This window comes from Streptomyces sp. NPDC107581 (genome assembly GCF_055657175.1).
Genome location: NZ_JBVKBH010000026.1, coordinates 1 through 55,856, shown reverse-complemented (window position 1 = coordinate 55,856; position 55,856 = coordinate 1). Strand labels below are relative to the sequence as shown.

The window sequence follows — 55,856 nt, the reverse complement described above, 5'->3', positions numbered from 1 at the left end:
CCATCGCGAACCGCGCATACAGGGAGACAAGGTGACACGAGCATCACGACTCCGGACCGGGATTGCCCCTGTTCGCAACCACAGGTATGCAACCGCTCTACTCGGCTTGACCATGCTGGCCGCGCTCTCCGGGTGCGGCAGCAGTGACAGTCAGACACATGACCAAGCCAGTGAGAACCCGACCGCGTCGACTGTTCCGCCGACCACGGAACCCGCGCCAACACATCCCGATGCTGCTGCCGAGCGGGGAACCGTTCTGAAGACCTACACCAACATGTGGGCCGAGCAGATGAAGGCGTACCAGAAGGCGGACGCCAAAGGAACCGACCTGACGAAGTACGCGTCGCTCGACGCCCTCGGCAAGTTCCGCCTCGACCTGGCGCACATGAAGCAGTCCGGAACAGTCGGGGGCGGCGAGGTCGGCCACTCGCCGAAGGTGTCGTCGATCGACCTCGACGCCAAAACGCCCAGGGCCACCGTGAACGATTGCATCGACCTGACGAAATGGCGAGCCAAGCAGGTCAAGACCGGCAAGGTCATTCCGCTGCCCGCCAACCAGCCCAAGCGCTATGTGGCTACAGCCAAGGCAGAACGGTGGGATGGGCGCTGGATGATCGTCGACTACACCCCTGACGGTGAACGGACATGCTGAGAGGCTTAGCAGCAGTCGGCACAGCCGCATTTCTCCTCGCTACCTCAGCACCCGCAGCACCCGCAGCCGGCGGCGGCTCGGCCGACCCTAACTGCGTCAATTCGGAAATCCTGGTCACCGTGTGCGCCAGTGATCCCACGAGCACGCCCGGGTCAGGCGGCAATTCCGACCGCGGCTCGAAAGATGGCAGCGGCCACCGGACTTCGGGCGGCAACTCCGAAGAGAAGTGCACTTACACCAAGCTGGACCCACAGCCGCCATCAGACAATCTGGCCATGAAGGACGGCAAGCGCCAAGGCGGCAAGGGCGCCGTCTACCAGATCCTGTGCCCGGCGACCGGCCGCATCGGCGTCGTGTGGATCCCAGACGGCCAAGGCAAGCCGGCCGCTCCCCGGATCGACCCGGAAGTCCTCGCTCGCCGCGCCGTGAACTCCATGAAGCTGGTCGGCCCCGAGATCGCTAACCCGCGAGTCGACGGCAAATACGCGCTCGGCATGCCCATGTGGATGTGGGTGGACCAAACCCCCACCGCATACGGCCCCAACAGCGCCACCGCGACGGCTGGCGGCGTCACCGTCACCGCGAAGGCAGAAGTCTCCTCCATCAGTTGGCAGATGGGCGATGGCAGCGAGACCGTCGTCTGCAACGGACCCGGAACGAAGTACGAGCCATCCATGGGCAAGTCGAAGTCACCGGACTGTGGGCACGTCTACGACAAGACCTCCGCCGGCCAGAAAGGTGGTGTGTTCCGCGGCACCGCGACGGCCACCTGGACCGTCAACTGGACTGTAACTGGAGGGCCCGCGGACACCGGATCGTTCACCGAAGTACGCCAGACCCCCTTCACGGTCGGCGTACAGGAAATCCAGGTTCTGAACTGACATTTCGAACCGCGTATACGGGGAGACAAGGTGACACGAGCATCACGACTCCGGACCCGGCACGTAATGACACTCAGGGGACCGGATACCGCCAGTCCATCGGCAGCTGGCAAGTACCTCATCGGCATGCCCACGTGGTTGTGGGTACGCGAGAGCCCTACCACCTACGGACCGAACACCGCGAGTGCCTCGGCCGGCGGCGTGACGGTGACCGCGGTCGCCAAGGTCTCGCGCATCGACTGGAAGATGGGCGACGACTCGACGGTCACCTGCGACGGCCCAGGCGTACAAGGCCTCCTATGGCAAGCAGGAGTCTCCGACCTGCGGCCATACCTACAGCAGTACCTCCGCCGCCCAGAAGGGCGCCAAGTACACCGTGACTGCGACGTCGACATGGACGGTCGACTGGCATGTGAACGGCGGCGGAGAAACGGGCCAACTCACCGCGGTCAAACAGTCCCAACTGCAAGTAGCGGTCGGCGAGCTGCAGGTCGTCCGATAGGCAACAGGCCTGGAAGGGTGGAACATTGAGCAAGACCCAAGAACGTCCAAACGCTACCGGCCCTAACAGCCTTCCCCAGCAAGAGCGAGTGACCGGCCCGGTGGCTCCCCCGCGGGTTTCGGCGCGGCGGCGCCGTCCCGGCATGATCGCCTTGTCTGTGGCTCTGATTGCCGCGGGCGGGGCCAGCGTCGCCGTCCTGCTGCTTCAGGCCGGCCACCGCACTGAGGTGGTGACCGTGGTCCGTGCTGTCCAGGTTGGACAGGTCCTGACGGAGAGCGACCTGGGCAAGGCCTCCATCGCCTTGGATCCTGCCGTCAAGGCGGTGCGTGCCGACGGCGTGGAGTCGGTGGTGGGCAAGCGGGCCGCCGTGGAGCTGAAGCCCGGTTCTCTTCTGACGCCGTCGCAGGTCACGAAGGACTCCCTGGTGAAGGTTGGCGAGCAGCTGGTGCCGATCGGGCTGAAGCCCGAGCAGGTGCCGGCCACGGCGCTCGTGCCGGGCCAGAAGGTGGAGCTGGTCCATGTCCCGGCCCAGGGGCAGGTGGACACGGGCAAGGCCTCCGACGCTTCGCCGTGGGCCATCGACGGGCGGGTCGTGAAGGCTTCTGGTGCCGCCCCCGGCACAGGGATCGTGGTCGTCGACGTCGCCACTTCCTCCGAGGACGGTCCCACGGCTGCCGCGTGGGTGTCGGCGGGCACCCTGCGCCTGGTTCTCGCTGCCCCGGACGGCCACTGATGGCTGTCATCGCGCTGGCCGGCTGCAGCGGTGCGCCCGGTGTGACCACGAGCGCTCTCGCCATGCTGCTGTCGTGGCCGCTGGAGACGGGCCGGAGGATGGTCCTGGCCGAGTGCGACCCGGACGGCGGGGCGGTGCTGCACGGGCTTCTACAGGGAACGCTCGGCGACCGGTACGGGCTGCGTAACCTCTCAGTAGCGGCCCGCAAGGGCGAGTTCGGTGAGGCCTTCTGGCGTCAGCTGATTGATCTGAGCAGCGAGGAAGGCAAGCAGGAGTCTTTGCGGAACCGGCTGTTGCTGCCGGGTATCACCGACCCTGCGCAGGCTGCGAGCCTGGGATCGGTGTGGAAGGCACTGGCCGTGACCTTCCGCGGTATCGAGGCCGAGCACGGCCACGATGTTCTGGTCGACCTTGGCCGGCGCGGGGCGTTCGGTCCCTCTGGCGTGCTGGCCGAGCTGGCCGATGCCGTGGTGGTGGTAGTTCGCAACACTCTGCGCTGTCTGCAGGCGGCTCAGGCGAGAGTGAGCGCACTGGAGGAGCGGGTCGGGGACGTCGGGCTGATCGTTGTCGACGAGGGATCCTATCCGGCGGGCGAGGTGCAGCGGGTTCTGCAGGTGCCGGTGGTCGCCACCCTGCCCTATGCGCCCAGGGAAGCCCGTGTGCTGTCCGACGGCGCCGAGCAGCCGCGTCAGTTCACGAAGTCGCCGCTGATGAAGGCGGCTCGGACGGGCAGCGCACTGCTGGTCCAGCGGGCCGCGGTGCGGCGGGCCCGCCTCGATCCGCGGTGCGCGACGGCCGCGGGTGGGGAGGTGAGCCGTGCGCGGTAGGCCGTTACACGCAGATCCGACCGTGGCTCCGCCGCCGGGCCGGCCCCAGCAGGCCTGGCCGCGCCAGGCACACGGGGCACCTGCCAGTGTTGCCACCGAGGTGCACGCACTTGGCGCTCCCACGCTGCAGATCACCGTTGATTACAAGGTGGCCCGGCACATCGCATCCCAGGTCGCCAAGCAGCGCGAGGAGTTGCTGAAGACCACGCCTGATATGGACCGGGCCAGCGAAGAGCAGCGCTGCCTGGACTGGATCAACGAGGCGGTGGCGTTGTGGTCGGACGCCCAGGCGATGGCGCCTCAGGAAGACGAAGTACTGCGGCGGGCCGTGTATGACCTGCTCTTCCGTGCCGGGCGGCTGCAGCCGTACCTGGACGACGAGCGGGTCGAGGACATCATCATCCAGGGACCGGATGAGGTGTGGCTCGATTACGGCGACGGTGGGCGGCGCATGGTCGGGCCGATCGCGGATTCGGAAGAGGAACTGCTGGATCTGCTGCGTGAATTGACTCGAGGGTCCGGGCACAGCGAGCGCACCATCTCTACCGCGAGCCCCACGCTGGCGCTGTCTTTGCAGGACGGCTCCCGGCTGCAGGCGATCACTGGTCTCGGGCCGATGACGTATGCGGTCATCCGCCGGCACCGGGTCTCCCACGCCGGTCTCGACGACTTGGTCCGACTGGGCACGATCGACGGTGTTCTGCGGGAGTTCCTCGGGGCGTGTGTGCGGGCCGAGAAGAACATCATGATCGCCGGGAAGCAGAAGGCGGGGAAGACCACGCTGCTGCGGGCGATGCTCAGGGAGTTCGACCCGGAGTGCCGGTTCGCCACCGTCCAGACCGAGGACGAGCTGTTCTGCCATGCCAACGGCTACCACCGGCAGGTCGTCTCCCTGGTGGGCCGCGAGTCCAACGGGGAGAAGGACGTCACCGGGCGCGGCGCCGGCGAGGTCACGCTGCTGGACTTGATGCATCCGGCGCTGCGGATGTCGCTGGAGCGGATCGTGGTCGGCGAGGTCCGCGGCCCGGAGGTGGTCGCCATGATGCAGGCGCTGACGAATGGCTCCGGCGGCAACCTGTGCACGATCCACGCCAGGCGCCCGGACGTCATCTTCGACCGGATCGCTGAGCTGTATGCACTCGCCCAGGGCAATCTGTCCGAGCAGCTCGCCTACCGGCAGACCGCCAACGGGCTGGACTTCATCGCGTACGTCGACATGACGGACGAGACGCAGATCGGCGGCCGCCGCCACCGCTACGTCTCGCATGTCCTGGAGCTGACGGGGATCGGTGAGATGGGCCGCCCGGCCGTCAACGAGGTCTTCTCCCCCGGCGCCGAGTTCGGTGAGCTGCGGGCTGTTCCCCGCATGGACCCCGGCTGCATCGATGATCTGCGCCGCGTGGGATTCGACTCCGGTCTGCTGCAGCATCCCTATGGGGCCTGGCAGGCGCCGCTGCCGCTGAAGGTGGGGGCCGGACGATGATCCTGCTGTGGGCCTTTCTCAGTGGCCTGGCTGTGGTCGGTGGTGTGATCGGTGTCGTTGCCGGTGTCGTGGGCACCACGGCACCGCAGCGGGCTCCCTGGCGTCAGCGCTGGCAGGCGCTGCGCGGCGGACGTGAGCAGAGTGCGGACGCCCGGCTGCGCCGGCGCACTCTCACCGCTGCGTCGCTCGTTGTCTTCGTCGTCGTGTGGCTGGTCTCGGGGAACTTCGTTGGCGGAGCTCTGCTGGGCGCGGCTGTCATCGGCGTGCCCTGGTTGATCAGCCCGGCGCAGCTCGCGCAGGAGCGCATCGGCCAGCTGGAGGCGCTGAGCGAGTGGACGCAGCGGCTGGCCGGCCTGCTGCGCCTTGGTATGGGGCTGGAACAGGCGGTGATCGCCAGCCGTCAGGGAGCGCCGGACGAACTCGCCGGGCAGATCACCAACCTGTCCGACCGGTTGCGTCTGGGCTGGCGGCCGGAGGCGGCACTGCGGGTGTTCGCCGACGAACTCGACGATGTCACCGCGGACAAGGTGATCGCCGCGCTGGTGCTGTCGGTGAACGACCGCGGTCCTGGTCTGGCACAGGCGCTTGAGGACCTCGCGGGCACAGTCCGCGACGAAGTCGCCCGCAAGCGCTCGATCGAGGCTGACCGTGCGAAGCCGCGGACGACCGTGCGGTGGATGGCCTTCATCACGGTCGGCATCGTGGTGGCCGGGTTCTTCGTCCCGTCGTACACGAAGCCGTACTCCACGCTCCTGGGCCAGTTGGTTCTTGCGCTTCTGACAGCCGGGTTCGTCGGGGTGCTCGCCTTGATGCGACAGCTGAGTTCCTTCCGCCGTATCCCGCGTCTACTCATCCCTGATCCGTCCAGCACGGTCCGGCTGCCCTCGCTGGCTCCTGGGCATCATGCGCCGGTTTCGGGCCGTGCCCTGGAGGGAGTCACCTCATGAATCTGCTTCCCGTCGTGCTGAGCGGTGGCACCGTCGGTGCCGGGGTCGCCTTGCTGGTGCGTGAGCTGCTGGGCTCACAGCCCGCGTTGGCACCGGCGCTCGCGCGCAGCGCCCCGGCCGCGTTGACGATGCCCGAGCCGGAACTGGACCGTGAGGAACGGTGGGGCCGGTGGCTGCTGGCCCGCCTCGAGCGTCTTCCGGGCGCACGGATCCCCACGAAGAATCTGGCTCTGCTGGGGCAGGGGCCGGGCCAGTTCATGCTGAAGAAGACCGCGCTGGCCGGTCTCGGGCTGCTCTGCCCGGTGTTCGCGACCACTCCGTGGATCATCGCGGGTGTCGGCGTGCCGTTCTACGTGCCGGCCGGTGTAGGTCTCCTCATCGCGGGCCTGCTGTTCCTCACGCCGGACCTCGCGGTGCGGGACCAGGCCAAGCGGGCGCGGCAGGAGTTCGCGCACGCCGTGTCCGCTTACCTCGACCTGGTGGCACTCAAGCGCGCCGCCGATGCCGGTCCGGGGGAGGCCTTGGAGAAGGCCGCCGAGGTCGGCCGCGGCTGGCCGTTCCTCTATCTCCAGGCGGCGCTCAGGCGGGCACGGCTGGAGAAGATCCCGCCGTATCAGGCGCTGACGGAGCTCGCAGGCGAGTACGACCTGCCCGTCCTTGACGACATCGCCGACATCATGCGGGGCTCGGCTACCGACGGCGCCGCCGTCTACAAAGCACTGCGAGCCCGAACGGCCGCGCTCAATGCCGAGTTGCTGGCCGACCAGGCCGCGGAGGCGAATACGGCCAGCGAAAAAATGACCGCCCCAGGAGCCCTGCTCGCGGTGCTGGTGATGTTGCTGATGGCGTTCCCCACAGTGATCCGCATGCTCACCGTCTAACCCCACCCCTGTCTTGCTCGACTCTCACTTCTTTGCGAGGAGCGAAGACCATGAAGCACACCGCAGCCCGCACCTACCGCCTGGTGCACCGGCTGACCACACGCCTTGAAGAGCGTCTGGAAGAGGCCCGGCGGCAGCCGGACCGCGGCGACATCAGCATCACCACCGTGATCATCTGGGTGGCGGCTGTCACCGGCGCCGTACTGATCGCCGGGACCATCGCGGTAGTGATCTCCAAGTACAACGGCAAGCTCTCAGGGCTGTGACCGGGCGGCTGAAGGACTGGTGGCAGGGCCGAAATTGGCGCGACGACCGCGGTGACACATCCGTGCAGATGGCGATCGTGTTCCCGTTCGTGCTGCTGGCGACCGTCGCTGTCATCCAGGCATCCATGTGGTACTACGCACGCCAGATCGCTCTGACGGCTGCGCGTGAGGGGGCCGCCGCGGCCCGCGCCTACCAGGCAAGCCCCGCCGACGGTGCGGACCGTGCTCGCAGTGTGCTTAGCCGGACAGCGGGCGACAGCCTGCGCGGCTACAGCGTCTCGGCGAGCAGCGACGGGCAGCGTGTGCACGTTCAGGTCACCGGAACGGCCATGTCGATGATTCCAGGGATGTCGGGTCTGCAGGTCAGTCAGTCGGCGTCCGGCTCGGTAGAGCGCTGGACGGTGCCGGGAGGGTGATGCACGTGTGTTCCGTCTCCGGGTGGGCTCAGCGGCTGCGCCGCGATGAGGGCAGCGCGGCCATCGAGGCTGCCATCGTCCTCCCGTGCTTGATCATGTTCATCTGCCTGGCTATCGCCGGCGGACGTATCGTCACCTCCGGGGCGAAGATCGACTCTGCGGCTGAGGACGCGGCCAGGGAAGCATCGATTCACCGCACCGCTGCTTCAGCCCAGAGTGCCGCGCAAGCGGCGGCCGCCGAGTCTCTGAACGATCAGGGCATCAAATGTGCGTCGACCAGCGTCCGTATCAACACCAGCGGGCTCAGCGTGCCAGTCGGCCAGGTCGCAACGGTGACCGCGGTCGTGACGTGCACGGTCAGCCTGTCGGATCTGCTGCTGCCGGGCGTGCCAGGAGCCAAGACCCTCACGTCGACTGCCGCGTCGGTGGTGGATCGGTACCGGATGCGGGGGCAGTGATGGTCCTGCTTCGGATCCTGCGGGCGCGGGGAGATGACCGCGGGGGCGTCACTGTGTTCGTCGCGGTGTGCGTCATCGCGCTGATCGGCATCATCGGCCTGGTGGTCGACGGTGGGGGGAAGCTGCGGGCCACCGAGCGTGCCGACTACATCGCTGGTGAGGCCGCCCGGGCAGGCGGGCAGGCCATCGACCCCGCCCAGGCCATCAGCGGGAAGGCCATCGTCGTGGACCCGCAGGACGCTGCAGCCGCCGCGCAGGCCTACCTGAGCTCTGCCGGAGCCACCGGCACGGTCAGCGTGTCCGCCGACCACAAGACCCTCACCGTCACGGTCACCGGCTCCTACGACACAGCGTTCCTGTCGGCGGTCGGAATCGGCTCGTTGTCGGTGACCGGCCATGGCCAGGCCACTCTCCTGCACGGCCTCACCGCACCCGACGAAGGAAACTGATGCGCACCACCCACTCCCCCACCACGGCCGGCCGCATCCTGGGCCTCATCGTCAGGGCCGCTGTGAGTCTGCTCGTTCTGGCCGGCGCGGTGGTGGGGCTGCCGCTGCTCCTGGTCTGGGTGACCCCGGTCATCTGGGACTCCGCCCACGACGACCTGGCACACCTGCTCACCCGGCAGGACACCGGTTCCGCGTTGCTTGTGCTGCTGCTCGTAGCGGGCTGGATCGGCTGGGCGCAGTTCGCCTTCTGTGCGGTCCGCGAGCTGGTTGCGCAACTGCGCGGCAGCAGTTGGCAGGTCCCGCGCGGTCTGGGTGCCTCGCAGCGGGCCGCGGCCCTGCTGATCGGCAGCATTCTGGTGCTGTGGCCGACGAGTTCGGCCCTGGCCTCCCCCGCGCATGCCGCCTCGCATGCCGGTGCCGCCCAGGTACCGGGCCAGAACCGAGCCCCTCGGGCTGCGGAGAGCAATGTGGCCTCGGCGCCCGCGTCGGGCACGCCGCAGGGCAGCACGTACACGGTGCGGGAGATGCGGCCCGCGGAGAGTCTGTGGAGCATCGCCGAGAGGCAACTTGGCGACGGTGAGCGGTGGCGGGACATCGCCGTCCTCAATGACGGCCGCACCATGGCCGACGGCCAGGTCTTCAGGGCCAACAGCTTCCTGCAGCCGGGCTGGCGACTCGCCATGCCCGACTCGCCCGCAGCATCTGGCAACCCCCGGACACAGCTGGACGCCGGCGGCACCTCTGGTGACGATGCTGCCGAGGTGAGCGAGCATGTCGTCACGGTCCACTCCGGCGACTACCTGTCGAAGATCGCGGAGGAGCAGCTCGGCGACGGTGCCGCGTGGCCCAAGCTGTTCAAGGCCAGTCAGGGCAAGCCGCAACCGGATGGGCTGCCGGCGGTCTCCGATCCGGATGTGATCTACGCAGGGCAGCAGATCACCGTGCCGGAGCAGCACACGTCACCACCGCAGGAAGGCGACCACGCGGGAAGCCCAGACACCGAGACGCCCGGAGACCACACCGGAAAGACGCAGCCACCAGCACCGAGTCGTACTGCCCCTCCCGCACCGCATACGCCGGCACCCAGCGCACCAAGCAGCCATCCCACCTCCCGGCCACGCCACGAGCAAAGCGCACCGCCGGCGGCGCCGCGTCCTAGCACCAGCGCTCCGGCGTCTGCTTCTCCTTCACACGCTGCGGAGCCGTCCAGCCCTGCGGCCTCCTCCCCCACTGCCCCACCGGCCGAGACGCCGGTGTCGTCGCCGGGCAGCAGTCCGTTGGACCTGCGCACGGTGCTGGGTGCCGGAGCGCTCCTTGCCGCTGCCGTCACCGGCGCGCTCGCCCTGCGCAGGACGCTGCAGCGTCGTCGTCGCAAGCCGGGAGAGAAGATCGCCATCGCGGCGGAGACCTCCTCGGCCGAAGCGCAGCTGACGGCGGCCGCCGAACCCGGCGGCTCCGTACGCCTGGACGTGGCCCTGCGCACTTGGGCCCACCAGCTCGCGGAAGCAGGGGCCCCGGCTGACCTGCCGCAGCTGCGTGCCGCGCGCATCGGCGCTCGGTCACTTCAGGTCCTGCCAGAGGACCTCTCCCTCCAGCCGCAGCCGCCTTTCGTATCCGGGCAGGGCGGCTGGTGGTCGCTGCCCGCCGACGCCGTCCTCCTGGACGAAGAGGCAGCCCGCGAGGTGCCGGCACCCTATCCGGGGCTGGTCACCATCGGCAGCACCGAGGACGGCGATCTGCTGCTGCTCAACCTCGCTCAGTTGCCAGCGCTGTTGCTGGACGGCAACCCCGTCCATATCACCGAAGTGTGCACCTCCCTCGCCCTGGAACTCGGCATGAGCCCCTGGGCAGGCGAGGTCGAGGTCATCACGATCGGTTTCGGTGAGGACCTGCCGCAGTTGCTTCCCACCGCCCGGATCGCGCACATGCGGCAGGCCACGCATGCACTACGCGACCTGAGTGAACGCCTCCTCGAAGCGCACCAGATGCCCGAGACCAGTCATCAGCCGTACGTACTGCTGTGCGCGTCCTCTTTGGACTCGGCCACAGCCTGGGAGTTCGCCGAGGTCATCGACAAGGCATTCACCGTCCCCGTCACCCTGGTCGCCCCAGCGAGCACAGCAGCAGCCCACTTCCCCGATGCCGAGATCCTCAACGCCTCGCTCAGCGAGCCGCAGCACCTCGACTACACAGGAACCGAGATCACCCTGCAGCGCCTGGAACACGGCGCATACCTGCAGATCACTGCCGCGCTGAACGTGTCCGGGCAGCCGGCACACCCCGCCGAGGGACCCTGGCAGAACGTTCCCGGTGAACACGGCAGCAGGCCGCACGAGCCGCTCGCGGAGGCACCGGCATCGAGCGATCCGGCGCCGCTCCCCTGGCTGGCGGAAGCAGATGCAACGGACCGAGAGATCTTCCCGGCGCTGCTCGCAGCCTCCACTGATCCGGGCGGGCTTCGCCTGCTGCCCACAGCAGCGACACCCGAGGACGACGAGGACCACTTTGAGCAGGATTCTGGCCCCGAACCGACCGCGGCACCCGCGCCTGCGTCCGCGGACGGGGACGAGGACCAACACCCCGTGGGGGACACCGTCCCGCACCTGCCCCGGCAGGAAGGACAGTGCGGTCCGACGGAGGAGGAGCATGACGCACACGACCTGCACGCTCCGGAAATCCGGGTGCTGGGACTGGTCGAGGTCACCGGCGTGGCTGCCACCGGTCATGGTCCCAAGATGGCCCAGCTCGCCTCTCTGCTGTATTTCCGGCCCGGGCGCAGCGCGGACACGCTCTGCGCCGACATGGATCCCATCAGCCCGTGGTCTGCCAGCACCCTCAACGCCCGGATCCAGGGCCTGCGCCGCTCCCTGGGAAACGATCCCTCCGGCAACCCCTACGTGCCGCGCCGCAAGTCCGGCGACGACCCCTACCGGCTCGCCAGCGAAGTGCACTGCGACTGGAACCGATTCCTGCACCTCGTCGAGCGTGCCCTCCCACAGGGAGCTTCTGGCCTCACAGATCTGGAGAGGGCGCTCACTCTCGTGCGGGGCAAGCCGTTCGGAGGAAAGCCATTGCCGTGGGCGGAGCCCTACCAGCAGGAGATGACCACCCGGATCATCGACGTCGCCCACACCGTCGCCGTCTACCGCACGCCCGCAGGACCACACCACGACCTCCATGCGGCACGGCGAGCTGTAGCGACCGGGCTGGACGCCGACGACACGGCAGAACTGCTCTACCGGGACTGGATGAGGATCGAGCACGCAGCCGGCAACCGTTCCGGACTGCATACCGCCATCACCCGCCTCCAGCAGGTCAACCACGCCCTGGACTGCTCGCCGGAAGCGGAGACCCAACAACTGGCAGCAAGCCTCCTCAACGGCAAAGAGCCACCCGGGTCGGCAAGTTCGCTCGTGCCCTGAGGCTTCGCCGAAAGGATCCAAACATGCGCAAGGCGATACCACGGCGCACCGGCAGAAAGGAGCACGTACGAGTGGCCGCGCCACTACAGCTGACTCAGATGCACCGCATACTCATCGGCGTGGTCGTGTCCGGCGCGTTGATCATCGCTGGCATCGGCTTCGCCGGTTCCTACGGGGCCGTCCGTGAGCTGGCCATCAAGAAGGGCTTCGGGAACTTCTCCTACGTGATCCCGGTCGGTATCGACGCAGGTATCTGTGTGCTCCTCGCCCTGGATCTGCTGCTGACCTGGATCCGTATCCCGTTCTCGCTGCTGCGCCAGACGGCCTGGCTCCTGACAACGGCGACGATCGCCTTCAACGGGGCGGCCGCTTGGCCAGACCCGCTGGGCGTGGGCATGCACGCGGTGATCCCGATCCTGTTCGTGGTCGCGGTCGAGGCGGCCCGGCACGCCATCGGCCGCATCGCCGACATCACGGCCGACAAGCACATGGAGGGGGTCCGCCTCACCCGCTGGCTCCTCTCCCCGGTCCCGACCTTCCTCCTGTGGCGCCGCATGAAGCTGTGGGAGCTGCGCTCCTACGACCAGGTGATCAAGCTGGAGCAGGAACGACTCGTCTATCAGGCGAGACTGCGTTCCCGCTTCGGTCGGGCCTGGCGCCGCAAGGCCCCTGTGAAATCCCTGATGCCGCTGAGGCTGGCCCGCTACGGCATCCCCCTCACCCAGACGGCGCCCGCAGGTCTTGTCGCCGCAGGCATCGACGAACCGCTCCATATGCACGGCTTCGCGACAAGCGTGGGCGCCCCGCCTTTTGAGGAACAAGTACAACCCCTACCCGAGGGCCTGCAAAAGCGCTACGCACCTCACGCCAGCAAGAATGCGGAGGAATCCAGTGCGCCCCCGCCGACCGACCAGTCCTGGCATGAGTACGCCGGCAGCGTTGGCCACGGCTACGACCAGGAGCCGGACGACCTCCCTCACGCAGCTGCTCTGGCAGCGCACATGCACGGGCGGGGCACCATCGCGCGCAACGGTGAACAGCCCACCGCGAATCAAACGCCAGCGGACTTCGCCGCAAGCTCGCCGGAACGGGATTTCCGCAGGGGCGAGATGACAGTCCCTGACACGGTCGACGCTCGGAAGGACATCGACGAGCCCTTCCCGGATGAAGCCCATAAGCAGCCGATGCCGGATAGCGCTGCCACACCAGTTGCAGTGCAGCCCGCCTCGACGCAGCACGGCTCACGGGTGTTTGCTCCCATCGGTGAGCCGACGCAATCCTGTGGAGGAAGAAACGGCCGCCTCACCGCCTCCGACCGCTACTACCTCGCGTGGATGGAGTACCAAGCCGAACACGGTCACGAGCCCAGCGACGACGAACTCTCGGTCCACCTCAGCCACCAGGGGTACCACGGGCGTAGCGGCAACCCCATCAGCCCTGCCAATCTGCGCCGCCATTTCCTGCACTGGCGTGTCTACAACGTGTGGGCTGAGCACCGGCTGTACACCGAGAAACCCGCGGCCGAGCACGTCGCCCAGACGTGTCAAGGGCGGGCAATCACCGCCCAGTACAATCGCCCCATCACCCCCGAGTACATCACCGCAGAAGCACACGCCTTCGAACGACGCTGGCGCACTCTTGCACAGGCAGCTGTAGTTCGTGATGTTGATGGTGTGACTGCTGGTCAGGAGACCGATTCTGCATAGATGTGCCATCTCGGGTGAGCTTGGCAGGCACGGTGCTGGTGGGGTCTGCGCCAGGTGGAGCAGTGCAGGAGGCGGGAGGGGTGTCGCCTCGGGGTGCGGGCAGGAGCAGGCGCAGGAGTTCGGGGCAGGTGAGCGGGATCAGCCGATGCCGTCGTCGTCTGCTGCGTCGCGTTCGAGGGCGGCGGTGACCGCGAGGAAGGCGTAGAAGAGCAGGGCGGACGTGAGTCACAATTCTCGCTGCGATCGCAACGGCCGAGAACCCGCAGGTCCCTTCTGGCCAACTTCCTCTCGGTAAGGTGGCCGCCCCCGGAATCGACGCCGCGCCGCTACCTGCCCCCATGCCCGAGCCGCTGGCCAACTAGATTCGATGTCACACTTGGCGGAGTGCTACGACGCCGCAGTGTGTTGAGGCTGCGTTGTGCCTCCTCCGGCTCCTGAGCGGCCCGGCCGGGGTTGTCTGCTTGCACGCAAGGGAACGGAAGAGGACCGCGCATGCCTGACATCCGTCTCCGCGGCCACCAGGTCGAGGCCGTCGGTGCCATCGTGCGCGGCCTGGACGTGCCGCCCGGCGGGATCCCCGCGAAGGGTCTTCGAGGCCAGGTCCACGCCGCCTGCGGCACCGGGAAAACGCTCATGGCGGCGGCCGCCGCACGCAGGATCGCACCCAAAGGCAGGACTCTGGTCCTGGTACCGACGCTGGAACTGCTGGCCCAGACCGCGCAGGCCTGGCATGCCGCCGGGCACAACGGGCCAGCCGTCGCAGTGTGCTCCCTCCAGGACGACCCGGAGCTGTGGAACCTGAAGCTCCGCTGCACCACCAACCCGATCCAGCTGGCACTCTGGCACGGCTCCGGACCGGTCACTATCTACGCCACCTACGCCTCCCTGCCCGTGCTGGCCGAGGCATTCGAGGGCGCCTACGGCCAGCAACTGGCCCCCGTCGACCTCACGGTGGTCGACGAAGCGCACCGCACATCCGGGTCGATGGGCAAAGCGTGGGCGCTCATCCACGACCAAGCCGTCATCCCGGCCGCCCGCCGGCTCTACCTGACCGCAACCCCCCGGATCTGGCAGGAACGAGCCCCGCACTGGGAAGTCGCCGAAGGCGTTCGGGACGCACTGCCCGAAGAGATGGCCGCCTCCATGGACGACGAGGAGATCTTCGGGCCCGTCCTCTACAAACTCACCCTCGCGTCGGCCGTCACCCGAGGACTGCTTGCCCGCTACCAGATCATCATCATGGAACTGACCGACCCGCTCGTCACACCGGAACGACTGATGGGCGCGGACCGGCGCACCGAGGAGGTACGCGGGCAGCGCCTCGGCGCCCTACAGGCCGCGCTGCTACGGACCATGAGTGACCATCAGCTGAACACATGCCTCACCTTTCACCACCGCACGATGGAAGCCGCCGCGTACGCGGAAGGCCTCGAGGACGTCGCCGCCAAACTGCACGCCGACCAGCCAGAGAAGTACCCGAAGGCGATCTGGGCCGACTGGCTGTGCGGGGAACACGCTCCCGAGCACCGACAGAGGGTCCTGGCCAGCTACAGCACCACCGCACGACGCGCCGTCTTGTCCAACTGCCGCGTCCTGGGCGAGGGAATCGACATCCGCGCCGTCGAATCCGTCGCGCTCCTGGACCCGAAAGGGGCGCCCCACGACATCGTCCAGGCCATCGGACGCGCGCTGCGGCAAAAGCCGGGACAGGGGAAACTGGCCTCTTTGATCGTGCCCGTCTTTCTCCAGCCGGGAGAACAGCCCGAGGATATGTTCACCTCCGCCTCCTACCAGCCCCTGGTGAAAGTCCTGGCCGGCTTGCGCGCCCACGACGAAGAAGCTGTCGAACTCCTCGCCATCCCGCAGGAGCCACAGAAGGACGTCGCGCAGCCCTCCATTTACATCGGCGCGGCACCCTCGGAAGGCGAGGAGGAATCCCGTCTGCTGCTGCGGTTCGCGGCACCGCGCAACCCGGTGATGGTCGCCGAGTGGGTCAGTTTCAACGTGATCGACACCGAACGGCAGGACTGGGCCCGCGGCTGGACGGCGCTGCGCCGGTTCGTCGACCGCGAGCACCACGCGCGGGTGCCTTACAGCCACAAGGAGGGTGCCTACCCGCTCGGGCAGTGGGTCGCCGAGCAGCGACGCGCGTACAGCGCCGGGCAAATGACCGGTCAGCGGGCACAGCGGCTGGAGAAGCTGAGCATGGTCTGGTCGCTGGCGGATGAGCGGTTCCAGGAAAACCTGGAAGCTGCCAAGGCGTACTACGAGCAGCACTGGACGCTGTGCGCGCCCCGGTCCGCCACGGCGCTGGACCGGCCGGTGGGGCAGTGGCTGTCCAACCTCCGCCGTCCTGGTGCGCTGGAGGGCCACTCCGAGTGGAAGACGGCGCTGGAGGCTGTGGACGAGGACTGGAACCCGGAGTGGCCGGCGGAGTGGCAGCGGCACTACGCCGTGCTGAGCGAGCTGGTGGCCGACGAAGAGGGCCAGGCGGAGGTCTTGCCCGGGTTCACCGTCCACGGCATGGATATCGGCAAATGGCTGGCCAAGCAACGGACGCCGAAGGTCTGGGAGGCCCTGACGGACGGGCAGCGCGAACGCCTGGAGCAGCTCGGCATCACACCGCTGGCTCCGCACCTGGAAGAGCCCGCAAAGCCCTCTACGGCGCCCGTGAGCGCCTTCGAGCGGGGTGTTGCGGCCTTGGTGCGGTACAAGGCCCGCACGGGCTCTGCGAAGGTCCCCAGGGCCCACGTAGAGCAGCTGGAGGACGGGGCCAAAGTCCGGCTTGGCGTATTTCTGAGCAACAGCAAGAGCAGGCGCGCCAAGCTCACCGCGGACCAACTCCAGCAGCTGGCGGATCTCGGGTTGGAGTGGGCAGCGGTGTAGCAGCCCCGTTGATCACGCGAGGGGCCCCGCCGGAGTCGGCGTGGCCCCTCGCGTTGCCTCAGGCGCCGGCCCTCTTCGCGCGGGCGGTGAGCGCGTCGCGCAGGATGCCATCGGGTGTCCGTGCCATGCGCAGCAGTTCGCGGCCGTCACTCCTTGCGGTTGCGCACCGCGAGCACGGCACCGGCGAGCGCGGCGATCCCGCCGCCGATCATGGGCACCACCTGCATGGACGCCTTGTGGTCCACGGCGTAGAACCCCAGCCAGACGAAGGCCACACCGAACCCCACCACGATCGTGTGCTCAAGCAGCCGGAACCCGTAGCCCGCCCACTGGTCGAGGCGTTCGCGGCGCAGCTGCCGCTCGACGAGCTCCCGCCGCCAGGCGAGGTGGTCCGGGTCGATCTGCTGCCACTTGCGCGCCTCGTCGGCCTCGGGGAAGGACGGCACCAGCTGGGCGGGGGCCTGGGTGGACGGTGTCTCCTGGTCAGACATCACTCGTCCCCCTGCCGCTGCCCTGCGATGCGGCCGCCATCCGGTGGTCGGCCGTCACCAGTGCTTCGTTCACGGCCCGTTCGGCGGCAGCACGACGCCGGTCCCTCTCCTCGTCGGTCCACGGCGCGGGTGGCGCAAGCGACCGGACGTACTCCCGCCATAAGGGCACCTCGGGGGAGCTCCGCCGCGCGAGGGCCGCGCGCGCCTGCACAGCGAGGACGAAAACCCCGAGGACGAAGACCGCCCAGGGCAGCAGAGTTACGAGCAGGCCCGAGACGTCGCCCACGCTGACGTGCCCCAGCGTCAGTGTCACCGTGAGGACCACCGCAATCCCCCACCCGGCCGTCGCGAGCCCCCGCCCAGCCATGCCGACGGCGTAGCCGGATGCCTTGCCCACCGCCGCCCCGGCGGCTGATCCGGCCGAGGTGGCCCCGGCTTCCGCGTCCGGCTCAGGTCTGGCCTCTCCGACCTCTGCGAGCGCCCGCTGCGCCCCGGCCACCGTCAGCCGCAATTCAGGGTCCTTGACCAGGAGTCCCTCGATGAGCACCTCAAGTCCGCCGATACGCCCCAGTGGCGGCGGTTCCTCCAACACCACGGCCGCGAGGGTCGCCACGACGCTGTCCCGTTGGAAGGGCGCGTGCCCCGTGACAAGGTGGTAGAGGGTCACCCCCAGCGAGAACAGGTCACTGCTCGGCCTCCGGGGACCGCCGTGCAGAATCTCGGGGGCGCTGTAGCCCGGCGTGAGGACGCTCTCCACTGCGTCCCAGGTGGTCCGGAAGTTCGCCCATGCCAGTGCGTCTGTTCCGGGAAGCAGGACCCACCGGGAGCGGTCTAAGCGGACGTTGGCGGGCCGTACATTTCCGTGGACGATCCCGGCCGCGTGCATCGCCTCCAGCGCGGCAAGCAGTTCCCGCGCGACCTCCCGCACCCGCTCAAGGGGCATCCGGCCATGCTCGGCCAGGTGGTCGGCGAGGGACGGGCCGTCGACAAAGGGCACGACGGCCCACAGCACACCGCCCGCCTCCACGACGTCATCCACGAGGATGACGCTGGGATGGCCCCGCAGATTTCTGGTGGCCGCGCGCAGGGACCCCGCCATCCAGTCCGCCCCCGTCGCACCCGCCGCCCCCACCTCCTCGACCGTCACCTCTACCTGCAGGACCTCGTCGTACGCCCTCCACACACGTTCGTACCCCCCGGACCTCATCTGCCCGCGGACCCGATAGCGCCCACCGAGCACCCGCCCCGGCTCCATCCTCTGCACCACGGCCCCCTCCCCCTACGGCTGAAAACGCCGTACCCACCGTCCCGCGCCGGCAAGCCCCCGCCACCGGTTTCGCCGTCTCCGGTACGAAGGGTGAGCCACGGCGCAGCACTGCACGTGCGTCGAAGGTGGTGAATCCCCGAGCGCCGCAGCGCGCGCATGTCATTCTGGTCGGCTGGCCTGCACACGGAGCAGGCCCGGAAAGGGCATGCCCATGGGCACCTCCACCAAGTATCCGCTGTGGTCTGTCGCCACGGTCACCGCAGTCGCCGACGTGCTCGCCGCCACCGACGACGGCCTGAGCGGCCGGGCAGGCGTCGGTCTGGCCGCCCCCACGGCCGGCACCCGCACGGACAAGCCGCTGCTGACGTTGAAGGGGTGAGGCGGCAACTTCCCCCTGCCGCGGATAACAGGGCCGCTTCGCGCAGTGGCCAGAGAACGTCACCGCAGATGACGGATCAAGGTACCGCAGATATTGGGGTGTTATCTGGGGGACGACTTCGGACCCGCTTCGCGGCCGACGGCCGGTCGGCCGCCCATCAGGGGCGACGAGGGCTTAGCGCCGGTTTTCGTTCCGATGTTCCTCGCCCCCCCGCGCCCCGCCGATCCATTGCGGCTTCTGTGGTGGGGCCTGGCGGCTCGAAGGCGGCAACAGCGGAACACGTCGCCCAACACGCTGGGTCTGCACCGCGTCGCCTTCGCCGTCGACGACATCAACGACGTCCTCGCCCGCCGGCGCGTCCACGGCGTCGAACTTCTCAGCAAGGTGGCGCAGTACGAGGATAGCCACCAGCTCTGCTATGTCAGGACTGTGGGGCCCGGGTGACGATGGTCAACGCGGCGGAGGCTGTTCGATCGCACCGCCCCGATGAGGTGTAGGGATGCAGTCCTTCGCCCCAGGTGGTAGATCGTCGAGGCACGCCTGGGAGCAGGCGTTGACTAGTAGCGGCAGGACGTCGGTCGCCACCACCTGGGAGAGCCAAGCCTGGTGAGGGCCCGTCGCCGAGATCGGCCCGGTGCAGACACTGCAGGTGCGGGCCGCGGTGGTTCCCCAGCGGAAGGGAGCCAGGCTGTCGAGGTCCAGGAACGTATCGCCGGGCGGGAGGAGCCGCGGGAACGGCGGCCGGTACTTGAAGTTGCCGTAGATCGAGCGCGTGCTCACCGTGCTGTTCGCCAGCCGACCGCACCGCGTGATCTCGTACGGGAACCAGTGCAGCCGATGCGAGGTGTAGGGGCTGAACTCCTCCAGGCTCGTCATCTTGCCGATCTCCGAAGGTATCCGAACCAGGTTGCTTCCGTACAGCACAAGGGTCCGCACCGCCGTCAGCCGGCCGATCGACGCCGGCAGCGTCACGATCTGCCGCCGCTCCTCGGGGCTCAGCTCCGGCAGCGGGCGGAACTCCTCCCGGCCTTCGGCCGCCGCCTCCTCGATCAGCTCCAGCAGCCGGAGCCAGCCCGGAGCACTGGTGTCCTGGATCTCGGCGTGGAAGGACGTCGCCGCGCCGGGCGGACTCACCCGGACCTGGTCGAAGCAGTGGCAGCGGTCTTGGGGCGCCCCGGGCCGGGAGTCCATCGCCTCAGGAAAACGGTTCGGGAAGACCTGTGCAGGGAGTTGTTCGTCCGTCATGGCGCAACGATAGGGATGCGGCGTTCGTGCGGCACCATCCGAACACCAGCGAACGCACTGGCCGGCACGGCCCGCACACTCCACAATCGGGCGGCGCCAGCCGACAACGCCGCACCTCGCTCGTGAAAATTCCCCACTCCGTTGAATGTCGGATCGAGTGGGGCGACGAGCGGCACTGGTCAATTTCAAGGCTCTGTCCGCAGTTCCGTGAATCCCCAGGTCAGCGGAGTGAGCGAGGGATCGTTTCGGCAGAGTATGTCCCGGCATGGCGAGCAAGACGGTCGAGGATGTGTTGTTTCCCGGGATCGACGTGCGAGTGGACCGCGTCAGCGACTCCTCCGACGTCCTTGTAGTGGAGGCGGTGTCCACCGCTCGCCCGGGTCGGTGCCCAGACTGCCAGAAACAGGCGAGACGCATACACAGCTGGTACCAACGAACCCTGGATGAAAGGCCGTTGGGATCCCGCCGGGTCATAGTCCGGCTGCGGGTCCACCGGTACTTCTGCGACCGGAAGAGCTGTTCCCGCAAGACGTTCGTCGAGCAGGTGCCGGGCCTGTCCGAGCGGCACCGCCGCTCCAGTACCGGGCTGACAGGCTGGCTGCGGTCGATCGCGATCGAACTCGGCGGCCGTCCGGCCGCGCGGCTGTGCCGTCGTCTGCGGCTGGCCGCGGGCAAGACTCGGCTGCTCAGGCTGCTGACGGCGCCGGCGGTGCCGGACCGTGCGCCGCGGGTGTTGGGTGTGGATGAGTTCGCCTTCCGCAAGGGCTGCACCTACGGCACCGTGCTGGTCGACGTCGAGGCCGGCAGGGTCGTGGACGTACTGCCCGACCGCACCTCCGAAACGTTCGCGGCCTGGCTCAAGGGCCATCCCGGAGTCGAGATCATCTGTCGGGACCGGGCCACCGCATACACCAAGGCGGTCAAGGAAGCCGCCCCGCATGCCCTAGAAGTGGCTGATCGCTGGCACCTGTTACAGAACCTGTCCGCCGCAGTGGAGAAGACCTGTCATCAGCACCGCGACTGCCTGCGCAAACGTGCCGAGGAAGAGCCGGTGACCGAGGTGTCGGAACCGCCCCCGATGCTGTTACCTCCCGCGGAACTGCCCCGCACCCAGATCATCGAACGCACCCGCCATCGCTACGAGGACATCCATCGACTGCTGGAGAAACGATGGACCATCAGCGCCATCGCCCGCCGTCTGAACCTCGACCGCAAGACCGTGCGCCGCTTCCGCGACACGGACCTCGACGAGCTGCTGGCCTCCGCCCGCGAGCGCCGCCCCAACGGCGTCCTGGAGCCATTCAAGGCATACCTCAACGCCCGCTTCACCGAAGCCCAAGGCCAGGTCAGCGGCACCCAGCTGTTCCTGGAGATCCAGGCTCGCGGCTACCACGGCAGCCGCCAGGTCGTCCGCAAACACCTCGCCGCCCTCCGAGCGGGCACCGCCGAACCGGTCCGGGCCGACATCCCGAGCCCTCGCAAGATCACCTCGTGGATCATGCGGCCCCGAGAGACACTGACCGCCAGCCAGGACGAGCGGCTCCTTCAAGTCCGGCTCGCCTGCCCGGACATCACCCGGGCCTGCGATCTCGCTCGGGCGTTCGCCGAACTTGTCCGCCACCAGCGCGGATACCTGTTGCTGGAGTGGATCCGGCAGGCCGAGCAGGACGCACCGAAGCCGATGAAGGGCTTCGCCGGCTTCCTCCGCCAGGACCTCGACGCGGTGACCGCCGGCCTGTCCCTGCCCTGGAGCTCCGGGGTCGTCGAAGGGCATGTGAATCGGGTGAAAACGCTCAAGCGGGCTATGTATGGCCGAGCCTCGTTCGAACTCCTGCGAACCCGCATCCTCACCCATCCATGAGCCGCGCTACGGAAACCTCCTCGCCAGCCACCACAATGCCGGGTACGTTCACCTCGTGTGTTACTACGCCGAGAAGCCCTACAAGCTGCATTACGTGTGCGCGCCCTGCCGCGTCGCGTTCAAGCGGCACCCCGGGCCCGGCGGCCACCGATGCCCCCGATGCTCCGAGCCCATGGTCTGTGCTGGCCATGACTTCGCGGCACCACGGCGCCGCGATACCAAGACGTGGACCGTCGTGGCAGCCGTGCTGGCCGCCGGACTGCGTTACGAGGGCCGCGAACCCTGCGGCTGCGGCAAGGACCCCAAGTTCCGCCCCCGTACCCGGGCCCAGTTGCGAGCGCGTCGAATCACTGCAGCACGAACCGGGGCTTCTCTCGCCGACGTGCTGGCACGCGTAGACCCACTGACACCCGCATGATCTGACCCGGTGGTGTACTGCGCGGCGCATGATCCACCGCTTCACGCCACGAGATCATTCACGGAACTGCGGACAGAGCCAATTTCAAAGATCCCCATCAACCCGGCCCCGGACTTCCTCGCAGCGGGCCTCCAGGGGACTGAATCCCACAGCTTCCTCACCTCCGAGTACCTCAACGGCCTCGATTTCCTCGAGGATCTGGGCCTGATCGCGGTGAACGACGACGAGGTGGGCGTCTTCTGGTCGTTCGGGGCGTACTGACGACATTCAGAGGAGTCACCGGCGACCGTTTACCACCGCCCTGGCGACCCCGAGCCGGGCACGGCCACCGTTGAGGCGAGCCGTGCCTTGGCCGACCGCCTCGGGGTGCCGCTCCACGTCGCCTCCCGGGACGTCCCCGAAACACGTCGCCCCATCGACCTCTTGCGCGGACACGCTCGCGGCCTGGTTGGCGGAGCGGCCCGGTATAGAGATCGTCTGCCGTGATCGCGCCCCCTTCTTCGCCACCCGTGGCGCCCCGCAAGCACTCCAAGTCGCCGACCGATGGCACCTCTGGCACAACATGGGTGAAGCCGCCGAGAAGTGCGTCTACCGGCACCGTAGTTGCCTGCGCCCCATGCCGGCACCGCCGGACGAACCACACGAGAAGCCGACGTCGGCGGTGTCGGCGTAGGCCGCTTCCACAACCGATGAATGCCCGCCCGGGTGATCAAGTTCTGGGCAGCGTTCGAGCCCAGGTGGCCACCGACTGGTGTGAACGGGCAGCCACCCGGGGCCTACTGTATTGCTACCTGCATGCCGGTCAGATTTCCGGCGGGAGGTCGTCGCTGTCGGTGATACCGCCGGCGGGCCGCCAGGACTCGTGAGAGATCTCACGGCAGATCAGGCCATCGCACAGCTGAAAGGCACCGAGCTTGCGCACGGACAGCTTCGTAGCGACGGGAAAGTCCAGACCCGGGATCCGGTCTGCGGTGATCGTGACGGACAGGAGCTTGTCGTTGAAAACCCACTCCTCCGTGGCGATCTGCCGCAGGAGGGTGGTGGAGTGGATGTCCAGGCACTCGAACAGGTCACGGTAGTTTTCAGCGATCCGGTCCTTGCCGCGCAGGACCACGCCGCGGGAGGGGGCCTCCCACACCACGTCGTCGGTGTACAGAGCAAGCGCGGCCTCGATGTCGTGGGCCTCACGGTCAAGGTGGGCAGCTACGACCTCGATGTTCTTGCGTACGACGTCTTCTCGGTTCACAGTCATGCGGGGAGTCACGCTTGCCTCCAGTTCGCTCGACGGAACAGCGAGGCGGCCAGGACCCCTCGCCGGAATCGGGGGACGAGCATCGCTACAACGGTAGGAGCACCATCTACGGTCTCCTGAGCACCGAACCGGCCAACGTCACTCTCCCCTCCTCCACAGAGGTTAAAAACAAGCTAAGGGGCCGAGCCGTTGCCGGTGGTCGCGTACGTGGCCGAGCACCTGGGCGTTGAGGGCCCAGCGTGCGTGCCGTTAACGAACGTGTCACCAGCCAGCCCCCACCGCGGCAGACTAGGGTGTCTGGCCGTGCGCTTTGGAACCGGTTCGGTCTGGATCGCTGGTGTCTACAGCGTGCGTAGGGTTGCACGCAGTGGCTCGGCCGGTTGAAGGATGGCGCCCGGACGAGGGACGGGTTCGCCGGGGTCAACGACGAGATGGAAGCGCTGTGCGAGGGTCGCCAGCAGCAGCGTCGCCTCGACCAGGGAGAAACGCGCGCCGAGGCAGGCGCGTTGGCCGCCGCCGAAAGGGAACCAGGCGTGGTCGGGCACCGTGTGTGGCGAGTCGGCGTCCCACCGCTCAGGGCGGAAAGACGCCGGGTCGGGGAACCAGCGCGGGTCGCGATGGGTGGTCCACGGGCTGCACCACACCGTCGTGCCGGCCGGTACGGGCACACCGCCGAGCGTTGCGCCCTCCCGCGCCATCGCGGGTGGCAGCGTCCAGACGGGCGGGTAGAGACGCATGGCCTCCTGGACGATCTGTCGGGTCCAGCCGAGTTGCTCGTAGTCCTCGAAGGTCGGGGGACGGCCACCGAGTACCCGGTCGAGTTCCTCTGTCAGCCGGGCGCGGGCCTCGGGGGAACGGGAGAGCAGGTACCAGGTCCAGGTCAGTGCGGTCGAGGTGGTTTCGTGGCCTGCCGCCCAGAGTGTCACCGCCTCGTCCCGGACCTCCTTGCGCGAGAGTGGACGTCCCTGCTCGTCACGGGCCGCCAGCAGGCGGGCGAGCAGGTCATCGCCATGCTCAGGGGCGGCGCCGCCGGCCAGCCGATCGCCGATCAGGCGGTTCACCTCCGCGTCGATCGTCGCGACGGCCGCGAGCAGGCGCCGGCGCCCGGGCGTCCGGACCCAGCCGGGCAGGAAGAAGGAGATGCCGCGCAACTCGGCGCGGATCTCCCGCTGGGCCACGACCATGGCGGCTCCGAGCGCCCGGCCCTGGTCGCCGAGGTCGCCGCCGAAGAGCGTGCGGACGACGATCCGTTGGGTGAGCGTGGTCATCTCGCTCAGGACGTCGATGCGTTGGCCACCACGCCAGCGGTCGGCGTGCGCGACGCCGCAGTCGACCATCGTCGTCGCGTACCCGCGCACCTGGCGTGGACGGACCACTGGCTGGACGAGCGAGCGCTTGCGCTGCCAGTCGGCGCCCCGGCTGCGGATCACGCTGTCGCCGACCAACTGCTTCAACGACCAACTGAGATCGATCACCTCGAAGGTCCCCTCGACGGCGCCCAGGAACTCGGCGATGTGCTCGGGCCGGGAGATGAACAGGCTGCGCCGTGGCCCGAGCGACCAGCTCGCGAAGTCGCCGTACTCGTCCCTCAGTCGGGCGAAGAAGGCCAGCGGATCCCGGCCGAAGGCGAGGAGATGCCCGATCAGCGGGAGACCGGGCGGTCCGGGCGCGTGCATCACCGGCGGGGGTACAGCAGAGACCATGGCTGGACGTCCTTTGGCTGACTGGCAGTCAGGACGATGGTGTCGTGGAGTCAGGGCGGTCGCCAGGCACCGGGCGGGTGACAGTACTGCCCAGCTGGCCCGCCGCGGCGAGCCGCAGCCACCGGGCCCGCGGCGGTGAGGAGATCGCACATCCGCGGTGCTGCCCCTGCCAGAGCACCTGGTGGAACAACGACCAGGCCGGGGCAATGGCAATACCCGTGCGGACACACCGTCCAGGCCACCCGGGAGGCCGGCGAGTGGCACAAGATAGGGCAGGGCCCACGCGAGTGCATGCCGGGGGTATGCGTGAGGCGTTCGTTAGTTTGATTCGATAAAGCTCTTGTAGGCGGCTGTGCTGGTGTACAGATCGTCGGTGCCGTCGCCGCAGGGCGAGAATCGGCCGGTGATCATGCCGAAGATGACGCCGTCCACGGCCGCCGGGTCACCCGAGTCGCCCTTGCAGACGCCCTGTCCCGGGAGAGGGCGGCCGCAGAACATGCCGTCCTGGAGTGCGTCGCCCGCCTGGGAGCGGCAGTCGGCGGGCGTGTCCACTGTCTCCTGGATCTCCTGGAGGTTCTCGGGGAGGTTGGGCGTCTCTGGTCCGGTGGAGCCCCAACCCGCCACGGTGAACTCGGTGCCCGGAGCCGGGTCCTCGCTGGGGAGCCGGGCGAACCGGACTCCGCCCATCTCCTGTGCGTACGTGGCCAGAGTGAGGACCGCAACGTCGGCGAACAGGGTGTCCGCGTTCCACTGCGGGTGGATCTTGTACGAGCTGACGGAGCTCTTGAAGGGGAGCGTTGACCGTCCCGCGCCGCCCCACGCCACCTCCAGCTTGCTGGCCGTCTGGCCGTCGACGCAGTGGGCCGGGGCCACGGCCTTGTTGGCGGAGAGCAGGAAGCCACTGCAGACGTGCGACTTCCCCGTCCAGCCGTCTACCCGGAGGCTGACCTGATAGGGCGCGCTCTGCAAGGCGGCGTCCGTTCCGCCGACGATTGCGTAGGCCGGAGTGGTGCCGGACAGTGCCAGGCACAGCACGGCGGCTGATGCGGTGACGACTTTGCGCATCATGTGACTTCTCCCAATCGTGCGCGGGCTGCGGCGGCGGGGCTGCCGCCCGGTGATCAACGACCGCCGGGCTGAACGGACACTGATCCGGGTGCCGGCGCCGTATCGAGGTCGTCGGCATCCCTCGGTGCTTCGTTGCTGGTCAGGACGGCTCACGAGGCGATGGATCACCGTCATCCGATCGAGGGGGTCCCGTCCGCCGCCGTGTCAGCGGAGATGATCGACGAAGGTCTGCCGCATGAGTGATCACATGACGCGACGTGGCGCTGCCGCAGTGGCGGCGCCGCAGCCCTCTTCGCCGCCGGAAGAGCCGCTGCATCCGCGCCGGCTCCGCAGCTCCAGCGGGTTACTGCGGCTTCGGTCGATCCGCAGGAGAAGGCGTTGCACCCGGCACACCGCAGTTTCCCTCACCCCTGGGTGTGTTGTCGGTCACGCGGACCGAGCGTCACCACACCGCCCAGTCCGTGTGCTGCCGCCGGGGCGCGCGAGCGCGGCTCCGTGCCGGAAGACTGACGAATAGCTTTTAGGTTCCAGGAGCCGTTTCGGTAGTCGAGGCCGAGGTTGATGAGCCGGCAGAGGTCGAACGCGTCTCACCGCACGTCTCGCCCAGGCCGACGCTGACGGAGACCTGGACTGGGGAGTGGACTTCGCTGCCGGTCGCGCCCACCAATACGCGGCCGACGCCTGACTTGAGCAGCAGTGGACCTACCGCGCCTGTGCCGCAAGACCGCGCTGACCCGACCGCATGGCCACCGCATGGTTAAGGTGGAAGAAGGGCCGCACCAGTGGCATCCAGCCGCGCAGCCCTGGTTTCCGTACAGTGACGCGCTGGGTGAAGCGGGCCACGGAGCCGTGGCCCGGATCGGGTCCCACGGTCCAGCGGGCGCTTCCTTCGATGTCACCGTCCACTGCCGCCTCCAGAATGTGCGCGGCGGGATCCTCCACGACCGGCGTGAGGCGGGCCGTCAGCTCGTAGCGCAGCAGGGCCCTGATGACGACCTCGCATTCGCGGTCGGCGATCTGCCGCACGGAGCGGATGGCCGGCCACCAGGAGGGGTAGGCCCCGACGTCGGCGAGCTTCGCGTACACGGCCTCCGGCGCGAGCGGTGCTCGCCAGGCGCTGGTGAAGAGGATGTCGTGGCGGTTCACGCGGTTGTCCCTGTCGGCAGTGGGGTGGAGGGTGCGGGCAGGTGGTTGCGGGTCCGTGCGAAGAACACGGCGGTGCCGAGCAACCATGTGGCGAGGTACCAGGCGGGGCCGAGCAGCAGATGACCGTAGGGAGTGGCATCGGGCGTGAAGCTGGCGGCGACCGAGACCTGCATGGGGCCGTAGCCGGGAAGGAGCTGGAGCCCGCTTTTGTCGGCTCCCGTGTTGCTCGTGGGGTTCTGCATCACGCTGTCCAGCAGGCTGGCCATGATAATGACGAACAGCCCGGCGAGTTCATTGCGCAGGAATGCGCCGAGCAGGATGCCGATACCGCCATAGCTCAACGCGGCGGTGAACAGGCCGAGCGCGAGGAGGCCGGGCCGGGCCGGGTCCCAGTAGCAGCATACGAGGGCCGTGGCGTACGCGGCGATGAGCGCGGAGGCGATCGTCATCGCGATGACCTTGCTCATGAGCAGGCAGGTGCGTGGGTATCCGGCGAGCGCGAGCCTGCGGTCGAAGTCGAGGGCCTTGAAGGTCGTCATGAACATCATGAACCCGACGATGAGTGTCACCGCGCTGATGGCCCCGGACACCATGGTCAGGTGATTGCCGTTGACGGTGACGGTCCGATCGGCCGCGCGCAGCAGGAAGCGCAGGGGAGCGGGGGTGACGAACCAGTGCTCCAGCGTCAGCCACAGAGGGATGTAGCCGACGGCCAGCACGAGGGCCAGGCGGTTGCGGGCGTGTTCAAGGAGCGCGAAGCCGACACCTGTGCGAAACGTCTCTCCCGCCCGGCTCAACGCGCCGCTCCTCGGACGCCGGCCGGCTGGCTCTCTCCGCGCCACGGCGCCGCCACACCGCCCCGCAGCCTGTGGATGACGTCGAAGCGTTGGGTGTCCCAGGCAAGGTGCGACACGACGAGAACGCAGCGCCCCCGGTCGCGCAGGCGGGTCGCGACGTCCCAGAAGTGTAGGTATGTCTCCCAGTCGAAGCCCTGGTACGGCTCGTCGAGCAGCAGCACGTGCGGGTCGTGCAGGAGCGCGAGGGCCAGATTCAGTTTCTGTCGGGTGCCGCCGCTGAGCCGCTCCACAGGTGTGTGCCGGTACTCGGCGAAGTGCAGCTCGTCCAAGAGTTCCTCCGCGCGGCCGCTCCGCTCCAGGCGGTAGGCGGTCCGGAACCACCGCAGGTGCTGGTCGACGGTGAGCGCGTCGTTGAGTACCGCCTCCTGGGGGCAGTACCCCAGCGAACCGCGGTGCTCCACTTCCCCCGCGTCGGCGGCGATCTGCCCGCACAAAACGCGCAACAAGGTGCTCTTGCCCGAGCCGTTCTCACCCACGACTCCTGCCAGGGTGCCTGGCTCAAGGCAGAACGAGACACCTTTGAGCACGTGGCGCGACCGGTAGGCCTTGTGGACGTCATGCACGCGCAGGGCGTACGGGATAGCTGGCACGGCGGGTCTCCTCCTGCGCGGGGCGTGGGCGGGCGAGGCATGGGGCGCGCTCGGCAAGATGCCGTTCACGTCGGCATCGGTGACGGCTTCAGCGCCTGCGGCGGGACAGGCAGTCGATGAAGGAACGCCACTGCCGCCGCACGTCCTTGGGCAGCGCCGCCTCGTCCAGCGCGGCGATGGCCGACGCCACATGGTGGGCGGCGGCTTTCTCGGCGCGTTCCCGGCTGCCTGTGGCCTCCAACAGGCGCATCACCTCATGGACATCGGTTGGCGACAGCGAGGCGGCGTCGAGCAGGTCCGCGATCCGCAAGCCGTCGGCGGTGCCCGACTCGGCCGCCAGCACCAGCGGCAAGGTCTTCTTGCTCCGGATCAGATCCGTGCCGACAGGCTTCCCGGTGAGCGCGCTGTCGCCCCACAGGCCGAGCACGTCGTCAAGGATCTGGAACGCCACGCCGAGGTCGCTTCCCGCCTTGCGCAGCGCGCGCACCATGGGCGGCGGCGCGTCCGCGAGCACGGCCCCCAGGACTGCCGCGCAGCCGAAGAGCGCGCCGGTCTTGCCGCGCGCCATGCGCAGGTACCGGCTGGCGGACATCTCCCGAAGGGCCCAGCGCTCCAGGGCGAGGTCCTGTGCCTGGCCCTCCACCATCTGCTCTGCCGTGGCGATGAGTTCCTCCATCGCCGCGCGGGCTCCCGGACCTTGCGCGTGGAAGATCGTGGCGACGGCCTGGACGATGAGGGCGTCACCAGCAAGCACGGCAGCGCTGGTTCCGAACCGGGCCCACGCGGCGGGCCTGCCCCGCCGCTCCGCGTCGCCGTCCATGATGTCGTCATGCAGCAGGGAGAGCTGGTGCACGAGCTCCACCGCCGTACCCGCCACGGCGGCGAACTGCTCCGGCGCTCCGACGGAGGTGACCGAAAGCAGCGCAAGCGCCGCGCGGACTTGCTTGGCCACCTGTCGCACCGATGTCTGGCAGTCACCGTTGGCCCATCCCAGGTGGTATCGGCACACCGCGGCCAAGGACGGGTGCAGCCGATCGATGACCTCCCGCAGGAGGGGATCCACCAGCTCCGCCCCGCGCCTGAGCGGCACCTCACCGTCCGCAGCGGGCGTGTGCGCGTTCAACAGGCCGGTCCCGTACAGCGAAATGGGTGTCATCGATTCCTCGCCCTGCCAGTAGCTCTTACTCAACATCGCCGCGTGATGGTCACTGCCTGCTTTGACCTGCGAGCACAGGCGCGCGGGGCGCGACACCACCCGGAGATCCTCAGCAGCAGCCGTCTTGGTCTCCTTCGTTCGCATAACGACGGCGACGATCACAGGTTGTGCCCACCGCTCGCGGAGGCGACAGCAGCCCCCTGCGGATGCCGCTCAGGCCGCAGGGGTCGCCTTGAGGAGGAGGTGGATGACGCGGTCGACGTCCTTGCCGTGCGGGTCCACAAGGTTGGACCCGAGCTTGAACAAGAACTTGCGCGCCACAGGGTTCGGCAGCCCCTTCCTGGCAACGAACTGTGCGACGTGCGGATTGCCCAGAGCGCCGGCGATGCGCCGGCCAGCCGTGAAGTAGCTGCCGACGCCGTCCTTCACGACGCGCGGATAGCCGTGCAGGGCTCGTTCACGCTGCGCCACGTCAGCGCGAGCGAGCGCCTGGACGATGACGTCCGCCGCGAGGCGCCCCGATTCCAGGGCGTAGTCGATGCCCTCGCCGCTGAGCGGGTTGACCATTCCTCCAGCGTCGCCGACCAGCAGCAGGCCACGTGTGGACAGAGGTTGGCGGTTCAGGCCGCGCCGGCAACCGGGCTGTCCAGTCCCTGAGCAGCGCGCGGTAGTCGACGTTTAGTTCCGCCGAGGACGCCCAGCACGATGGAGCCCCTGCCTATCAGTGCGGACAGGGGCCCCGTTGACCGGGTTACCTGGCCAGCGTGACGGTGATCGGGACGTCCGGGCAGAGGCGCAGTGCATCGGAGAGGGCGGCCTGCTCGGCTCCGTCGATGCTCAGGCCCCAGCGGGTCTTGTCCGCGACCCAGTCGGTGACGTACTGGCAGCGGTAGTCCTCGGCCGGCGGCAGCCAGGTGGTCGGGTCCTGGTCGGCCTTGGACCGGTTGGAGGCTGCGGAGACCGCGATCAGCGCGCGGTCGTCACCGAGGTCGTTGGCGTAGGCCTCACGTTCCTGCGCGGTCCACGCCGAGGCGCCGGAGTCCCAGGCTTCGGCGAGCGGGACCAGGTGGTCGATGTCGAGGCCGCGCGGCCCCTGGATGTACCGGTCGTCGTAGGGCGAGTACCACTCGCCTCCAGTGAGGGCGCACTTCGGGCCCTGCTCCGGTGCGATCACGGCCTCGGCCTTCAGGACCTCGGATCGCGTGTTGCAGCCGTCCTTGTCGACGTCGACCCAGTGCTTGAACTTGGTGCGCTCGTAGCCGGAGCGGTCTTCGGTGTGTACCGGAAGCTGGGCGAGCGCGTCCCGCACGGGCGCGATGAACGTCTCTCCGGGGGCACGCCCGGCGGCATTGGCCGCTGAAGCGGCCTGGGCGGTCGTGGGGATGAGCAGGGCGACGGAAGCGGCTACCGCGGCAGCGGTGCGGGTGAAACGCACGGGGAGTCCTCTCGAAGATCACAGCAGTCGGTGATCTTCGTAGCGGCCTCGCGGCGCGACGCGCCCGGACTGTGCGATCGGGCTACCCGATCGAGCGGTAAGTCCCATGTGGCTGAGCACCTCAGTTGACCGTATTGGCCCACTGAGGCGCTCAGTCACATCGTCCCCGCTCCCTCCTAGACCCAGTCGAAAACCTATGTTCGAACACTTGCTCGAACTCTGGGTTATGGTGGATACCTGAAGAGACACAGGTCAGGCAGGGGGTCGCGGGAGTCGGGAGGTGCAGGGCGCTGGATTTACTCATCTGCACGTCACCTCCGGCTACTCCGCCCGCTACGGCGCATCCCTCCCCGACGCCCTCGTACAGCGCGCGGCCGAGCGCGGCATACGCACGCAAGACCTCCCACGAGGCGACGGGCAGGGAGCCGTCGGTCTCGGCGTGCGCGGCGGTCACCAGACGGCACAGCCGTGCCCACCCGGCCGCGTTCTGCGCGAGCAGGGTGATCCGCAGCGGCGGCTCCACCACGTGTGCGCCACCGCGGGTCGGCGTACGCGGTGGTGCAGCACCCCGACGCGGAGATCATCACGAGCTTCCCCGGACTTGCCGTGCTCACCGGTGCTCGGATACTCGCGGAGATCGGTGACGACCACACCCGGTTCGAAACGGCCCGAGACCTGAAGGCCTACGCCGGAAGCGCCCCGGTGACGAGGGAATCCGGCAAGAGCCGTCGCGTCAGCCACCGCCGGATCAAGAACAGCCGCCTGGCCGCGGCCGGCCGGCACTGGGCGTTCGCCGCACTCACCGCTTCACTCGGGGCCCATTCTCACTACAACCGCCGACGAGAAGCCGGCGACCGCTACCACGCGGCCCTCCGCAACCTGTTCAACCGCATGATCGGCCAGCTCCATCACTGCCTGACCACCCGCAAGAAGTTCGACGAATCGATCGCCTTCGCCCCGCCGACACTGCCAACGCTCGCAACAGCTGCTTGACCCCATAGCTGCATGGGGTGTCTTGTCCGCAAGGACCACATCCGGTCTGGTGCGCGGACGCGCTCGTTATGGCGACAGCGCCGCCGCCGAGGGTGTCGACGGTGCAGCCACCAATGGCTCATCGGAAGTCGTTGACCAGTGGGCGTATTTAGCGGAAGTCTCCTAGGGAAACATCCCACCTGATTTCATACCAGAACCTGGTCTCTGCGTAAGCGTGAGAGTCGATGGTCTTGACGCGCGCTTCGAGCCTACGCGCCAACTCTTCATCCTCATCTTCACCCTCATCGACCACCCCCTCATCTTCCATCTCACTCGAGATCAAATATGCGAAAAACTGCAGGCACTCGACGAATTTCACCAAGGACTCGTTGACGTAATTGACGCTACATCCATCATGCGTCTCAACCACGTTCCCGGACGTGGTATCGATCAGGAGACTGCCGGACGCTCCAGTTACCCCAAAGCACACAAAGTGATGATCTCCGATATTTACCATTTGTAGAGGCTGTACGGGCTTAAACACTTCGTAGACCGCCTCCGTCGGCACCTGCATGTTTCCAAGCGCAGGCACCTCAGGCAACATCACGTCCACGATGCCCAGACCATCACCAGCCATAAGTTCCCCTCAAGTTGAACAGCGGGCGGGCGGGCAGGGCCAGCGGCCAGGCGGCCAGCCATCCACTGCATCATCGGTGATCGCAAACGGCAACGCCTGGTCCACCCCGATCGCCGACCTGGTGTGGTGGGCGAAGATGCGCTGGCGAATCGAGCACGACTACCGCGAACTCAAACTCCGCCTGGGCCTGGACCACTTCGAAGGCCGCATCTGGCGCAGCTGGCACCACCACGTCACCCCCGTCACCGCCGCCCGGGCCTTCCTCACCTTGCGGCGGCACGACGCAAAAGCCCAGATGCCAGCCCGACCCTCTGCCAGGTCCTCGACGAGTTTCCCAGGACCTCCCGAGGTGCTGGACCGGCACCTGCACCACCTGCGGCCACCCCCGCCGACCAGTAGAAGAAGAACCAAACGAGGCACTACTAGGCGCCAGCTACGGGCCGTGGCGGGCATGCGAGTCGGTCCGGCACCGAAGGCGATGCCGGACCGACGCGTCAGCCGGCGCGGGTCCAACGCGCCTGCCAGGATCCGAGACGGGTTCGGGCTTGCGACCAGGAGCCGTCAGGAGGACACCGGCCAACTCGTCGCCGGTGTCGTGCTGTCCACCACCGTCATGGTGAAGGAGCCTAGACCGCAGCATTACGCCGAACAACCGTCCCCTCTGCCACTGATCACCGCCACTCCCCCGCCGGCCTCCCCGCCAGCTGATTCCCCAGCCCCTCCGGACACGAGGAAAAAACGGGCAGGGGGCCAGCCCGGCGGCCGTGCGGCGGGGGACGAGAAGCACCACACGCATCACCCCTCCCCCCTCCGCCGCTGCCTCGCCACACCCATACGCCCGGCCACCCACTGGAACGGCCGCTGAACCACGACCACGGACCGTCCACGCGCTCCGTGACAGCCGCCCAGCAGCACGAGCAACCTGGCAAGCCGACACCGGTACACGGAACGCGGCCCGCACACGACTGAACCCCACGGCTGCAACCAGGAATCACTGCGCGCATCAGAGACACATCAGTCCCCGGTCAGCCCACCCTGCCACTCTGGTTCATGTGAACGGCACCGGACACCACCCCGGGCCAGAAACACGGAGAGGTGCCCGGAGCGGTTGATCGGGGACCAACGAGCCACGCCTCACGGTCGGGCCCCACAAGGCCCACGCAGGTTCGAATCCTGCCCTCTCCGCCACACCAGACACCGACGACATCCTGCACAGCTGCCGACAGCGGTTGAGCAGCACAGCGACCCCAAGCCAGCCGCGACTTGGGGTCCCTGCCTGGGCGCTCCGGCTCCAAGCCGCCCAGATCATCCAGTCAGCGGTTCAGGCGTGGCACCCGCCCGGGTGAGTGCCACGCCCCGTCACCGGCCGGCGTGTCTACAGGTGCTGGGCACAGCCGGTGGATCAGCGGCGGTGGTAGCCCCAGGCGGCGGCGTCGACGAAGCGGCCGTGGTCGTTGCGCAGGGTCGCGGTGTCGTGGTCGTTGTTCCAGACGTAGTTGCGCCGGTCCTGGAACACGTCGGTACGACTGTCGTGGCCCATACCGGTGTGGACGCGGACCGTGGAGCGGCCGTCCAGGTGGTAGTGCTCAAAGGTGTAGGTGTGGCCGTCCTCGTCGGACAGCATCCAGCCGTCGAGGTTGACCGTGCGGCGTGAGCCGTTGGTGATCTCCACCCATTCCCGGTTCAGGGAGCGGTTGGAGCGGTCGTCGCGTCCCGGGGAGTCGGCCTGAACGGCGCTGATGTAGACCATGGGGTGGTGCGGGCGGGCCGGGTGATGGCCAGCGGCCGCGGCCGGCAGCGCCACGGCACCCACGGCGGCGGCCGCCACAGCGGCAACAGCACTCATGCGACGCACAGAAGCAGAAACGGTCACGAGGATCCCCCTACAGGGTCCAGAGCACCCTTCGCGGATCCGGCGAACACCGAAGGCGTCGCTGGCCGGTGGTGGTGCGTTGTGCGGGTGGCGGCCGGCTGGCCGCGCCCTCACACCGTGCAAGCCCTGCGCCCGAATTATGGAGGAACCGTGCGTGCAATTACAGATTCAGCACATTTCCATGACTCTTCAATGCAACGACCATGTATGCCTCGAACATACTGGATTGACCTTTCATCAGTCACTCTGGCCGTGCAATTCCTGGCCCGTCAGGACTGCCGGCGCCACCCGTCGGCTCCCCACGCTGAAGTGCCGTCACCCGAAAGTGGGTAACAGCTATCGGGCCTGCCCACCCGGGCTAGTCCGTTCCGACCTCAGCGCAAGAGGACCGCAGCATTCCGGGAATGCCTGCGGTAGCGGCCGTGCCCTGACACGCCCTCGCAGCCAGGAGGACCACGCCGTCAGTTGGTACAGGTATCGAGCATGGAGGAGAGAGCCGACTTCTCGTTGTCGGTGGTGGTCAGCTTCCAGACGGACTTGATGTGGGTGTAGTCCTTGGCATACGTGCACCAGAAGGCGTGATTGGTGGGCTTCCAGCCGGCCGGGCCGCTGTCGGACTTGGAGGAGTTGGAGGACTCCGAGGCGATGAGCAGCTGGGGGTCCTTGAGGTCGTTGCCAAAGGCCTTGCGCTGATCGGCGGTCCAGGTATCGGCGCCGGAGCGCCAGGCCTCGGCGAGGGGGACCATGTGGTCGATGGTGGCCTGGGCGACGTCGGTGACGGTGGCGTCGTCGTAGACGGAGTACCAGGAGCCGGAGGCGGGCTGGCAGTGGTCGGGCTTGTCCTGGACGTCTTTGCCGTCGCGGGCCAGGACATCCTGGCGGGTGGTGCAGCCGTCGGGCTGGGTGGACCAGATGTCGAACTTGTCGCGGGCGTAGCCGTCCATCGAATGCGGGGCAGCCACGGCGAGCGCGGCCAGCTCACTGCGGGCGGTCGCGGTCGATGGCGGTGCGGGCGGCTCGGCGAAGGCAGGAGCGGCACAGATGCCGGTCAGGAGCAGGACGGTTGCGGGCAGGCCAAAGGCAGCGCGGCGCATGAAGTCTCCATAATGCGTGGGGGGTTGGAGAGTCTGCTCACGACAAAACCGCAGCCGTGCACCATCCGCTACGCGCGTTGACAAGCTCCGACAACTCCCCCACGCCGTCTTCACTGCATGGTCACCCGCACGGCGGCCAGAGGAATCCGGACCGCGGCGCCGCCTCCAGCTCGCCGGAGGCCCCATCGCCCGGCCGCACGCCAGAGCGAGCGCGCCAACCCATAGCGCGGAACCACCCGGCCGGGCCTCCCGCTGTCACCCTCGATCGCCCGCAGAGGTGACTGCCAAGCCGCTCGGCGATCTCGCGGTCGGACCGCCACTCTGGTCAGCCTCGACGCGAAGGCGCCGACGGAGGGTCAGGCAACGAGCGACACAGCGGCGATCCGCCATGCGTCGGCAGTACGAACCAGCAGGTAGTGCGAGCCGGACCGCTGGAACTCCTTGCCGTGTACGTCCCGGCGCAGCCACGTGATCTCGATGACCACCGCACACGCGTTCAGTGCCCGGACCGACTTGGTGAGGATGTCGGTGTCGCCGTAGTCGTTGTCACGCAGCGACTGCAGCTCCTGGAGCGTCAGTGCGGCGAACTGCTCGGCAGTGGCGGCGGCGACATATCCCGCACCGGACGTGAAGATGACCGGGAGCGCGAAGAACTCGTGCAGCGGGCGCGGATCGAGGTCCCCGGAAGCCGCCGACTCGATGAATACCGCCGTGTAGCGGTCGAACACCTGCTGGGCCTCACGCTCGGCCAAGGACAGATCAGTAGACACGCGTTATCTCCTGAACAAAGCGTACGCGCATGGCATCTGCGCGTGCCCTGGCGTGCTTTGAGCCGCCAGGGCATAGGCCGATGCGGCGGCGGGTCAGCGAGCCTGGGTGACGGTGACGGGCACGTCGGGGCAGCCGTCGAGCACGTCCTCGAGAGCGGCCTGCTCCGCGGGATCGATGCTCAGGCCCCAGCGGATCTTGTCCGCGACCCAGTCGGTGACGTACTGGCAGCGGTAGCCGGCGGCCGGGGGCAGCCACGTGCTGGGGTCCTGGTCCGCCTTCGACCGGTTCGAAGCAGCCGACACCGCAATCAGCGCCCGGCCGTCACCGAGGTCGTTGGCATAGGCCTCCCGCTCCTTCGCACTCCAGGCGTAGGCGCCGGAGTCCCAGGCTTCCGCCAGCGGGACCAGGTGATCGATGTCCAGGCCGCTGGGCCCCTGGATGTAGCGGTCGTCGTAGGGCGAGTACCACTCGCCACCGCTCAGCGCGCACCTCGCACCCTGCACCGGGGCGATGACCGCCTCGGCCTTGAGGACCTCGGCGCGGGTGTTGCAGCCATCCTTGTCCGCATCGATCCAGTGCCTGAACTTGGTCCGCTCGTATCCGGAGCGGTCCTCGGCCTGGACCGGCAGGCCGGCCAGGGCGTCTCGGACGGGCAGAGTCACCCTCTCGCCGGGCGCGGCAGCAGCCGGGGCGCTCGGGGCGGCGTGGGCGGTCGTCGGGATGAGGAGGGCGGCAAAGGCGGCGGCCGCGGCGGCGGTGCTGGAAAAACGCACGGACAGAGGTCCTCTCGAAGGTCACGGACAGGTCGTGATCTTCGTACCGGCACCCAAGGCCGCCCCGCCCACAGACCAGTGGCAGCTCTACCCGATCGGGCGGTAAGTCAGATGGTCACCACGCCCCGGGTGCCGCCCAGGATCCATGCCCGCGGCCCAGGTCCCCGATGAGCTGATCATGGAATGATCCGCCGAGGAAGCACGCGCCAAGCTCGCCGGCCTCACCGGTGACGATTTCGACGCCCAGCGGCTCCGCTGGCGCGAGGCGTCCGAGGCTGTGCAGGCAGCTGTCACCGCGCACACCGAAGCCTCCGAGGCCAGCCGGTACGAGGTGGAGCAGGCCGTGAAGAGAGCCGTGCGGGATGCCCAGGAGGACCCGGCCGCCGAATAGCCGGCGCGCGGAGCTACTGCCTCTCGGGCCAGGAGGCCAGCACGTCAGTGGTCTCCTCGTCGGTGAGGGAGATGCGGGCGCCGGGCATGCCGCCGTACTCGCCGATCCAGTTGCGGAACTTCCTGCGAGCGGTCTCCTCGCTCCGCCACCAGCCGTGCTGCACCGGCCGGCCATCAGATATGAGCAGCAGGTGGTAGTGGCCGGGGCTGGTCATGCGAGGTGGATCCCTCTGCGCCGTCCAGGGTCACGGACGATCGCGCGCTTCGCTTCCAGCTCGCCCAGCTGGTAGTGCACGGAGGCCCGGCTCCGCATGCCGACAGCGGCCCCGATCTGCTGCATCGTCGGTGCCTCGCCGCGCTCGGCGATGTGCTGGCGGATGCTGCGGAGGATGCGCTCCTGGGTGTCAGTGAGGTGGTCAACGCGGTACATACTCTAAATTAGAGCGTGTGTTCGATTTTCTGGGCAAGCGGATACACCGGCAGCCGGCGCAACCGCGGGAGAGGGAGGGAGCAGGCAGATGAGCGATGAGCGATCCATCTCGCGTCTGGACGCGCTGCGCTTCGCCCGCCGCGTGGTGGCCCAGCAGGCGATGGCAGCCCTCGCCCAGCTCGACGGCTGGATCGCGGCCGAGGAGCGGCACGAGGCCGAGCGGCGCCGAGGTGAGCAGATGCGGCCGCCTGCGCCGGACTGGCTGATCCAGTACGGGCTGAACCGTACGAACCTGGACGCCGTGCACACCGGTGACTGCTGGGCGGCAGCCAAGAGCGGGCGGTGCCGGCCGGCGACCCGGCAGCAGGCACTGGACGCACTGCGCCGACAGGTCCCCGCCTGCGCCCACTGCCGGCCCGACACGGCACTCGGCGTCCTGGACTAGGCAGTGCGCGGCCGCCGGCCCGCCGCCTTCTTCGCGGTCGTCTTCTTCGCCGGCTGCTTCTTCGCCGTGTTCTTCTTCTTCGGCTTAGGCAGCTCGTGCACGTCGGCCGGACCCGCGCTCTCGCCGCGGGAGGCCTTCACCTTCAGCACGGACTCGTTCAGCGCGGCCATGAGGTCCAGCACCTGGGCCGGCTCCTGCGGCTCTGGCGTCTTTGGGAGCGGATGGCGCTGCCGCTTGGCTTCGATGATCTGCGCCATCGCCTCCGTATAGCGGTCCTGGAACTCCTCGCCTTCCAGAGAGTCGGTCGTCATGGTTTCCATCAGCGCGAGCGCGCCCTCGATCTCCTCGTCGGACACCTCAGTGGGAGGCGGCAGCAGCTCGGTGGGGTCGCGGATCTCGTCCGGCCAGCGCATCGCATGCAGGTTATGGACAGGGTTTGAGGCTGTCCGTTGTCCACGGCTGAACGCGCTCAGGGCTCTCTGTACACAGGACCCTTGAGCACGTGAAGTCAAGTTCTGCGGACCGGCCGGATCGCTCTCTGTCTGGGTGACGGAACATCAGCGCCACTCTTTCGGAAGACATGTTTCGAGCGTAGAGTCTCGAAACATGTCTTCCGAAGATGAAGGCGGTGTTCCGCGTGAACATCGCAAGCTCACCGACCCAAAGGCCATGCGGGCCGTCGCGCACCCCACGCGCCTCGCCCTGCTCGAAGCTCTGGGCCGGCGCGAGCCGTTGACCGCGACCGAAGCCGCCCGGATGGTGGGTGAGTCCCCGACGAACTGCGCCTTCCATCTGCGCACCTTGGCGAAGTACGGCTTCGTCGAGGAAGCTGGCGGCGGCACGGGCCGCAGCCGCCCCTGGCGGCGTGCCCACATCGGCTTCAGCTTCGACGAGTCTGACCCCGCACGCGATTCAGAAACCGCGATCGCCGCAGCCGCGCTCGGCACGGTGCTGTGGGACTCGTGGCTGGAGCGGATCCGCAAGGTCGGCGCGATGCGGTCCGCGTTCCCCGAGCACTGGAGCAAGATCACTGGTTCGGCCGAGTCGATCTTCTACCTCGCTCCTGAGGAAGTCGAGTCCTTCCAGGAGGAGCTGACAGCCCTTCTCTTCCGCTACCGCGAACGGCTCGAAGATCCGTCGCTGCGCCCCGCAGGCGCCATCCCGATGGAGCTGATCCAGTTCACCTTCCCTGCCGACGCCCTGCGCCCGCTGGAGGACTGACCGTGCGTGTTCTCCTCGCTCGCCGCGACATCCGCCTGCTCGTCCTTGCCCGGCTGATCGACATGGCCGGGAGCAATGCCTTGTGGATCGCCCTCGGCATCCGCGTCAAGGAACTCACCGGCAGCAACTCCGCCGCCGGCCTGACCTTCTTCGCCTTCATCCTCGGCACCCTGGGCGCGCCCCTGGGCGGCACTCTGGTGGACCGATTACGCCGCCGGCCGCTGTTGATCAGCCTAAACCTGATCTCCGCGGTGATAGTCCTGCCGCTGCTGCTGGTGCACGACCGTCACAGTGTCTGGATCTGCTACGTCGTCATGGCCCTGTACGGGCTGGCCAACGGCGCAACCGGCTCGGCCATGACCGCACTCACCCAGACGCTGATCCCACCGCAGCACCTGGGCGATGCCAACGGCCTCCTGCAGACCCTGCTGCAGGGCCTGCGGCTGATTGCGCCCCTCCTGGGTGCGGGCGTGTTGTCCGCATTCGGCCTGGGTCCGTTGGTGGTGAGCGACGCAGCGACCTTCGCTCTCGCAGCCCTTCTCATCGCACTGATCCGGCAACGGGAGGATCGCCCGCAACCGGCCCAGCAGGACGAAACTGGCGCCCAGATCGCCGCCGGCTTCCATTACATCGCGCGGTCCCCCACCCTGCGCCAGGCGACCGTCGCCGTCGTGCTCGCCATTGTCGCCTTCGGCTTCTCCGAGTCAGTCCTCTTTGCCGTCGTCGACGCGGGGCTGCACCGCCCGCCGGCCTTCCTCGGTGTCCTCAGTTCGTTGGAGGGAACTGGGGCGATAGCGGCCGGGATCGCCGCTGCAGTACTCATGCGGCGTGCCGGGGAAGAGCTGACCGTGGTGCTCGGCCTGGCCTTCGCCGCCGTAGGCTTCCTGCTGAGTGCCGCCCCCTCGTTGCTCGCGGTCGCGCCGGGCACCATGCTCGTCGGCGCCAGCCTGCCCTTGATCGTCGCGGGCGTCATGACCCTCTTCCAACGGCGCACGCCCGCCTCGCTGATGGGACGAACCGACGCCGCGTTGAATGTGCTGATAGGCGTACCGCAGACGGCGGCCATCGCCGCCGGATCGGCTTTGATCGCCCTGGTGGACTATCGCATCATGCTCGCCGTGATGGCCGTCCTGATGACTTCCTCAGCGCTCTACCTGGCCACCCGTACCAGCCGCCACCCGACCGAAACCGTAGTCACTGCGCGACTGGCACAAGAGGCTGGCGAAGCAGCGCGGAAAGCATCACCACCGCATCGTGGGTGAAATCAGTGTTCGGGAGCGTGCCTGGATGTCCGGTCTCAAATGATCTGGTTCCGAGTCGGGTCCCTGACCTGCGGCGACCAGTTCAGTTGAGACGCGGAGAAGCCAGGAATCTCAAGTGATGTGGTCCCGGGCGAGCGGGTGCCGGAGGCTGTCTCAGTTGATGTGGTCCGACTTCTCTGTGCCGCCTGCCGCAACCGGACCGCTGGTGTGGCTAGGGCTGACGGCGTGCGAAGAGGACCGCACCTGGAACGCTCTCGTCGGGGTCGATCAGCATGTGGGCCTCGACGGTGAACCCGGCATCGTGTAGCCAGGCCGCCGCTTGGTCAGGCTGGCGGCGGTGAACGTGGACGTTCATCGGGTGGCCGCCGTAGCCCTGCGTCTTCAGCCTCGACCCGTCGCCGACGTGAAAGCCGAGCAGCAGTGGTCCGCCGGGACGCAACACGCGCCGGAAGTGGCCGAAAACCGTGGGCACTGCTTCGTCGGGACGTGAATCAACGACCAAAATGCGAGCAGGCCGACGACTGAAGCATCGGCGAGGTCGAGGTCGGTCATCGAGCCCGCCTCGAACCGCAGGTGGGGGTGATCGCGCCGAGCAACGTCGATCATCCCGGGTGAAAGGTCGATGCCGAAAGCGTCGACACCCAGCTCGTGCAGGTGAGCGGTGACGTGTCCAGGTCCGCAGCCCACGTCCGCCACCGGCCCACCGCCAGCGGCGTGCACCAAGTCGGCGAACAGCGCCAGAGCCGCCCGCAGAAACGGCGCCCCGGCCAGAGCCCCGCGTAGTTGGTCGGCATAGCTGACCGCGACCGTGTCGTAGGAGGTCCGGGTGTCTGCCAACCAGCGGTCCGCGTTCATGGCTCGACAGAGTAGTGCAGTGATCAGGATGACGAACCAGATCAACTGAGATCAACGACCCATCAGAACAGGTCACTTGAGACGGAGACCAGATCCTTCGAGACGGGACACTGGAGTCAGGTGACGGCGTCCACCAGAATCCGGTTGTTTGTAAGCACCTCATTGGGCTCCACGGCACGACTCAGAAGTGGCTCCATGGCGTAAGAAGTTGATCTGGCCCCACCCGGCGGTCAGAGAGCCGTGGAAGGCTCGACGGATGGACTACGTGTTCGATGCCCCTCCCGTTGATCGGGAGCTTCTGGACTTCGCTGTTCGCCTGGCCGGTCGTGCCGGGCAGATGTCGGCGCAAGGTTTCTTCAGCGATGACTGGCACAGCCGTCTCAAGGAGGACGGCACCGAGGTCACCGAGATCGACGTGGCGGTTGAAGAGGAGATCAGGGATGAGCTGAGCCGGCGGGTGCCGGATGACGGGATCTTCGGAGAGGAAGGAGGTGCGACCGGCGGGTCATCGGGACGGCGTTGGATCATCGACCCGATCAACGGCACGAAGTTCTTCACGCACCGGGTACCGCTGTTCGCGAATGATCTCGCCTACGAGGACGAGCACGGTCCGGCTATCGGTGTGATCAACATGCCCATGAGTCAGCAGATGATTGTGGCGGGTCGTGGTATGGGCTGCTGGGTGCTGCCTGGCCCGGAGCCGGACTTGCGGTTCGGCCGCCGTGCCCGGGTCACGGAGCGGACCGCTCTGGGAGGGGCGAGGACGCTGATGCACAATCCGGCTGGATGGCCCGAGGAACTCCTTTGCGCTCTTCACCGCCGGGTTCTTCTGGTGCCCTCGACCGGCATGATCGTGGCCCTGGTGACGGGCCGGGCCGATGCCGGCGTCATCGCAGGTCCGCCGATGGGCTATGAGGACGTCGCTTCGATGCCGGTCATCGTCACAGAGGCGGGCGGCCGGGTGACCGACCTGAGCGGAACGGCCGTACTGCAAGGCGACATGTCGGTGCTGGTCACCAACGGCCGGCTGCATGAGGGGTTCTTGCAGTTGGTGAAGGGCCTGCCGCGCAGCCGGGACTATCGGGCTCTCGACGAGAGCGAGTAGTACGGCGGACCGCGCGACAGGACGGCGGCGTTCGCGCGAGTAGGCCGACGGGCAGGTCCGCGACGTGCCCTCTTCAAAGTGAATGCGCTGCTCCGTCCGCCTGGCGACGGCAGGGTTTGTGCGTCGATCACGGTCATGTCGGAGGCCGTGTTGCGGCCGGCCTCCCTTGCGGGAGGCCGGCCGCGGCCGTTTCGGGTCCGGCCGTCGAGTCCCAGTGCCAGCCGCACCATCGCCCGTTCGGCACTGGAGCCAAAACAAGTGCTTACAGACATCCGGTGAGCCTGCGCGATCGCGGCAGTCACGTAGTGCCTTCGCCCCTGGGGTTGATGACGGTGACGCCGCTTCGGGCTTCCAGCACTGCGTGCAGGGTTGCGTTCTCCACGGTGAGGCGCCGGATGTGGTCTTCGTAGATGTGCAGATGGCGGGTGAGGTTCTCTTTTTCCTGCCGCAGGCGGGCGATGACTGCTCGGTCGCTGGTGGCGTCGTGCGGACGTGGCAGGGTGGCTGTTTGGCGGGCCTGCTGCGTCTTCAGGCGGCCAATCTGGTCAGGGAAGTCGCGGTAGAGGCTCTGGCGGTTGACCTGCAGACGGCGGGCGAGGGCGGAGATGGTGACCTGCTGCCCCTTTTCGGTTTCTTGCAGAAGGGTGTCGACGGCGGCCTCGACGACTTGAGGTGTCAGGGTGTGCCGTCTCATGTGTGCACCTCTTGACCGCCGGTGGGCAGGGTCTTGCGTAGGAAGGCGTCGATCTCGTCGCGGAGGCGTGTCAGGCGGTCGCGGACGAGAGGTGCGAGGGCGCCACCGCGCGCCAGCTGGGTATCCAGCAGGGCGAGTTGGTCGTGCCAGGCCGCCCTGTTCGGCTCCGTAAAGGCGGCGTTTTTGCAGGCCAGCGGCTTGCACCCGGGCAGGGACGGAGAGTCTGGGGCTATGGCCGGTGGTCGGCAAAGGCGCCGGTCAGGGTTGTCGCTGCAGGTGACGAAGGTGCCGGGGTAGATCTGCGGGTCGTGGCGGTTCATCAGTTTGTGCATTTGCGCATCGTCGGGTGTCTTACCCATGAAGCGGATCCGGTCACCGAACTGCTCCAGCCGTGCCGCCGCCTCCGTTGCGGCGGGGCCACGAAGCTGGTGGTGTTCGTGGCCGTCAACCATGGCGGCCAGCCGCTCGCCGCGAGCGAGGGCCTGTTCCTGCTGCGCTTCGGCCCTGAATCCGGAGCGCGAGGTGCCGGCATAGCCCTCGAACATCTGGATCGACAAGTGGCGGTACTGGATGGCGCCGGCGATCGTGCCGCCGGGACGGCGGGCGATGAACCACGCCAGGGTGCGCCGGAATTGGCTGGTGCACAGGATCCACTGGCGTCCGCTGACTGGTGGGATGGCGTCGGCGCGGACGTGATCGGCGCAGTACGTGTTGATCCACCGGACGAAGTGCCGCAGGTCGGTGTTGGTGCAGGTCACCGCCTTGGCCCGCCGGGCGGTGCGGTTGAAGTGTCGCGAGGTGCGCGGGATGGCGAACAGTCGCTTCTGCCGCGGGCCTTGGAGGTGTTCGAGCACCTCGATGGCCTTGGTGACCGGCGCTCCGACGATCCACGTTGCTTCGACTCCCCACGGCGTTCCTTCGCCCTTGAACGCCTGGCTGGTCACTCGATAGCGGCTGATGCGACCGCTGGTGTCGGTTTCCTTGGACAGGCAGCCGCGGCGCAGGTGCTTGACCTCGCTGTCGCGCATGCCGGACAGGTAGGCGATGACGATGTAGGCGGCCGTGTGGAGCAGACGGACCAGGTTTTCCGTTTCCCGCACGTCGATGCGGTCCTGCCAGGGTCGTCCGTCGAGCTGGCTGTCGAACGCGGTCCACAGGTAGGCGGCATCCGCAACACCGACATCGTCAGCGGCCGCGTCGATCAACTGCCTGGCGCCAGGTTCCAGAACGCTGCGCTGCGTGCAGGCGATCTCGCGGGCCAGGTGACGCATATTGATGCCGCGGTGACCACTTGTTCCTCCGGGCAGCGGCCGGCCGGCCGCCCGATAGCGGTTCAGGAGGGCGGCGAGCCGGGCGCGGGCTCCCCGGCCGTCCGCGGGAACGCGGCAATGCGGGCGGGTATGCAGGGCGGTCCACTCGGCCAGCCCGGCCAGGATGTCGTCGGAGTAATCGCTGACGAACCGCAGGGCCCACACCAACAGCGGGCCCATCACTGCCTCCGGGATACGAGGGGTGATGTTCTCCCGGCCGCGTCGTGCGCTGCCGCCCTCGATCCAGTCGTCGATCAGCACCGGATCCAGCGGCAACCGGCCGCTGGCCGACAGGGCGTCGCGATAGAGCCAGAAAAGCCGCACCACGCGACGCTTGACGTCCCGCCGCTCGATCGCGCCGCCCTTGGCGATCAGCCGGTGGTTGTAGCGACGGAGCATGTCGGGGGTCAGGGCGCTGATGGATTCGGCCCCCTCCTCGTGTGCCCAGGCCAGAAACTGCCGCGTCGCGTCGAAGTGGTGGTGGACGGTGACGACACTCAGTTTGGTGAGGCCAGGGGGCGGCTTCCGGGTCAGCAGGGCGTAGAAGAGATCTTTCGCGACCGGGCGGAAGACGGCTGGGAGGCTCGGGAAGTGGATCCTGATGCGGGCCGCGTGATCCTGCAGGACGGCCGGGGTCAGGTCCCAGGTGTCGTCGCCGAAGCGCGACGTCGCCTGGCGTGTCGCGCCGTTCCGCAGCGGGCGCCGGCCCAGGACGAATGCGTCGGGCCTCACCCCGACGCTGGCGTCGATTGCAGCGGTGGCGGTCAGATCCATGCTTCCTCCTGCGGACCCTCCAGCAGGTCCAGCACGGTGCTGGAGGGCTTGTCACGCGCGGAGGTCTCCAGTTCGGCCGGGGTGAAGCGGGGCAGGATGTCCTCGGTCAGTGCAAGCCACGCCTGGCCGAAGCGCTGCCACCACAGCTCGCGGTCCATCCCCTCCCAGCGGGCGGCCAGGTAGTCCAGCAGTGCCAGCTGCGCGGGGAGGTGGTCGCGGGTGGACAGAGCGTTGCGGCAGGCAAAGCACTGCAGGAACGAGGCCGCACACGGCCCCGAGTTGAACGGGCTGTCGTGGTAGTTGGTACAGGTGGTGAAGGCGGCTTCCTGCCGCCCGTCGGTAACGGCGGCCTCTCGGATAGTGGGCAGGACGGTGATCGTCCTGCCCTGCCCCTCGGCCAGACGCCGGTGTTCGGCGCGGGCCGCGGCCTCGGCATCGGCCAGTGACACGCTGACAATGTCCGCGGCCCAGTCCTTCACCACAGGGTCGCCGCTGAGGTAGTTCGTGAACAGCACGTCCTGGGAGTTGGTGCGTGCTGCGGACGGCAGATGGCCACCCGTGGCTCTCGTGTAGCGGCGGTCCTCAGTGGTCTTGAGCCGGTTCATGTCCAGGACGAGCCCGTCGATCGCCGCGAGCTCCGGCTGTGCGCGGGCCCAAGCCCGTAGTTTGAGCGCGCGTCCCAGGCGGCGGGCAAACGGGTCAATGTGCCCGCAGGTCTCCCTGTTGTGGCCGCGGTCGCCAGCCCAGATCGACCACAGGCGCTCGGACCTGCTGAACTGACGGCCTCTGCGTGTCAGCCGCTCGATGAACAGGTAGTAGCCGCCGGCCGTGGTGAACCGCTCACTGTCCTTGCCGATCTCCACAGTCATTTCCTCGATCCACCGCGTCGCACCACGCCGCCGTTTGACCACGTCGAGGACCACGGCCCGGTCTTCCAGGATGCGATGCCGTGAGGGCAGTTCCTTGATCGTCTCTCCGTTCCAGCCCGTGGCCAGAACGCCGAGTACGAGCAGCGGCGCGAGATCCTGGTTGGTCAGGAACAGATACCGCGCGTACTCGTAGCGGATTGTGTTGACGGGCTTTCCGCTCAGCCCGCCTACCGGGCAGGGCACCCGTCCGGTACGGACCATGACATCCAAAAAGGCGCCCAACTGCCGGTCGGCATCCGGCAGCTTCTCCGGCGCGGTGCGGAAGCTCTCCAGCAGGTTCTCCCCGGCTTTGATGCGGCGGGCGATGCTCACGGCCTCGGCTCGCGCGCACTTCAAAATCGCATCCCGTGTGCCGTCGTCGTACCCGGGCACACCGGCAACGGCTCCGCGATCAACCAGCAGGGGCTGGGTGAACATCGCGCTGACCTCTGGCCGCAGCAGATGTACGCCAGGCATCCGCTCCAACAGCCGCAGCACGGCCCGCAGGTCGTTCACTACGCCCAGCGGCTGCACTGTCCGACTACGCTGCAGCCGGAACCGCTCCAGGTGCGAAGGCCGCAATGCCGCGACCGTGCGTGGCGGATGGGGCAGCGTCCCCAAGAAGCGCAGGAAGCGCTGGAGAGAGCCCCACAGACCGTCTGCCCCGGCCCGTGTGGTCAACGTGCCCGTCGTGCCGGCGGTACGAGCCGCCAGGGCGTGCGCCAACTCCACGTGCCACTGGGGCAGCGGCAGACCGGCGAACCGATACAGCCCAACCCGGCCGTCACGGCCCTCGAAAACGACCCGCACCCCTTGCTCATCCACGCTCACCCGGGACGCCGGACTGTAGAGTCCCTGCGGCTGCGCCGCGCTCACGCCCGGCGCCGTGGCCGCCGTCACGCGCGCGCCCATCCCAGGACCTCGCCCAGGTCCTGCTGGTATCCGGAGTCCAAGTCCTCCCAGCGGTTCGGCACCAGGGCCATCCGGGTCTCCATCTCCAGCTGTTTGAGCGTGTGCAGGTAGATCAGCGTGGTCTCGATCGACACGTGACCGAGCCGAATACGGACCCAGTCCAGCGGATCGCCCCAGATCAGCGTGTAGTGGCGGCGCTGGTGCTCGTTCAACTCGCTCAGCGCCCGCAAATGGGCTCGCTGCAGCTGCTCCAGCGTGATTACGGCGAAGCTGTGCCGCAGCGCATGCGGATGACAGTGGATCTTCACTCCGAGGGCCCGGCAGCGCCGGCTGGCCTCGCGGAAGACGTACTTCCACGTATGCAGCGTCAGCGGCATGCCCTCCTCGGACAGCCACAGGGCGGCTGGCTCAAGGCCCCGCCCTGCATCGACCAGCAGCCGGCGACGCTCCGCTGGCCGCAAGTCCTCCAGCTCCCGCCAACGGCCCCACGAGCGCACCCGGGGCCGGGCCGGGTCCTCAATCACCAGAGCGTCGCGGATCCGCTCGTACCGGCCCGCCGCCTGGCCCCGTTCGAGTGCCTGTAGGTTCTCGTTTCCGATGTCCTCTGGCGCGCCGCTGACCAGCAGTGATGCAGCTTGTCTCACGCGGTGTCCCCGCCGGTTCGTCTCACTTCCGTGTCCTTTTCCGCGCCGTCCGGCGGCAGTTGAGACAGGCCGCGTGGCTTTGACCTGGGGTGTCTCACTCCGAGGCCAGACGAGGGACACCGCTCGTGAGAAAAGGACGTCGGGAACGAGAACCTACAGTGCCTCCGCCCGGTCGATTTCGATGTAGTCCATGACCGAGCGCAGGGTGCCGTCGGGCACGTACACGTCGCGGGCGGACCCGTACTTCGCGACCGAGTCCGGAAGCCAGTACCGGTAGTAGGCCCGCGAACCGTCCCGGTCGGGCACCTCATAGAGCGTCAGTGACGCCTGCTCCTCCAGCCGCAGCCCCGTGCGGATCATGTAGTCGGTGAACGCGGCGTTCCGCGCCGCGCACCGGCCCCGGAAGGCCCGATCGCGCAGCCCCGAGGGCAGATAGCCCCGCACCCCGACGTCGCGGAAGACCCGGTAGGTTTCCGGCGGCAGCCAGTCCAGCCGATGCCGCCGGGCATCCGGGCGTTTCTCCGCCACCACCTCGCTTCCCGACCCGCGAGCCCAGCCGTGTGCGCTGCGGAGTCCGCGGCTGGGGCGCTGCTCGATCGGGCTGGAGGCCACGAGTCCCTTACGCACGGCCCACTTGTAGAAGCCGTCCACCGTGGCAACCTCACGGTTCCACGTCGTCCCCTTCACCCGTGGCCCGGCCGGATCACGGTTGCGCCAGACCTCGTAGACCTGTCGATCCGTAACCGTCGCGTCCTTCCAAGACCGCGGCCGCGACTTCAGCCCCGATGCGGTGTACTCGACGACGCCTGGTCGGTGGTGCCAAAGGAAGTTCAGGAACCCCTTCATGTCCCGGGCGAACGCCAACTGTGTGTTCACCGGGCTGCCGAACAGGGCCGGTGATCTGCCGTAACCATTCAGCCCCATGTCGTACTCACCGGCCGGGCTGATCAGGAACGGAGTCCCGTCCGGAATGCCCTGCGCATCAAGCCACTTCTCCATGCCGACCGCCGACACCAGCTCAACCAGGAGAGGACGAGGCTCACTTGGCATGGGACGATGCCGCGTCGTCACCCCCAGCCGCCACTGCACTTCCACATGCGGAAGAACGACCAGCCTATGCAGTGGTCACTGTCCAGCTACGCATAATGAAGGACCAGGACGTCGTCGCGGACCCGGAGCAGACCGAGCCGCTCGCGGCCGGACCACGCGTACTTCACGGCGGCCACCTTGGCTGAACGGCCAAGCGCCTGCACGAGTATTGGTAACTGCGGCTAACAGAACCTGCGGAATGAGGGGCCAGGGTTACCTGTCTCTGTAGAGGTCCTCGTCGGGCTCCCAGTTCACGTAGAACTCTTCCACGGTCACGTCGAGGACGAATTCCTCAGCAAAGTCTCCGAGCTCCCATAGTTCCTCGCTCTCGACATCGAGGTCGCAGGCGGAACAGGCGAAGACGTAGGGCGTGAAGACCACGACGGGCTCAGCCGTCTCGTCGATATGGGTGTCGCCCATGAGCCAGCCCTTCGAGCCGCAGGCCGGGCAGGGCCTCTCTTCGTCCGCCTCCATGTATCTCGGCGACTGCCGCGTGATCGTCGCCAGGACGATCTCGCGCTCCTTCAGTGTCAGGTGTCCGTAGCGCTGTTCGTAGAGAGTTCGCGCCCTGGCGAGCTTGCCCTCCAACTGGATGCGGACGGTCTTGACCTGTTCCTCAATCAGCCTGTCGTGCAGCGAGATATAGCTGCCCCAGTAGACCTCCGGGTCGATCTCCAACTCGGTGAGCAACGGATCGATCAATCGAAGGCAGGTGGTGAAGACGGTCTGGACCTCGGCGATGTCATGGATACCGCTGTGTGCGACGCCGTTGCGGGCGTTCGCGACTGGCATCAGGGCCCGCTGGTCGACCGGGATCTGCTTGCGAAGGATCTTGTGCACTCGGGCATGTGCTTCGACCAGGCCGATCGTCTTCGCGCGGCTTACCGGAGCGGACGCGTGCGTGCCGTGGCCGGTGGCATGAAGCAGCGAGTCGAAGTCCTTGGCTTCGACTATCAACGCCGGGTGAAGCGACGAGAGGTAAGCCTTGAGCAGGTGTTCGGCCGCGATCCCGGCGTGGTGAACGGCGAAGTCGTAGGAGTCGGCCCCCTGAGAGAACGCCGTGAGCGCCGCTGTCATCCACCTATGAGAGGAGAGCTTGAGCTTTTCCGCATGCATGGGCTGGACTCTAAGCCTGTTGGAACCGCGGTCGAACGCGGTTTTCGTCCCTAGCTCCGAGGGTGCGGTCGACGGTGAGGAAGGCGTGGGCGGCGGTGACCAGGTTGGCGTGGTGGTGCCAGCCCGGCCAGGAGCGGCCTTCGAAGTGGTCCAGGCCCAGGCCGTGCTTGAGTTCGCGGCAGTCGTGCTCGATGCGCCAGCGGATCTTCGCCAGGCGGACCAGCTCCGGGATCGGGGTGTCGTCGGGCAGGTCGGACAACCAGAAACGGGTCGGTTCATCCTCGCTGTCGGGCCATTCGGCCAGCAGTCGTACCTCGGGCAGGACGCCGTCCCATCGGCCGTGCCCGGCCACCGCGGCTGCCTGGGCCAGCCGACGCGGACGTACTCCGGCCGGCCGGACCCTCACCGCGAGAAAGCGGGAGGCCATCGGACGGCGGGAGCCTTCCCGCCAGGTCACCTCCTTGAAGGCTCCCGTCCGGCGGCCGCGGCCAGTTCCGCCACCGCCATTGGCGGCTGCCGGTAGCGGGGAACCGGTCGGCGGCCGTTCCCCGACCAGGCTGGGGTATCAGGGACTGCGTCATGCGGCTGGACGATCAGATCGCCGCGGATGCCGACCACGTACGCGTGTCCCCGCTCGGCCAGGGCGGCACGGAAGTCCGCGTTCTGGCCATAGCCCGCATCGGCCACCACCTGGTGAGGGCCCCGGTGGCGAAGGCGATCGGCTGGGGAAGTTTCGTGGCCCTCAGCGTCATGACGCTGTGCATCGCACTGCTGGCGGTCATCGTGACGCTGATGACGTGATCAGTCAGCGTGTATGAGGACGAGCGGGCTGCACATCGGCAGTATGCAGCCCGCCCGCTCCCACAATGATTCACCGTCGCGGCGCTCTCGGCGGGAAGTGTCAGCAGTTTTCGCTGCGGTGGCACAGCTCCGTGGCCCACTGCTCCAACGGGCCTTCGAGGGCGAGATTGTCGCCGCGGGCCACCGTCTGGAGCAGCTGGGCGCATACGGTCGCTTCGGCGGCGAGGCTGGCCTGGCTTCCGAGGACAGGGAAGACAGCACTGACGCGGGCGGCGGTGTCCGACTGAAGCAGCGTGTAGGCGTAGAGGGTGGCGGCGTCGAAGCCTTCTGGAGCGCGACCCCATCCCTCCCAGTCCAAGAGCCGCAGAGGCGAGGCGATGCGGTTCGCCCGGTGCACGTCGGAGTGGGCGGTACTCCAACGGGCCACGGCGGGCGCTGGGATGCCGACGAATTCGGGGATGGCCCGCTGCATGTACTGCTGCCGTACGGCGACGCGGTCGGTGCTGACGGCCGCCACCTTCTCCAGCGTCCCGGCGAGGTCGTTCCACCAGGAGTCCGGTAGCAGGAGGTCATGCTGGAGGATCGGGTCGTCGGACAAAACCGGCTCATCCACGCGCACCGACAGCTCCGCCCGGTAGGCGGTGCCGTCGTGGACGGCGTCGTGGACGGCCAGGAGGGCGGGCCGGCGCCCGTCGAGGTCCCCGAAGACGTGCTGGGCATCGAGGGCGCCGTCCCGCAGCTTCCCCAAGGCCTTGTCCTCCGGGGAGGACACGAGCCGTAGCCACGCAGGTTGCCCGGTAGCGGTGCAGGCCGGGGCACCCAGGGTGCGCCCGGCCCAACCCCAGAACTCCCCGCCCGGCTCAGTCTGCACGTCCAGGACCTTCGCGGCACGGGCGTGGGCGCGCATGCGCTGTTCGGTGTCCGGGTCAGGGGGAGGCGAGTACACCAGTGATCTCCCACAACTTGGTGGCGGTCAGGGAGGGTTGGGCAACGGCGTCGGCCGCCTGACTCCAGTGTGACGCATGGGAGGCGGCCAGGGCGCGGCGCTGTTCTTCCTCGCGGGCGATCTGCTGTGCAAGGACGGCGCGGTCGATATACGGGTCGACGGCGTCAAGGACCAGGCGCTGCAGCTCGGCCGGCTTCAGGGCTTCTACCTCCCACTGCACCGGGTGCTCGATGTCGAAGCCGTAGCGGCGGGCGAAGGCCGGCCACCGCGGGTCGCCGCGCTTGTGCTCGGCCGCCGGCAGCCTGTACGCGCGCATTTGGTCGTAGGTGAGCAGTACTGGTGAAGAGGCAGTGTTCTGAGCGTGCACTATTCAGCGCTCATAGTGCCCCGGCCTCTGGCAGATCCAACCCGCTCGGGGTAACAGACAGTCGTTCTGCGTAGGCTCCCGGCCAGCGCCACGCAATCGTCAGAAACCGTCTTGGAAGCTTCAAGGCAAAGCCCGTGCGGCGGATCCCTGTACGCAGGTGGGGATGGTCGCCGCCGAAACCCGAGCGGGCTGCCGCCCATCGCCGCAGCCTGCTATGCACCGATCTCGCGCAGCAGCATGTCCATCTTCATGCACGGCCACGGAACCCCGCAGGTTTTACAAACCGGATCTGCACCTTCCGCAGGGGGGTGCTTGTCGACCCATTCAGCCCGCGTCACCCAATGGTGACGATCGTCTGGATCATCCCCACTCCCCATCAAGGAACCCGCCGCCCAATTCTTCAATGCGGCGTACTTCTGCTCGGGGGTCATGAATGACCCTCCTTCCCTAGACCAGACACACGCGCCCAGTATGGGCGTTATGGTGCGATTACGCTCGTTTTACTGGTGAAGAGGCAGTGTTCCGACCTTGCACTATTCGGTGCGGCGGGCCCGCCTGGCTCTAGGCTGCGACGATGGAACGCGCAACCGACATACCCGAGAGCTTCGCCGATTCTGCGGAACCGGCCCGGGTGAACGACTACGACAGTTTCGCCGAGGCGTACGCGGCGGAGAACGAGAACAACCTCGTGAACGCGTACTACGAACGGCCCGCGATGTTAGCCCTCGCCGGAGACGTGGCTGGCCACCGAGTTCTGGACGCCGGCTGCGGCTCGGGCCCACTGACCGCCGCACTACGCGACCGCGGCGCGGTCGCCACCGGGATCGACGCCAGCGCCGGGATGCTCGCACTGGCCAGGCAGAGGCTCGGTGATGGCGTAGCCCTGCACGTGGCCGACCTGGGTGACCGCCTGCCGTTCAAGGACGGCGCGTTCGACGACGTGGTCGCGTCGCTGGTCCTGCACTACCTGCAGAACTGGGGGCCGACGCTGGCCGAGTTTCGGCGAGTACTCAGGCCCGGCGGTCGGCTGATCGTGTCCGTGGATCACCCGGTCACGGCGTACACGTTCCGGGACCCTAGGCCCGACTACTTCGCGACCACGAGCTACACCTTCGACTGGATGCTCGGCGGGAAGTCCACCCCGATGCGCCTCTGGCGAAAGCCGTTGCACGCAATGATCGACGCATTCACAACCGCGGGCTTTGGTCTGTCCGTCATCAGCGAGCCGCAGCCTGACCCAGCGGCCCGGGCACTGTTCCCCGACGGCTTCGACGACCTTTCGACCAAGCCCTGCTTCCTGTTCTTCGTCGTCGAGGCGCTGCCGTCGGTCACTGGCCCGGAGTAGCGAGTCGAGGCCGCTGGAGACGTCGAGGTCGCCCAGGTGAGATGACGTCATGCCTGAGCAACCGTGCCACCTCGCCTGGGCCCCTCCCTCGGCGGCAGGAGGGGCAGGGCTATTGCGTTCTCAGCGGCCTCACCTGCCTAAACGGCGCTCCCGCCGGGACTGGGGAAAAGGCAGTGTTCTGGCCTTGCGCTATTCCTTGGAGTCGGTGCTCTCGCAGGCTGAGAGGTAGTCCGCCCAGTCGTCCTGCACGAACCGGGCCCACCGGTGGGCGGTGCTGGCGCCAACGCCGAACAGGTCGCTGACCACGATCGGCGGGAGCTCGGCAACGACTTCGATCATTGCGGTGTTGCGAGCACTGATGTTGGGCAGGCCGTATTGCTTCATGCGGGTATGGACCCATCCCGCGCTGCGGGATCGGCTGGTCGGTCGGCCGGGCAGGAGGAAGCGCGGGCCGTCCCCGGTCGGCTCCCCGAGCATCGACACGTGTTCTGGCCGCTTGATCTGTTCTTCGATGAGGCGGGCGAGCTTGGGCGGCAGCAGGACAGGGTTGCGGTCGAAGGTGAGGTAGGCACCCGTCTCGTCCGTGTGGAACCGGTCCGTGGTCAGGGCGACGATGCGGGTGACGGGCTGGCCATAGAGCCTGACCAAGGCTCCGACGACGCGTACTTCGAGTGGCAGCGAGTCGTCGTTGAGGCAGCGTCGAAGTTGTTCGTAGTGCTCCTCGTCGGTCTGGAATCGCGAGGCGAAGGTCTTGGCTTCCTTCGGGAGCACGATTCCGCTGGTGAGGCGGCGGGCCAGGGTCCAGCGGATGAACGCGCCGACTCCCCGGCGCCGGGTGGGATGGGTGGTGAGCCAGAGGTCGAGGTCTTCCTGGGCGAGGGTGCCCAGGTCGAGCTGGCGGGCGTCGAGCCAGGTGAGGAACATGGCAGCGGTGCGGATATCGGTCCGGTCACCGGTAGCCGCGCCAGCCGTGTAGCGGCCGCGGGCCGAGCGGCGGCGTGCGTCGCGAAGAACCTGCCACTCGGCGAAGGGCCGGATGATCCGGGCCTGGTGGACCGGCAGCGCGCCGGCGAAGTCGTGCGGCCAGAGCTCAAGGCGGATCAGGGTCTCCTGCTGCCGGCGAGGCAGGACGCCGGTGGCCACCAGGGTCTCCCGGACGTGGCGCGTGTTCCTGTCCTGGGGCAGCCCGTCCAGCAGTTCGTGGGTGATCTCGGTGTGCTCGGCGGCGAGCGTAGCCATCAGCCTCGCCGAGGTGCTGTGCTGGAGCCAGTGGATCACTGACATCGGCCTCGCGGTCGAGGCCAACGCGTCTGCAACGGGCTGGAGTTGAGCACTGACGGTGATTTCACCGTCTGGGCTGAGGAGGTCCCTCACCCGGTCGCCGGCAACGCAGCGGGTGCAGTTGCCGTCCGCGTAGATGTCGCCGGGGAAGCCGCAGCGACGGCAGGCGACATCTAGGTCGTCGAGGCCGCAGCAGGGTCCGCAGAGGCCTCCGCCGTTGGGGGTGCGGCCAACGGAGATGCGCGTGGTGCGGCAGCGCGAGCAGGGTATGGGGTTGCGCGAGCGGCGCGAGTAGCAGCCTGTGCAGAGCGGGCCGACGGGCCAGTTAGAGGTCATCTCATTTGGATTCTTCGGTAGCCTGCTTGCGTGGGGATTGTTGAACGGCTGGTGCCGGAGGAGTTGTGGGAGCTGTTCCAGCGGGTGGTGCCGGAAGCGCCTTCCCGACCTCAGGGAGGCGGCCGGCG

53 protein-coding genes and 7 pseudogenes are annotated in these 55,856 nt (G+C 68.0%); 26 read left to right on the top strand and 34 right to left on the bottom strand.

Going from position 1 to position 55,856, the window contains the following annotated elements:
- Nucleotides 1-106: 106 nt before the first annotated feature.
- The 14 genes from ACZ7P3_RS40255 to ACZ7P3_RS40190 all read left to right on the top strand — a co-directional run bounded on the left by ACZ7P3_RS40255 (nt 107) and on the right by ACZ7P3_RS40190 (nt 16,509).
- Nucleotides 107-652, top strand: coding sequence for a hypothetical protein (locus ACZ7P3_RS40255; RefSeq protein WP_472089528.1), 546 nt, complete (start codon nt 107-109; stop codon nt 650-652).
- A 275-nt stretch (nt 653-927) separates the two neighbouring features.
- Nucleotides 928-1,533: an ATP/GTP-binding protein gene (locus ACZ7P3_RS40250; RefSeq protein WP_472089526.1), complete on the top strand. Its 606-nt coding sequence runs from the start codon at nt 928-930 to the stop codon at nt 1,531-1,533.
- Nucleotides 1,534-2,177: 644 nt separating this feature from the next.
- Nucleotides 2,178-2,768 (top strand): SAF domain-containing protein, encoded by a 591-nt coding sequence (locus ACZ7P3_RS40245; protein ID WP_472089525.1) that lies wholly within the window; start codon nt 2,178-2,180, stop codon nt 2,766-2,768.
- Nucleotides 2,768-3,595, top strand: a complete 828-nt coding sequence (locus ACZ7P3_RS40240) for a hypothetical protein (protein ID WP_472089523.1) — start codon at nt 2,768-2,770, stop codon at nt 3,593-3,595. The genes ACZ7P3_RS40245 and ACZ7P3_RS40240 overlap by 1 nt, the downstream gene beginning before the upstream one ends.
- 100 nt (nt 3,596-3,695) lie before the next feature.
- Nucleotides 3,696-5,078: a CpaF family protein gene (locus ACZ7P3_RS40235; protein WP_472089521.1), complete on the top strand. Its 1,383-nt coding sequence runs from the start codon at nt 3,696-3,698 to the stop codon at nt 5,076-5,078.
- On the top strand, nt 5,075-6,025 hold the full coding sequence (locus ACZ7P3_RS40230; protein WP_472089519.1) for a type II secretion system F family protein: 951 nt from the start codon (nt 5,075-5,077) through the stop codon (nt 6,023-6,025). The genes ACZ7P3_RS40235 and ACZ7P3_RS40230 overlap by 4 nt, the downstream gene beginning before the upstream one ends.
- Nucleotides 6,022-6,906 (top strand): type II secretion system F family protein, encoded by an 885-nt coding sequence (locus tag ACZ7P3_RS40225; protein WP_472089517.1) that lies wholly within the window; start codon nt 6,022-6,024, stop codon nt 6,904-6,906. Before ACZ7P3_RS40230 ends, ACZ7P3_RS40225 begins: the two co-directional genes overlap by 4 nt.
- 50 nt (nt 6,907-6,956) lie before the next feature.
- Complete coding sequence (locus tag ACZ7P3_RS40220; protein ID WP_472089516.1) at nt 6,957-7,172, top strand: hypothetical protein; 216 nt, start codon at nt 6,957-6,959, stop codon at nt 7,170-7,172.
- Nucleotides 7,169-7,588 carry a TadE family protein gene (locus ACZ7P3_RS40215; protein ID WP_472089514.1) on the top strand — a complete coding sequence of 140 codons (420 nt, stop codon included), beginning with the start codon at nt 7,169-7,171 and terminating at the stop codon, nt 7,586-7,588. Before ACZ7P3_RS40220 ends, ACZ7P3_RS40215 begins: the two co-directional genes overlap by 4 nt.
- A gap of 5 nt (nt 7,589-7,593) precedes the next feature.
- A complete protein-coding gene (locus tag ACZ7P3_RS40210; RefSeq protein ID WP_472089512.1) occupies nt 7,594-8,046 on the top strand; it encodes a TadE/TadG family type IV pilus assembly protein in 453 nt (150 codons plus the stop codon).
- A complete protein-coding gene (locus ACZ7P3_RS40205) occupies nt 8,046-8,495 on the top strand; it encodes a TadE/TadG family type IV pilus assembly protein (RefSeq protein ID WP_472089510.1) in 450 nt (149 codons plus the stop codon). The genes ACZ7P3_RS40210 and ACZ7P3_RS40205 overlap by 1 nt, the downstream gene beginning before the upstream one ends.
- A complete protein-coding gene (locus ACZ7P3_RS40200) occupies nt 8,495-11,917 on the top strand; it encodes a LysM peptidoglycan-binding domain-containing protein (protein ID WP_472089508.1) in 3,423 nt (1,140 codons plus the stop codon). Before ACZ7P3_RS40205 ends, ACZ7P3_RS40200 begins: the two co-directional genes overlap by 1 nt.
- Nucleotides 11,918-12,015: 98 nt before the next feature.
- On the top strand, nt 12,016-13,623 hold the full coding sequence (locus ACZ7P3_RS40195; RefSeq protein WP_472089552.1) for a DUF2637 domain-containing protein: 1,608 nt from the start codon (nt 12,016-12,018) through the stop codon (nt 13,621-13,623).
- A gap of 492 nt (nt 13,624-14,115) precedes the next feature.
- Nucleotides 14,116-16,509 (top strand): helicase associated domain-containing protein, encoded by a 2,394-nt coding sequence (locus tag ACZ7P3_RS40190; protein WP_472089506.1) that lies wholly within the window; start codon nt 14,116-14,118, stop codon nt 16,507-16,509.
- Nucleotides 16,510-16,655: 146 nt separating this feature from the next.
- On the opposite strand, the gene ACZ7P3_RS40185 is transcribed toward ACZ7P3_RS40190, so the two are convergent.
- Nucleotides 16,656-17,000, bottom strand: coding sequence for a hypothetical protein (locus tag ACZ7P3_RS40185; RefSeq protein WP_472089504.1), 345 nt, complete (start codon nt 16,998-17,000; stop codon nt 16,656-16,658).
- Nucleotides 16,993-18,267, bottom strand: a complete 1,275-nt coding sequence (locus ACZ7P3_RS40180) for a serine/threonine-protein kinase (protein ID WP_472089503.1) — start codon at nt 18,265-18,267, stop codon at nt 16,993-16,995. Before ACZ7P3_RS40180 ends, ACZ7P3_RS40185 begins: the two co-directional genes overlap by 8 nt.
- Before the next feature lie 211 nt (nt 18,268-18,478).
- Here ACZ7P3_RS40180 and ACZ7P3_RS40175 point away from each other — a divergent pair, with 211 nt between their 5' ends.
- The gene (locus tag ACZ7P3_RS40175; RefSeq protein WP_472089501.1) at nt 18,479-18,646 is read left to right on the top strand and encodes a hypothetical protein; all 168 of its coding nucleotides are present in this window, start codon (nt 18,479-18,481) and stop codon (nt 18,644-18,646) included.
- Nucleotides 18,647-18,820: 174 nt separating this feature from the next.
- On the opposite strand, the gene ACZ7P3_RS40170 is transcribed toward ACZ7P3_RS40175, so the two are convergent.
- Together ACZ7P3_RS40170 and ACZ7P3_RS40165 are read right to left on the bottom strand one after the other, a co-directional pair.
- Nucleotides 18,821-19,054, bottom strand: coding sequence for a hypothetical protein (locus ACZ7P3_RS40170; protein WP_472089500.1), 234 nt, complete (start codon nt 19,052-19,054; stop codon nt 18,821-18,823).
- A 42-nt stretch (nt 19,055-19,096) separates the two neighbouring features.
- On the bottom strand, nt 19,097-19,891 hold the full coding sequence (locus ACZ7P3_RS40165; protein WP_472089499.1) for a leucine-rich repeat domain-containing protein: 795 nt from the start codon (nt 19,889-19,891) through the stop codon (nt 19,097-19,099).
- A 265-nt stretch (nt 19,892-20,156) separates the two neighbouring features.
- On the opposite strand from ACZ7P3_RS40165, the gene ACZ7P3_RS40160 reads away from it, so the two are divergent.
- The 3 genes and pseudogenes from ACZ7P3_RS40160 to ACZ7P3_RS40150 all read left to right on the top strand — a co-directional run.
- On the top strand, nt 20,157-21,752 hold the full coding sequence (locus ACZ7P3_RS40160) for an ISL3 family transposase (protein ID WP_472089497.1): 1,596 nt from the start codon (nt 20,157-20,159) through the stop codon (nt 21,750-21,752).
- 427 nt (nt 21,753-22,179) lie between these two features.
- Nucleotides 22,180-22,431: a hypothetical protein gene (locus tag ACZ7P3_RS40155; protein WP_472089496.1), complete on the top strand. Its 252-nt coding sequence runs from the start codon at nt 22,180-22,182 to the stop codon at nt 22,429-22,431.
- Nucleotides 22,432-22,600: 169 nt separating this feature from the next.
- Nucleotides 22,601-22,783: pseudogene (locus tag ACZ7P3_RS40150) on the top strand (ISL3 family transposase); the annotation flags it as partial.
- 189 nt (nt 22,784-22,972) lie between these two features.
- Here the strand turns inward: ACZ7P3_RS40150 and ACZ7P3_RS40145 are convergent.
- The 9 genes from ACZ7P3_RS40145 to ACZ7P3_RS40105 all read right to left on the bottom strand — a co-directional run bounded on the left by ACZ7P3_RS40145 (nt 22,973) and on the right by ACZ7P3_RS40105 (nt 31,377).
- On the bottom strand, nt 22,973-23,422 hold the full coding sequence (locus ACZ7P3_RS40145; protein WP_472089494.1) for a nuclear transport factor 2 family protein: 450 nt from the start codon (nt 23,420-23,422) through the stop codon (nt 22,973-22,975).
- 341 nt (nt 23,423-23,763) lie between these two features.
- Nucleotides 23,764-25,125, bottom strand: coding sequence for a cytochrome P450 (locus tag ACZ7P3_RS40140; RefSeq protein ID WP_472089493.1), 1,362 nt, complete (start codon nt 25,123-25,125; stop codon nt 23,764-23,766).
- Nucleotides 25,126-25,443: 318 nt separating this feature from the next.
- Nucleotides 25,444-26,193, bottom strand: coding sequence for a S1 family peptidase (locus ACZ7P3_RS40135; protein ID WP_472089491.1), 750 nt, complete (start codon nt 26,191-26,193; stop codon nt 25,444-25,446).
- A 702-nt stretch (nt 26,194-26,895) separates the two neighbouring features.
- A complete protein-coding gene (locus tag ACZ7P3_RS40130; protein WP_472089490.1) occupies nt 26,896-27,339 on the bottom strand; it encodes an SRPBCC family protein in 444 nt (147 codons plus the stop codon).
- Complete coding sequence (locus ACZ7P3_RS40125; protein ID WP_472089488.1) at nt 27,336-28,136, bottom strand: ABC transporter permease; 801 nt, start codon at nt 28,134-28,136, stop codon at nt 27,336-27,338. Before ACZ7P3_RS40125 ends, ACZ7P3_RS40130 begins: the two co-directional genes overlap by 4 nt.
- The gene (locus ACZ7P3_RS40120) at nt 28,133-28,786 is read right to left on the bottom strand and encodes an ABC transporter ATP-binding protein (protein ID WP_472089486.1); all 654 of its coding nucleotides are present in this window, start codon (nt 28,784-28,786) and stop codon (nt 28,133-28,135) included. Before ACZ7P3_RS40120 ends, ACZ7P3_RS40125 begins: the two co-directional genes overlap by 4 nt.
- Nucleotides 28,787-28,874: 88 nt before the next feature.
- Nucleotides 28,875-30,104, bottom strand: a complete 1,230-nt coding sequence (locus tag ACZ7P3_RS40115; RefSeq protein WP_472089485.1) for a polyprenyl synthetase family protein — start codon at nt 30,102-30,104, stop codon at nt 28,875-28,877.
- Between the two features lie 51 nt (nt 30,105-30,155).
- Nucleotides 30,156-30,509, bottom strand: coding sequence for an NAD(P)/FAD-dependent oxidoreductase (locus ACZ7P3_RS40110; RefSeq protein WP_472089484.1), 354 nt, complete (start codon nt 30,507-30,509; stop codon nt 30,156-30,158).
- A gap of 184 nt (nt 30,510-30,693) precedes the next feature.
- Entirely contained in the window at nt 30,694-31,377 is a 684-nt protein-coding gene (locus ACZ7P3_RS40105) for an HNH endonuclease family protein (protein WP_472089482.1), read from the bottom strand.
- 561 nt (nt 31,378-31,938) lie between these two features.
- Here ACZ7P3_RS40105 and ACZ7P3_RS40100 point away from each other — a divergent pair.
- Nucleotides 31,939-32,370: pseudogene (locus ACZ7P3_RS40100) on the top strand (transposase); the annotation flags it as partial.
- Between the two features lie 148 nt (nt 32,371-32,518).
- Here the strand turns inward: ACZ7P3_RS40100 and ACZ7P3_RS40095 are convergent.
- Nucleotides 32,519-32,986, bottom strand: a complete 468-nt coding sequence (locus tag ACZ7P3_RS40095) for an SUKH-4 family immunity protein (protein ID WP_472089481.1) — start codon at nt 32,984-32,986, stop codon at nt 32,519-32,521.
- A 109-nt stretch (nt 32,987-33,095) separates the two neighbouring features.
- Here ACZ7P3_RS40095 and ACZ7P3_RS40090 point away from each other — a divergent pair.
- Together ACZ7P3_RS40090 and ACZ7P3_RS40085 are read left to right on the top strand one after the other, a co-directional pair.
- Nucleotides 33,096-33,314, top strand: a pseudogene (locus ACZ7P3_RS40090) (IS701 family transposase); the annotation flags it as partial.
- Between the two features lie 761 nt (nt 33,315-34,075).
- Nucleotides 34,076-34,174: pseudogene (locus tag ACZ7P3_RS40085) on the top strand.
- A 214-nt stretch (nt 34,175-34,388) separates the two neighbouring features.
- On the opposite strand, the gene ACZ7P3_RS40080 reads toward ACZ7P3_RS40085, so the two are convergent.
- From ACZ7P3_RS40080 to ACZ7P3_RS40055, 6 genes are all read right to left on the bottom strand, one after another.
- Complete coding sequence (locus ACZ7P3_RS40080; protein WP_472089480.1) at nt 34,389-34,832, bottom strand: lamin tail domain-containing protein; 444 nt, start codon at nt 34,830-34,832, stop codon at nt 34,389-34,391.
- Between the two features lie 488 nt (nt 34,833-35,320).
- Nucleotides 35,321-35,953 carry a GmrSD restriction endonuclease domain-containing protein gene (locus tag ACZ7P3_RS40075; RefSeq protein WP_472089478.1) on the bottom strand — a complete coding sequence of 211 codons (633 nt, stop codon included), beginning with the start codon at nt 35,951-35,953 and terminating at the stop codon, nt 35,321-35,323.
- Nucleotides 35,954-36,309: 356 nt separating this feature from the next.
- Entirely contained in the window at nt 36,310-36,723 is a 414-nt protein-coding gene (locus ACZ7P3_RS40070) for a DUF6841 family protein (protein WP_472089476.1), read from the bottom strand.
- Nucleotides 36,724-36,816: 93 nt separating this feature from the next.
- Entirely contained in the window at nt 36,817-37,497 is a 681-nt protein-coding gene (locus ACZ7P3_RS40065; RefSeq protein ID WP_472089474.1) for an HNH endonuclease family protein, read from the bottom strand.
- Nucleotides 37,498-37,901: 404 nt separating this feature from the next.
- Nucleotides 37,902-38,102, bottom strand: a complete 201-nt coding sequence (locus ACZ7P3_RS40060; RefSeq protein ID WP_472089472.1) for a hypothetical protein — start codon at nt 38,100-38,102, stop codon at nt 37,902-37,904.
- A complete protein-coding gene (locus ACZ7P3_RS40055; RefSeq protein WP_472089470.1) occupies nt 38,099-38,317 on the bottom strand; it encodes a LexA family protein in 219 nt (72 codons plus the stop codon). Before ACZ7P3_RS40055 ends, ACZ7P3_RS40060 begins: the two co-directional genes overlap by 4 nt.
- Nucleotides 38,318-38,405: 88 nt before the next feature.
- Between ACZ7P3_RS40055 and ACZ7P3_RS40050 the strand changes: the two genes are divergently transcribed.
- Complete coding sequence (locus ACZ7P3_RS40050) at nt 38,406-38,762, top strand: DUF6233 domain-containing protein (RefSeq protein WP_472089469.1); 357 nt, start codon at nt 38,406-38,408, stop codon at nt 38,760-38,762.
- Here ACZ7P3_RS40050 and ACZ7P3_RS40045 read toward each other — a convergent pair.
- Nucleotides 38,759-39,175 carry a hypothetical protein gene (locus ACZ7P3_RS40045; protein WP_472089467.1) on the bottom strand — a complete coding sequence of 139 codons (417 nt, stop codon included), beginning with the start codon at nt 39,173-39,175 and terminating at the stop codon, nt 38,759-38,761. The two genes, ACZ7P3_RS40050 and ACZ7P3_RS40045, sit on opposite strands and share 4 nt — an antisense overlap.
- Before the next feature lie 193 nt (nt 39,176-39,368).
- Here ACZ7P3_RS40045 and ACZ7P3_RS40040 point away from each other — a divergent pair, with 193 nt between their 5' ends.
- Nucleotides 39,369-39,983 (top strand): winged helix-turn-helix domain-containing protein, encoded by a 615-nt coding sequence (locus ACZ7P3_RS40040; RefSeq protein WP_472089465.1) that lies wholly within the window; start codon nt 39,369-39,371, stop codon nt 39,981-39,983.
- A 2-nt stretch (nt 39,984-39,985) separates the two neighbouring features.
- On the top strand, nt 39,986-41,245 hold the full coding sequence (locus ACZ7P3_RS40035) for an MFS transporter (RefSeq protein ID WP_472089464.1): 1,260 nt from the start codon (nt 39,986-39,988) through the stop codon (nt 41,243-41,245).
- Nucleotides 41,246-41,456: 211 nt separating this feature from the next.
- Here ACZ7P3_RS40035 and ACZ7P3_RS40030 read toward each other — a convergent pair.
- Nucleotides 41,457-42,100 (bottom strand): annotated as a pseudogene (locus ACZ7P3_RS40030) (class I SAM-dependent DNA methyltransferase).
- A gap of 256 nt (nt 42,101-42,356) precedes the next feature.
- Between ACZ7P3_RS40030 and ACZ7P3_RS40025 the strand changes: the two are divergent.
- Nucleotides 42,357-43,205: an inositol monophosphatase family protein gene (locus tag ACZ7P3_RS40025; RefSeq protein WP_472089462.1), complete on the top strand. Its 849-nt coding sequence runs from the start codon at nt 42,357-42,359 to the stop codon at nt 43,203-43,205.
- 298 nt (nt 43,206-43,503) lie between these two features.
- Here the strand turns inward: ACZ7P3_RS40025 and ACZ7P3_RS40020 are convergent, their stop codons facing one another.
- The 11 genes and pseudogenes from ACZ7P3_RS40020 to ACZ7P3_RS39970 all read right to left on the bottom strand — a co-directional run bounded on the left by ACZ7P3_RS40020 (nt 43,504) and on the right by ACZ7P3_RS39970 (nt 53,197).
- Nucleotides 43,504-43,899, bottom strand: coding sequence for a hypothetical protein (locus ACZ7P3_RS40020; RefSeq protein WP_472089460.1), 396 nt, complete (start codon nt 43,897-43,899; stop codon nt 43,504-43,506).
- On the bottom strand, nt 43,896-45,983 hold the full coding sequence (locus tag ACZ7P3_RS40015; protein WP_472089458.1) for a hypothetical protein: 2,088 nt from the start codon (nt 45,981-45,983) through the stop codon (nt 43,896-43,898). The genes ACZ7P3_RS40020 and ACZ7P3_RS40015 overlap by 4 nt, the downstream gene beginning before the upstream one ends.
- Nucleotides 45,974-47,803, bottom strand: a complete 1,830-nt coding sequence (locus ACZ7P3_RS40010; protein ID WP_472089456.1) for a hypothetical protein — start codon at nt 47,801-47,803, stop codon at nt 45,974-45,976. Before ACZ7P3_RS40010 ends, ACZ7P3_RS40015 begins: the two co-directional genes overlap by 10 nt.
- Nucleotides 47,788-48,447, bottom strand: a complete 660-nt coding sequence (locus ACZ7P3_RS40005) for a hypothetical protein (RefSeq protein WP_472089454.1) — start codon at nt 48,445-48,447, stop codon at nt 47,788-47,790. The genes ACZ7P3_RS40010 and ACZ7P3_RS40005 overlap by 16 nt, the downstream gene beginning before the upstream one ends.
- Before the next feature lie 153 nt (nt 48,448-48,600).
- Nucleotides 48,601-49,461, bottom strand: coding sequence for a hypothetical protein (locus ACZ7P3_RS40000; protein ID WP_472089452.1), 861 nt, complete (start codon nt 49,459-49,461; stop codon nt 48,601-48,603).
- 131 nt (nt 49,462-49,592) lie between these two features.
- Nucleotides 49,593-49,706 (bottom strand): annotated as a pseudogene (locus ACZ7P3_RS39995) (Ku protein); the annotation flags it as partial.
- A gap of 43 nt (nt 49,707-49,749) precedes the next feature.
- A complete protein-coding gene (locus ACZ7P3_RS39990) occupies nt 49,750-50,652 on the bottom strand; it encodes a hypothetical protein (protein WP_472089450.1) in 903 nt (300 codons plus the stop codon).
- 10 nt (nt 50,653-50,662) lie between these two features.
- Nucleotides 50,663-51,357: pseudogene (locus ACZ7P3_RS39985) on the bottom strand (IS701 family transposase); the annotation flags it as partial.
- Nucleotides 51,358-51,553: 196 nt separating this feature from the next.
- A complete protein-coding gene (locus tag ACZ7P3_RS39980; RefSeq protein WP_472089448.1) occupies nt 51,554-52,360 on the bottom strand; it encodes a hypothetical protein in 807 nt (268 codons plus the stop codon).
- A gap of 19 nt (nt 52,361-52,379) precedes the next feature.
- Complete coding sequence (locus ACZ7P3_RS39975; RefSeq protein ID WP_472089446.1) at nt 52,380-52,715, bottom strand: hypothetical protein; 336 nt, start codon at nt 52,713-52,715, stop codon at nt 52,380-52,382.
- A 263-nt stretch (nt 52,716-52,978) separates the two neighbouring features.
- Nucleotides 52,979-53,197 (bottom strand): hypothetical protein, encoded by a 219-nt coding sequence (locus tag ACZ7P3_RS39970; protein ID WP_472089444.1) that lies wholly within the window; start codon nt 53,195-53,197, stop codon nt 52,979-52,981.
- 143 nt (nt 53,198-53,340) lie between these two features.
- Between ACZ7P3_RS39970 and ACZ7P3_RS39965 the strand changes: the two genes are divergently transcribed.
- Nucleotides 53,341-54,111, top strand: coding sequence for a class I SAM-dependent methyltransferase (locus ACZ7P3_RS39965; protein WP_472089442.1), 771 nt, complete (start codon nt 53,341-53,343; stop codon nt 54,109-54,111).
- A gap of 189 nt (nt 54,112-54,300) precedes the next feature.
- Here the strand turns inward: ACZ7P3_RS39965 and ACZ7P3_RS39960 are convergent, their stop codons facing one another.
- On the bottom strand, nt 54,301-55,728 hold the full coding sequence (locus tag ACZ7P3_RS39960; protein WP_472089440.1) for a hypothetical protein: 1,428 nt from the start codon (nt 55,726-55,728) through the stop codon (nt 54,301-54,303).
- Nucleotides 55,729-55,856 lie beyond the last annotated feature (128 nt).

Excerpts from the sequence above, each read along its gene's own strand:
- ACZ7P3_RS40080 (WP_472089480.1), bottom strand. The coding sequence starts at position 34,832 with ATGAGTGCTGTTGCCGCTGTGGCGGCCGCCGCCGTGGGTGCCGTGGCG.
- ACZ7P3_RS40075 (WP_472089478.1), bottom strand. The coding sequence starts at position 35,953 with ATGCGCCGCGCTGCCTTTGGCCTGCCCGCAACCGTCCTGCTCCTGACC.
- ACZ7P3_RS40225 (WP_472089517.1), top strand. The coding sequence starts at position 6,022 with ATGAATCTGCTTCCCGTCGTGCTGAGCGGTGGCACCGTCGGTGCCGGG.
- ACZ7P3_RS40050 (WP_472089469.1), top strand. The coding sequence starts at position 38,406 with ATGAGCGATGAGCGATCCATCTCGCGTCTGGACGCGCTGCGCTTCGCC.
- ACZ7P3_RS40010 (WP_472089456.1), bottom strand. The coding sequence starts at position 47,803 with ATGGGCGCGCGCGTGACGGCGGCCACGGCGCCGGGCGTGAGCGCGGCG.
- ACZ7P3_RS40045 (WP_472089467.1), bottom strand. The coding sequence starts at position 39,175 with ATGCGCTGGCCGGACGAGATCCGCGACCCCACCGAGCTGCTGCCGCCT.
- ACZ7P3_RS40185 (WP_472089504.1), bottom strand. The coding sequence starts at position 17,000 with ATGTCTGACCAGGAGACACCGTCCACCCAGGCCCCCGCCCAGCTGGTG.
- ACZ7P3_RS40110 (WP_472089484.1), bottom strand. The coding sequence starts at position 30,509 with ATGGTCAACCCGCTCAGCGGCGAGGGCATCGACTACGCCCTGGAATCG.
- ACZ7P3_RS40020 (WP_472089460.1), bottom strand. The coding sequence starts at position 43,899 with ATGAGACGGCACACCCTGACACCTCAAGTCGTCGAGGCCGCCGTCGAC.
- ACZ7P3_RS39965 (WP_472089442.1), top strand. The coding sequence starts at position 53,341 with ATGGAACGCGCAACCGACATACCCGAGAGCTTCGCCGATTCTGCGGAA.
- ACZ7P3_RS39990 (WP_472089450.1), bottom strand. The coding sequence starts at position 50,652 with ATGCATGCGGAAAAGCTCAAGCTCTCCTCTCATAGGTGGATGACAGCG.
- ACZ7P3_RS40245 (WP_472089525.1), top strand. The coding sequence starts at position 2,178 with ATGATCGCCTTGTCTGTGGCTCTGATTGCCGCGGGCGGGGCCAGCGTC.
- ACZ7P3_RS40145 (WP_472089494.1), bottom strand. The coding sequence starts at position 23,422 with ATGACTGTGAACCGAGAAGACGTCGTACGCAAGAACATCGAGGTCGTA.
- ACZ7P3_RS40190 (WP_472089506.1), top strand. The coding sequence starts at position 14,116 with ATGCCTGACATCCGTCTCCGCGGCCACCAGGTCGAGGCCGTCGGTGCC.
- ACZ7P3_RS40175 (WP_472089501.1), top strand. The coding sequence starts at position 18,479 with ATGGGCACCTCCACCAAGTATCCGCTGTGGTCTGTCGCCACGGTCACC.
- ACZ7P3_RS40135 (WP_472089491.1), bottom strand. The coding sequence starts at position 26,193 with ATGATGCGCAAAGTCGTCACCGCATCAGCCGCCGTGCTGTGCCTGGCA.
- ACZ7P3_RS39975 (WP_472089446.1), bottom strand. The coding sequence starts at position 52,715 with ATGCGCGCGTACAGGCTGCCGGCGGCCGAGCACAAGCGCGGCGACCCG.
- ACZ7P3_RS40200 (WP_472089508.1), top strand. The coding sequence starts at position 8,495 with ATGCGCACCACCCACTCCCCCACCACGGCCGGCCGCATCCTGGGCCTC.
- ACZ7P3_RS39970 (WP_472089444.1), bottom strand. The coding sequence starts at position 53,197 with ATGACCCCCGAGCAGAAGTACGCCGCATTGAAGAATTGGGCGGCGGGT.
- ACZ7P3_RS40240 (WP_472089523.1), top strand. The coding sequence starts at position 2,768 with ATGGCTGTCATCGCGCTGGCCGGCTGCAGCGGTGCGCCCGGTGTGACC.
- ACZ7P3_RS40040 (WP_472089465.1), top strand. The coding sequence starts at position 39,369 with ATGTCTTCCGAAGATGAAGGCGGTGTTCCGCGTGAACATCGCAAGCTC.
- ACZ7P3_RS40160 (WP_472089497.1), top strand. The coding sequence starts at position 20,157 with ATGGCGAGCAAGACGGTCGAGGATGTGTTGTTTCCCGGGATCGACGTG.
- ACZ7P3_RS40165 (WP_472089499.1), bottom strand. The coding sequence starts at position 19,891 with ATGACGGACGAACAACTCCCTGCACAGGTCTTCCCGAACCGTTTTCCT.
- ACZ7P3_RS40015 (WP_472089458.1), bottom strand. The coding sequence starts at position 45,983 with ATGGATCTGACCGCCACCGCTGCAATCGACGCCAGCGTCGGGGTGAGG.
- ACZ7P3_RS40250 (WP_472089526.1), top strand. The coding sequence starts at position 928 with ATGAAGGACGGCAAGCGCCAAGGCGGCAAGGGCGCCGTCTACCAGATC.
- ACZ7P3_RS40025 (WP_472089462.1), top strand. The coding sequence starts at position 42,357 with ATGGACTACGTGTTCGATGCCCCTCCCGTTGATCGGGAGCTTCTGGAC.
- ACZ7P3_RS40195 (WP_472089552.1), top strand. The coding sequence starts at position 12,016 with ATGCACCGCATACTCATCGGCGTGGTCGTGTCCGGCGCGTTGATCATC.
- ACZ7P3_RS40205 (WP_472089510.1), top strand. The coding sequence starts at position 8,046 with ATGGTCCTGCTTCGGATCCTGCGGGCGCGGGGAGATGACCGCGGGGGC.
- ACZ7P3_RS40140 (WP_472089493.1), bottom strand. The coding sequence starts at position 25,125 with ATGGTCTCTGCTGTACCCCCGCCGGTGATGCACGCGCCCGGACCGCCC.
- ACZ7P3_RS40060 (WP_472089472.1), bottom strand. The coding sequence starts at position 38,102 with ATGACCAGCCCCGGCCACTACCACCTGCTGCTCATATCTGATGGCCGG.
- ACZ7P3_RS40095 (WP_472089481.1), bottom strand. The coding sequence starts at position 32,986 with ATGGCTGGTGATGGTCTGGGCATCGTGGACGTGATGTTGCCTGAGGTG.
- ACZ7P3_RS39980 (WP_472089448.1), bottom strand. The coding sequence starts at position 52,360 with ATGCGCGCCCACGCCCGTGCCGCGAAGGTCCTGGACGTGCAGACTGAG.
- ACZ7P3_RS40055 (WP_472089470.1), bottom strand. The coding sequence starts at position 38,317 with ATGTACCGCGTTGACCACCTCACTGACACCCAGGAGCGCATCCTCCGC.
- ACZ7P3_RS39960 (WP_472089440.1), bottom strand. The coding sequence starts at position 55,728 with ATGACCTCTAACTGGCCCGTCGGCCCGCTCTGCACAGGCTGCTACTCG.
- ACZ7P3_RS40230 (WP_472089519.1), top strand. The coding sequence starts at position 5,075 with ATGATCCTGCTGTGGGCCTTTCTCAGTGGCCTGGCTGTGGTCGGTGGT.
- ACZ7P3_RS40220 (WP_472089516.1), top strand. The coding sequence starts at position 6,957 with ATGAAGCACACCGCAGCCCGCACCTACCGCCTGGTGCACCGGCTGACC.